This window comes from Burkholderia sp. SIMBA_062 (genome assembly GCF_046534765.1).
Taxonomy (GTDB): Bacteria; Pseudomonadota; Gammaproteobacteria; order Burkholderiales; family Burkholderiaceae; genus Burkholderia; species Burkholderia ambifaria.
This window is the reverse complement of sequence record NZ_JAWRYD010000025.1, coordinates 55,402-106,369: the sequence shown is the minus strand read 5'-3', so window position 1 is coordinate 106,369 and position 50,968 is coordinate 55,402. Positions and strand designations below refer to the sequence as shown.

Annotated in this window: 49 protein-coding genes (1 of these 49 cut by a window edge); 17 read left to right on the top strand and 32 right to left on the bottom strand. The window is 68.1% G+C overall.

All coding sequences use genetic code 11. The features are described from left to right. Nucleotides 1-187: 187 nt before the first annotated feature. Nucleotides 188-865 carry a LuxR C-terminal-related transcriptional regulator gene (locus tag SB786_RS25055; RefSeq protein WP_410729829.1) on the bottom strand — a complete coding sequence of 226 codons (678 nt, stop codon included), beginning with the start codon at nt 863-865 and terminating at the stop codon, nt 188-190. Between the two features lie 360 nt (nt 866-1,225). Here SB786_RS25055 and SB786_RS25050 point away from each other — a divergent pair, with 360 nt between their 5' ends. Beyond that, a complete protein-coding gene (locus tag SB786_RS25050) occupies nt 1,226-1,717 on the top strand; it encodes a hypothetical protein (protein ID WP_011659197.1) in 492 nt (163 codons plus the stop codon). Between the two features lie 200 nt (nt 1,718-1,917). Here the strand turns inward: SB786_RS25050 and SB786_RS25045 are convergent, their stop codons facing one another. From SB786_RS25045 to SB786_RS25010, 8 genes are all read right to left on the bottom strand, one after another. Continuing rightward, complete coding sequence (locus SB786_RS25045; protein ID WP_410729828.1) at nt 1,918-3,351, bottom strand: sigma 54-interacting transcriptional regulator; 1,434 nt, start codon at nt 3,349-3,351, stop codon at nt 1,918-1,920. 109 nt (nt 3,352-3,460) lie between these two features. After that, nucleotides 3,461-4,045, bottom strand: a complete 585-nt coding sequence (locus tag SB786_RS25040; protein ID WP_410729827.1) for a hypothetical protein — start codon at nt 4,043-4,045, stop codon at nt 3,461-3,463. 154 nt (nt 4,046-4,199) lie between these two features. After that, a complete protein-coding gene (locus tag SB786_RS25035; protein ID WP_410729826.1) occupies nt 4,200-6,044 on the bottom strand; it encodes a chemotaxis protein CheA in 1,845 nt (614 codons plus the stop codon). Between the two features lie 43 nt (nt 6,045-6,087). Beyond that, nucleotides 6,088-6,369 (bottom strand): hypothetical protein, encoded by a 282-nt coding sequence (locus SB786_RS25030; RefSeq protein WP_410729825.1) that lies wholly within the window; start codon nt 6,367-6,369, stop codon nt 6,088-6,090. Between the two features lie 75 nt (nt 6,370-6,444). Continuing rightward, the gene (locus SB786_RS25025) at nt 6,445-7,035 is read right to left on the bottom strand and encodes a hypothetical protein (RefSeq protein ID WP_410729824.1); all 591 of its coding nucleotides are present in this window, start codon (nt 7,033-7,035) and stop codon (nt 6,445-6,447) included. Nucleotides 7,036-7,146: 111 nt separating this feature from the next. Then, nucleotides 7,147-7,473: a hypothetical protein gene (locus SB786_RS25020; RefSeq protein WP_410729823.1), complete on the bottom strand. Its 327-nt coding sequence runs from the start codon at nt 7,471-7,473 to the stop codon at nt 7,147-7,149. A 767-nt stretch (nt 7,474-8,240) separates the two neighbouring features. Further along, the gene (locus SB786_RS25015; RefSeq protein WP_410729822.1) at nt 8,241-8,999 is read right to left on the bottom strand and encodes a hypothetical protein; all 759 of its coding nucleotides are present in this window, start codon (nt 8,997-8,999) and stop codon (nt 8,241-8,243) included. A gap of 278 nt (nt 9,000-9,277) precedes the next feature. Further along, nucleotides 9,278-10,204, bottom strand: coding sequence for an AraC family transcriptional regulator N-terminal domain-containing protein (locus SB786_RS25010; protein ID WP_410729821.1), 927 nt, complete (start codon nt 10,202-10,204; stop codon nt 9,278-9,280). Nucleotides 10,205-10,385: 181 nt separating this feature from the next. Between SB786_RS25010 and SB786_RS25005 the strand changes: the two genes are divergently transcribed. Next, a complete protein-coding gene (locus SB786_RS25005; RefSeq protein ID WP_175667384.1) occupies nt 10,386-10,847 on the top strand; it encodes a (2Fe-2S)-binding protein in 462 nt (153 codons plus the stop codon). 2 nt (nt 10,848-10,849) lie between these two features. Further along, entirely contained in the window at nt 10,850-13,060 is a 2,211-nt protein-coding gene (locus tag SB786_RS25000) for a molybdopterin cofactor-binding domain-containing protein (protein WP_410729820.1), read from the top strand. Nucleotides 13,061-13,160: 100 nt separating this feature from the next. On the opposite strand, the gene SB786_RS24995 is transcribed toward SB786_RS25000, so the two are convergent. Further along, complete coding sequence (locus tag SB786_RS24995) at nt 13,161-14,363, bottom strand: Fic family protein (RefSeq protein WP_410729819.1); 1,203 nt, start codon at nt 14,361-14,363, stop codon at nt 13,161-13,163. Between the two features lie 436 nt (nt 14,364-14,799). Here SB786_RS24995 and SB786_RS24990 point away from each other — a divergent pair, with 436 nt between their 5' ends. The 4 genes from SB786_RS24990 to SB786_RS24975 all read left to right on the top strand — a co-directional run bounded on the left by SB786_RS24990 (nt 14,800) and on the right by SB786_RS24975 (nt 18,195). Further along, a complete protein-coding gene (locus SB786_RS24990) occupies nt 14,800-15,198 on the top strand; it encodes a winged helix-turn-helix domain-containing protein (protein ID WP_410729818.1) in 399 nt (132 codons plus the stop codon). Between the two features lie 376 nt (nt 15,199-15,574). Beyond that, nucleotides 15,575-16,717: a type III secretion system cytoplasmic ring protein SctQ gene (gene sctQ / locus SB786_RS24985; protein ID WP_410729817.1), complete on the top strand. Its 1,143-nt coding sequence runs from the start codon at nt 15,575-15,577 to the stop codon at nt 16,715-16,717. A 3-nt stretch (nt 16,718-16,720) separates the two neighbouring features. Continuing rightward, a complete protein-coding gene (sctR, locus tag SB786_RS24980; RefSeq protein ID WP_006755970.1) occupies nt 16,721-17,395 on the top strand; it encodes a type III secretion system export apparatus subunit SctR in 675 nt (224 codons plus the stop codon). Further along, nucleotides 17,392-18,195, top strand: a complete 804-nt coding sequence (locus tag SB786_RS24975; protein WP_410729816.1) for a lytic transglycosylase domain-containing protein — start codon at nt 17,392-17,394, stop codon at nt 18,193-18,195. Before sctR ends, SB786_RS24975 begins: the two co-directional genes overlap by 4 nt. 72 nt (nt 18,196-18,267) lie before the next feature. Here SB786_RS24975 and asnB read toward each other — a convergent pair whose 3' ends face one another. The 15 genes from asnB to SB786_RS24900 form a co-directional block, all read right to left on the bottom strand. Further along, nucleotides 18,268-20,235, bottom strand: a complete 1,968-nt coding sequence (gene asnB / locus SB786_RS24970) for an asparagine synthase (glutamine-hydrolyzing) (RefSeq protein ID WP_410729815.1) — start codon at nt 20,233-20,235, stop codon at nt 18,268-18,270. Nucleotides 20,236-20,490: 255 nt separating this feature from the next. Next, nucleotides 20,491-21,522, bottom strand: a complete 1,032-nt coding sequence (locus tag SB786_RS24965; protein ID WP_410729814.1) for an EscU/YscU/HrcU family type III secretion system export apparatus switch protein — start codon at nt 21,520-21,522, stop codon at nt 20,491-20,493. A gap of 25 nt (nt 21,523-21,547) precedes the next feature. Next, entirely contained in the window at nt 21,548-22,357 is an 810-nt protein-coding gene (gene sctT / locus SB786_RS24960; RefSeq protein WP_006754499.1) for a type III secretion system export apparatus subunit SctT, read from the bottom strand. Next, a complete protein-coding gene (locus SB786_RS24955) occupies nt 22,351-23,031 on the bottom strand; it encodes a hypothetical protein (RefSeq protein WP_410729813.1) in 681 nt (226 codons plus the stop codon). The genes sctT and SB786_RS24955 overlap by 7 nt, the downstream gene beginning before the upstream one ends. Continuing rightward, entirely contained in the window at nt 23,024-24,409 is a 1,386-nt protein-coding gene (gene sctN / locus SB786_RS24950; protein ID WP_105830409.1) for a type III secretion system ATPase SctN, read from the bottom strand. Before sctN ends, SB786_RS24955 begins: the two co-directional genes overlap by 8 nt. After that, the gene (sctL, locus tag SB786_RS24945) at nt 24,406-25,035 is read right to left on the bottom strand and encodes a type III secretion system stator protein SctL (protein WP_006762149.1); all 630 of its coding nucleotides are present in this window, start codon (nt 25,033-25,035) and stop codon (nt 24,406-24,408) included. Before sctL ends, sctN begins: the two co-directional genes overlap by 4 nt. Further along, entirely contained in the window at nt 25,017-25,757 is a 741-nt protein-coding gene (locus SB786_RS24940) for a SctK family type III secretion system sorting platform protein (RefSeq protein ID WP_410729812.1), read from the bottom strand. The genes sctL and SB786_RS24940 overlap by 19 nt, the downstream gene beginning before the upstream one ends. Beyond that, on the bottom strand, nt 25,754-26,641 hold the full coding sequence (gene sctJ / locus SB786_RS24935) for a type III secretion system inner membrane ring lipoprotein SctJ (protein WP_175732245.1): 888 nt from the start codon (nt 26,639-26,641) through the stop codon (nt 25,754-25,756). The genes SB786_RS24940 and sctJ overlap by 4 nt, the downstream gene beginning before the upstream one ends. A gap of 123 nt (nt 26,642-26,764) precedes the next feature. Then, on the bottom strand, nt 26,765-27,247 hold the full coding sequence (locus SB786_RS24930; RefSeq protein WP_006762782.1) for a hypothetical protein: 483 nt from the start codon (nt 27,245-27,247) through the stop codon (nt 26,765-26,767). Between the two features lie 124 nt (nt 27,248-27,371). Further along, nucleotides 27,372-27,593 carry a hypothetical protein gene (locus tag SB786_RS24925; protein ID WP_012366493.1) on the bottom strand — a complete coding sequence of 74 codons (222 nt, stop codon included), beginning with the start codon at nt 27,591-27,593 and terminating at the stop codon, nt 27,372-27,374. 148 nt (nt 27,594-27,741) lie between these two features. Further along, entirely contained in the window at nt 27,742-29,100 is a 1,359-nt protein-coding gene (gene sctD / locus SB786_RS24920) for a type III secretion system inner membrane ring subunit SctD (protein ID WP_410729811.1), read from the bottom strand. After that, nucleotides 29,081-31,135, bottom strand: a complete 2,055-nt coding sequence (gene sctC / locus SB786_RS24915; protein ID WP_410729810.1) for a type III secretion system outer membrane ring subunit SctC — start codon at nt 31,133-31,135, stop codon at nt 29,081-29,083. Before sctC ends, sctD begins: the two co-directional genes overlap by 20 nt. Beyond that, nucleotides 31,135-31,413 carry a type III secretion system export apparatus subunit SctS gene (gene sctS, locus SB786_RS24910; RefSeq protein ID WP_006751731.1) on the bottom strand — a complete coding sequence of 93 codons (279 nt, stop codon included), beginning with the start codon at nt 31,411-31,413 and terminating at the stop codon, nt 31,135-31,137. Before sctS ends, sctC begins: the two co-directional genes overlap by 1 nt. Continuing rightward, complete coding sequence (sctV, locus tag SB786_RS24905; protein WP_410729809.1) at nt 31,410-33,614, bottom strand: type III secretion system export apparatus subunit SctV; 2,205 nt, start codon at nt 33,612-33,614, stop codon at nt 31,410-31,412. The genes sctS and sctV overlap by 4 nt, the downstream gene beginning before the upstream one ends. A gap of 238 nt (nt 33,615-33,852) precedes the next feature. Further along, on the bottom strand, nt 33,853-34,686 hold the full coding sequence (locus SB786_RS24900) for a helix-turn-helix transcriptional regulator (RefSeq protein WP_410729808.1): 834 nt from the start codon (nt 34,684-34,686) through the stop codon (nt 33,853-33,855). A 280-nt stretch (nt 34,687-34,966) separates the two neighbouring features. On the opposite strand from SB786_RS24900, the gene SB786_RS24895 reads away from it, so the two are divergent. Next, nucleotides 34,967-35,872, top strand: coding sequence for a helix-turn-helix transcriptional regulator (locus tag SB786_RS24895; RefSeq protein WP_410729807.1), 906 nt, complete (start codon nt 34,967-34,969; stop codon nt 35,870-35,872). 76 nt (nt 35,873-35,948) lie between these two features. Here SB786_RS24895 and SB786_RS24890 read toward each other — a convergent pair whose 3' ends face one another. Then, nucleotides 35,949-37,595, bottom strand: coding sequence for an Nramp family divalent metal transporter (locus tag SB786_RS24890; protein WP_410729806.1), 1,647 nt, complete (start codon nt 37,593-37,595; stop codon nt 35,949-35,951). A gap of 102 nt (nt 37,596-37,697) precedes the next feature. Then, nucleotides 37,698-37,835 carry a hypothetical protein gene (locus SB786_RS24885; RefSeq protein ID WP_410729805.1) on the bottom strand — a complete coding sequence of 46 codons (138 nt, stop codon included), beginning with the start codon at nt 37,833-37,835 and terminating at the stop codon, nt 37,698-37,700. A 1,062-nt stretch (nt 37,836-38,897) separates the two neighbouring features. On the opposite strand from SB786_RS24885, the gene SB786_RS24880 reads away from it, so the two are divergent. Both SB786_RS24880 and SB786_RS24875 read left to right on the top strand, forming a co-directional pair. Further along, nucleotides 38,898-39,158, top strand: a complete 261-nt coding sequence (locus tag SB786_RS24880; protein ID WP_410729804.1) for a hypothetical protein — start codon at nt 38,898-38,900, stop codon at nt 39,156-39,158. A gap of 114 nt (nt 39,159-39,272) precedes the next feature. Next, nucleotides 39,273-40,754 (top strand): carbohydrate porin, encoded by a 1,482-nt coding sequence (locus SB786_RS24875; protein WP_410729803.1) that lies wholly within the window; start codon nt 39,273-39,275, stop codon nt 40,752-40,754. A gap of 92 nt (nt 40,755-40,846) precedes the next feature. On the opposite strand, the gene treA is transcribed toward SB786_RS24875, so the two are convergent. Then, on the bottom strand, nt 40,847-42,577 hold the full coding sequence (gene treA, locus SB786_RS24870) for an alpha,alpha-trehalase TreA (protein ID WP_410729802.1): 1,731 nt from the start codon (nt 42,575-42,577) through the stop codon (nt 40,847-40,849). A 322-nt stretch (nt 42,578-42,899) separates the two neighbouring features. Between treA and SB786_RS24865 the strand changes: the two genes are divergently transcribed. Both SB786_RS24865 and SB786_RS24860 read left to right on the top strand, forming a co-directional pair. Further along, on the top strand, nt 42,900-44,288 hold the full coding sequence (locus tag SB786_RS24865) for an MFS transporter (RefSeq protein ID WP_410729801.1): 1,389 nt from the start codon (nt 42,900-42,902) through the stop codon (nt 44,286-44,288). A 348-nt stretch (nt 44,289-44,636) separates the two neighbouring features. Beyond that, nucleotides 44,637-45,848 carry a winged helix-turn-helix domain-containing protein gene (locus SB786_RS24860; protein ID WP_410729800.1) on the top strand — a complete coding sequence of 404 codons (1,212 nt, stop codon included), beginning with the start codon at nt 44,637-44,639 and terminating at the stop codon, nt 45,846-45,848. A 108-nt stretch (nt 45,849-45,956) separates the two neighbouring features. Here SB786_RS24860 and SB786_RS24855 read toward each other — a convergent pair whose 3' ends face one another. Both SB786_RS24855 and SB786_RS24850 read right to left on the bottom strand, forming a co-directional pair. Beyond that, on the bottom strand, nt 45,957-46,175 hold the full coding sequence (locus SB786_RS24855) for a DUF1653 domain-containing protein (RefSeq protein ID WP_006751720.1): 219 nt from the start codon (nt 46,173-46,175) through the stop codon (nt 45,957-45,959). 55 nt (nt 46,176-46,230) lie between these two features. After that, nucleotides 46,231-46,674: a GNAT family N-acetyltransferase gene (locus SB786_RS24850; RefSeq protein WP_410729799.1), complete on the bottom strand. Its 444-nt coding sequence runs from the start codon at nt 46,672-46,674 to the stop codon at nt 46,231-46,233. A gap of 152 nt (nt 46,675-46,826) precedes the next feature. On the opposite strand from SB786_RS24850, the gene SB786_RS24845 reads away from it, so the two are divergent. The 4 genes from SB786_RS24845 (at nt 46,827) to SB786_RS24830 (ending at nt 49,049) form a co-directional block, all read left to right on the top strand. Then, a complete protein-coding gene (locus tag SB786_RS24845; RefSeq protein WP_410729831.1) occupies nt 46,827-47,087 on the top strand; it encodes a type II toxin-antitoxin system Phd/YefM family antitoxin in 261 nt (86 codons plus the stop codon). Further along, nucleotides 47,084-47,350: a Txe/YoeB family addiction module toxin gene (locus SB786_RS24840; protein WP_410729797.1), complete on the top strand. Its 267-nt coding sequence runs from the start codon at nt 47,084-47,086 to the stop codon at nt 47,348-47,350. The genes SB786_RS24845 and SB786_RS24840 overlap by 4 nt, the downstream gene beginning before the upstream one ends. Before the next feature lie 118 nt (nt 47,351-47,468). Next, a complete protein-coding gene (locus SB786_RS24835; RefSeq protein WP_410729830.1) occupies nt 47,469-48,092 on the top strand; it encodes an HAD hydrolase-like protein in 624 nt (207 codons plus the stop codon). A 384-nt stretch (nt 48,093-48,476) separates the two neighbouring features. Then, nucleotides 48,477-49,049 (top strand): DUF4142 domain-containing protein, encoded by a 573-nt coding sequence (locus SB786_RS24830; RefSeq protein WP_006760722.1) that lies wholly within the window; start codon nt 48,477-48,479, stop codon nt 49,047-49,049. Nucleotides 49,050-49,166: 117 nt separating this feature from the next. Here SB786_RS24830 and SB786_RS24825 read toward each other — a convergent pair whose 3' ends face one another. Together SB786_RS24825 and SB786_RS24820 are read right to left on the bottom strand one after the other, a co-directional pair. Beyond that, on the bottom strand, nt 49,167-49,766 hold the full coding sequence (locus tag SB786_RS24825) for a GNAT family N-acetyltransferase (RefSeq protein ID WP_410729796.1): 600 nt from the start codon (nt 49,764-49,766) through the stop codon (nt 49,167-49,169). Nucleotides 49,767-49,853: 87 nt separating this feature from the next. After that, a complete protein-coding gene (locus SB786_RS24820) occupies nt 49,854-50,768 on the bottom strand; it encodes a LysR family transcriptional regulator (protein ID WP_410729795.1) in 915 nt (304 codons plus the stop codon). A 109-nt stretch (nt 50,769-50,877) separates the two neighbouring features. On the opposite strand from SB786_RS24820, the gene lysA reads away from it, so the two are divergent. Beyond that, a protein-coding gene (gene lysA, locus SB786_RS24815) for a diaminopimelate decarboxylase (protein ID WP_410729794.1) crosses the window boundary here: on the top strand, nt 50,878-50,968 show its 5' end (the start). The gene runs 1,163 nt beyond the window's last position; the window shows 91 of its 1,254 coding nt (coding positions 1-91); the start codon lies at nt 50,878-50,880; the stop codon falls past the right edge of the window.

Genomic DNA, 50,968 nt, shown 5'->3' with positions numbered 1-50,968 from the left:
GGCGGTTCCGGCGGTTCCGGCGGTTCCGGCGGTTCCGGCGGTTCCGGCGGTTCCGGCGGTTCCGGCGGTTCCGGCGGCTCCGGCCATTGCGCGGATTCCATCGATTCCAGCGATTCTCGGCGGATTCCACCTGACGGGCCGGCGCCGCGCGGTGCCGGCCCCTGCCCGACCCGCGCTGCTTTCGCGCTTACCCCGCGCCGACCGGCTGGCTCGCGCCCCCGGCGCCGCCGAAGCCCAGCCCGGCCGCCCGCTGGACCAGCTCGATGTCGTTGGTCACGCCGAGTTTCTTCATCGCGCTGATCTTCTGCGCACTGACGGTCTGCTTCCCCTTGTTCAGCCGCTGCGCGATCGTCTTGATCGGTACGCCGGCCAGATAGAGGCGAATTACCTCGATTTCGCGCGACGACAGCTTCACCGGCGGCTGGTCGTGTGCGGCGAGCGCCTCGAGCGCGCGCCGGATGAGCGGCGACAGATAGCGCCCGCCGCTGTAGCTCGAATGGATCGCGGTGACGATGTGGCCGACGTCGTCGAACTTGCTGACGAGGCTCGCGCCGCCTTGCGCGAGGATCGAGCGGAAGATCACCGGATTCTCGTTGCCGACCAGCGCGACGATGCCGACGTTCGGGCGCGAACGGCGCAGCCAGTCGAACAGCGCGAGGCCGTCCATCCGCGCGTCCTGGCCGATCGCATAGTCGACCAGCACGATGTCGCAGTCGATGCGGCCGAGCGCGTCGACCAGTTCGTCCGGCGTCCGGGAGACGCCGACGAGATCGATCGCGCACGCGTCGCCGGCAATGTGCTCCATGCCCGCGAGCGTCAGCGGCCAGTCGTACGCGAAAACAGTGCGAATACTGAATTTCCCCATGCGCAGTTCCAGAAGGTTCGCCGGGCCGCGCGACGCGGAATGCGTGCGCGGCCGGATCGGCGTTGAATGACGTTCGAGATATTTTTATCTCGAACGTCATTCTAGGAAGTGGCGCGCGTCCGGGATATCGGACGGTGTATAGATTGGCCTGCGGGAACGTAATACGAGTTTGATATTTGTGCCGGTCCGGCCATTCGGCGGCAGGCCGAGTCGGCCGGATGGCCGACATTGCGGGCGGCGCGGGCCGCACGGACGGCCCGCAGGGTAAAATTGCGGCCTTTGCATGCCACTCCGGGCGACCGGCCGTGGGCAGCGCGCCGCTTCCGGCCGCGCGCCCCGCCCGTTCGCCGCGCTTCCTCCATGACCGAATCCGATCTGCAATCCGACGACACCGCCATCCACCAGGACGGCCTCTGGCACGACAACGGCTGGACCGCCCGCATCATCAAGAACGAGGACGACGACGGCTGGGCCGTCGAGATGATCAAGGACGGCGAAGCCGAGCCCGCGCTGGTCGGCCCGTGGACGATGGGCCGCGACAAGAAGAACCCGAAGCCGATGGACGCGAACGCGTTCCGCACGCTGGTGAAGACCGCGACCGAGGTGCTGATGCGTCACGAGCAGCAGCGCCGCGCGATGCTGCACAAGGAGGTGACGGTCCAGGGCGACGACGGGCAGGATGTGTCGGTGACGCTCGACATCGTGCCGGACGAGTTCGAGCCTTATGCGCAACTGAAGGCGTTCGACCCGTACGGCGAGCTGCTGGCTGACGCGAAGGTGTCGGCCGGGTTCAAGCTCAATAAGGCCAGCGCCGCGCGCTGGGTCGAATCGGGCTTCGAACGGCCGGCTTGATGCAACGGCTGGGCTGGCTGGGCTGGCTGGGCTGGCTGGGCTGGCTGGCTGGCTGGCTGGCTGGGCTCGCTGGCTCGCTGGCTGGCTGACGGGCTGATAGGCTGGCGGGCCCGCGAGTTGACGAGCTGGCGAGCTGGCGAGCGGGCGGGCGGGCGAGCCGACGGCCGCGCGATGCCGCGCCGCGCCGGGTCCAACCGGCGTCAACCGTGCAGGCTGTGCAGGCCGTGCGCGATCATCAGGCGGTACAGCGTCGCGCGCGAAATCCCGAGTTCCGCCGCGACATCGGCATGCTGGTGTCGATGCCGCAACAGCGTTTCCTCGATCGTGCGGCGCTCGGCCTGCCGGCGCGCCTCGGCGAGCGTCGGCGGCCGGTGCGACGTGTACTGGCTCAGCTCGAGATCGACGGCCGAGATCAGCGGGCCGTTCGTCATCACGACCGCGAAGCGGATCCGGTTGATCAGTTCGCGCACGTTGCCCGGCCACGCATGGTTGTGAATCGCCTCGATCGCGCACGGCGTGAAGCCGCGAATCCGGTGCGAGCCGTCGTCGCGATAGCGCCGCAGCAGGTGGTCGGCGAGCAGCATGATGTCGCGGCCGCGCGCGCGCAGCGGCGGTTCGTCGATGCGCAGCACGCACAGGCGGTAATACAGGTCCGCACGGAACCGCCCCGCCTGCATCGCGGCCTCGAGATCGACATGGGTCGCGGACACGATCCGCACGTCCACCGGAATCGACACGCGCCCGCCGAGCCGCTCGATCTTGCCCTCCTGCAGGAACCGCAACAGGCTCGCCTGGCTCTCGAACGGCATGTCGCCGATTTCGTCGAGAAACAGCGTGCCGCCGTGCGCGGCTTCGATGCGGCCGATCTTGCGCTGGTGCGCGCCGGTGAACGCGCCGCGTTCATGGCCGAACAGCTCGGCCTGCAGCAGCGTCGACGGGATGGCCGCGCAATTCACGGCGACGAACGGCGCGTCGGCGCGCGACGAATGCTGGTGGATCGCCGCCGCGGTCAACTCCTTGCCGGTCCCGGATTCGCCGGCGATGAACACGGCGGCCTCGGTGTTGGCGACCTTGCGGATCGTCGCGAACAGCCGGCGCATCACGCCGCATGCGCCGATCATCGCCCGGCCCGGCGGCGCGGCATCGACGTCCGGTTTTTCGCTTTCCACCAGTTTCAGCATCCCGTACGCATGGCCGACGAGATAACCGATCGTCCTGCAGGCCGTCGCATTGCACACGTAGTCGAAGCAGCACTGGCGAATCAGGCGCGCGACGGTGGCGTCGCGCAGCCGCTCGTCGTCGGCGAGCGCGACCCAGCCGATACGCGGATCGCGCAGCAGCGCCTCGAACGACGCGACGTCGGGCGACGCGAAGTCGTCGAAATCGACGATGCCCGCGTGCAGGCGGTTCGCCTTGACGAGATTGAGTGCGTCCGCGACGGATTTCGCACGCCACACATTCCAGCCGCGCGATGCGAGACAGTCGACGAGCCCCGCATCGGGATGCTGCGACAGATATACGAGCGGGCGCGACAGCACGGTATGGGGACGCCGGCCCGTGACGAACGGCGGCACGCATGCGGCCCGTTCGCCCTCCTGCGGGCCTGACAGTCTGATCGGGCAGTAATGGTTCACGATGGCCTCGCCGCGTAGGGTTGTCGGGCGGAGCGCGGCGCGAATCGGTGAGCGGCGGGCCTTCCTGCCCGCGCGCCGCGCTGCCGGCGTGTCCGCTCGGGAAAATTCGCTATCTGCAGAACACCACCCGCTGCGTATAGATCTGCGGTTCGACGGCGGGCCGCGCGGCCCGGTTGAGGTCTTCGCGATAGGTGCGGTAGGTCCGGCCGTTGACCGTCACCTCCGTCACGGGCGCCGTCTCGATCGTGTTCAGCCCGTTGCGTTGCCAGTCGCTGACCCGCGCCGACGCGGACAGGCTCGACTCGCCCGCGATCTTCTGCGTGATCGCGCTGCTGTCGCTCCACGGCTGCGTGCGCATGTCCTCGGCGTGCTGCATCGCGCCGACCGTCTTGCCGGTCGGAGCCGGCCCGCTCTGCGCTTCGAACGGCGCGCCGCGGCCGTACACCGGCGATTGCCACGACGGTGCGTGCCCTTCCTCCGGCATCATGTAAATCATCTGCGGGTCGCCGACCATCATCATCGGCACGCATGCGGTGTTGTCCGGGCGGCCGAGCGTCGTCAGCGCCTGCTGGACGCTCGCGGCGTTCGCGAGGTTCTGCTCGCTCAGGATGACAAAGACCGCGGGATTCTGGAAAACCGACTGCGCGGCGGCTTGCGTGCCGTACAGCAGCAGAGCGACCAAAAAGATCCTCATGATCGAGGCTCCTTGTACCCTCGTCAGGCAAAAAGAGGTGTTGACCTCGGGGATGGGATCAACACCCGTCAAACTTGCGACGCGCGTCGCGCAGCGGGCCCGGCGGCTCCCGTGCACCCGGCATGCCGGTCGCGCGAGAGCCGGGCCCGCGTGCTTACGACGACGTGCTCGTCGAGATGATGGCCGGAGCCGGCATGGCCGGCGCGGCCGGTTGGTCGACCGTGGCCGGCGCCAGTTCCTTCGCCGTATCGGAGACGGCCGGCATATCGGTGGACGAAGCAGGCGCGGCTGCGGATTCGACCGCGGCCGTCGCCTTTGCGTCGACAGCCGGCGTGTCGGCAACGGCCGCCGCCGCCGCGGGCTGCGCAACCTCGGGCGCGGGCGCTTCGGCTGCCGCCTGCGCAGCCGGTTCGGCAGCCTTCGCATCGGCCGCGGGCGCTGCTGCGTCGACTACCTGCGGCGCGGCGTCGGTCGCGGCCGGTGCGGCTTGCGCGGTGTTCGGCACCTTCGCGTCGGCGGCCGGCGCGGCCGCGGCTTGCGCTGCGGTTGCTTGCGCTGCGGTTGCAGCCGGTGCCGGCTCCGCAGCCTTGTCAGCAACTGCCGGCATGGGTTCCGGTGCCTTCGTGTCGACCGCCGGCGCCGCTGCGGCTTGCGCTGCGGTTTCCGTTACGGCCGGCGCGGGTTCCGGCGCCTTGGCGGCCACGGCCTGAGCGGGTTGTTCCGGCGCCTTGTCGGCGACGGCCGGCGCGGCAATGATGGCGGCAGCAGGCACGGCGCTCATCGCGGCCGGTGCGATGGCAGGCGCGGCGCTCACGGCCGGTGCGGCCGCGACAACCGGCGCGACGGCAGGCGCGGCACTCACCGCCGGTGCTGCCGCAGCAACCGGCGCGACGGCAGGCGCGGCACTCACCGCCGGTGCGGCCGCAGCAACCGGTGCGACGGCAGGCACGGCGCTCACCGCCGGTGCTGCTGCGGCAACCGGTGCGACGGCAGGCAGGGCACTCACCGCCGGTGCTGCTGCGGCAACCGACGCGACAGCAGGCGGGGCACTCACCGCCGGTGCTGCCGCAGCAACCGGCACGGCGGCAGGCACGATGGCAGCCGCTTGCGACGCCTTCACGGCAGCTGCTTGCGTCGCGGCAGGCACCGCGCTGCCGGCCGGCGCGGCGATCGATGGCACCGACACCGGGGCCGGCGCCGCCTGGACCGCGGTGGTCGCCACCGGCCGCGTCTGCGCGGGCGCCGGTGCAGCGCCATCGAGCGGTGGCAGACCCATGCGGTTGCGCACGATCGGGTCGCGATACTTCACGTCGTCGGCCACGGTCGCTTCGACGGAAGGCGCCACGTTCGAGCGCGCGAGCGGCGCGGTCGTGCCCGGGCACAGGTGCCCGGTCGCTTCCACCGCGCGCCGGTTCGCATCGCTCTGGCAGAGCAGCGCGAGCGCGACGTCGGTCAGCCCCATCGCGCGGAATTCACGCGCATCGAGACGACGCACGCAAGCCTGGTCGACCAGGGTCGTGCCGCCCGTCGCGCCGAAGCCGGGGAACGACACGCCGACGCTCACCGAGCCCATGCAGGTATCGGACAACGTGGTCGTGAGGCCCGGTGCCTGAATCGCCGGGTTCGTCTTGATCGTCTGGGTACCCGAATAGTTGACGTTTTCCGCCGCCTGGGTGTTGTACGGGCTGGTGCCGGGCGTGCCGGCCGCGAGCGAGTTCGTGCTCTGCGGCGTCACGTTCGAGCCGCCGCTCGTGGAAGACGGCATCGTCAGGTTGACCTGGACGCTCGAATTGCCGCTGCCGCGAATCCCGCTGCTGCTCGTGGCATTGCCGCCAGTCGTGGTGTTGGTGTTCATGCTCGCCCCGCCGCCGAGGCTGACCGCCGTCGACGAGGTGGACGACTGCGCACTTGAAGTCGAGTCGGCTGTCTGCGCTTGGGCACCCACCGTGGCCATCGCGAACATCGCCGCACATGCCACCTTGATCTTGTTGCTGTTCATTTCACTCTCCGGACGAGTTTGACCTCCCACCCAGGCAACCGTGCTAATTCCCCTGAATTCCTTCAGATTTGCCTGCTTCCCCGAACTGCTTCCAGCCGCTGCCCAGCTGGGACCACGAGCCGCCCGACATGCCCGGCCATTGCGGGCTCCCCGGCGCACCGATGGCACTGCCCGACGAAAGCGTTTGTTGTTGTGACGGTTTGGTTGCCTGGTCAGGGTTGTGTGACGTCTGCGAATTCGATTGCACGTCGTCGGCAGCACGGTCGGCGCCATATGCCGTCAGAGACGCGAGCATCAGAGCGGCGGCAATCAGTTTCTGCTTCATGCCAACTCCTTACGGTGACAACAAGGCGATGAAAGAGACCAGCGTCGCTGGGAAACTGGTCCCCCAGCACCCGGATCAAGGACTGCCGGCGGTCGCGCCGGAGCTGCCCTGACTGCCGCCCGATGCGGACGGCGATCCGGTCGGACCGGTACCCCATACAGTCGACGTGTTGTAGTGGTTCGAGCCCGCAATCGTTCCCGACCAGCCACTGCCCGTCATCCCGGCGGCGCCCGCGTTGGCAATGCCGCTGTCGTTCGCCCCGGTTGCCGTGTAGTGGTTCGCGCCCAGTACGATCGTGGCGGTCACCCCGCCCGACAGCGCATTGGCGTTCTCGCTCGTGTTGCCGGTTCCACCGAACGAGCCTGCGGCACCGATACCGCCGCCTGCCGCGAACGCGCCTCCGTTCGTGCCCCAGCCGCTGGCCGTCGAAGTCGAGTCGTGATAGGCAGTTGCCGTGCCGGTGGATCCAGCGGGTGTCACGGTACTTCCCGCGTTTGCGCCCGCTACCGAAGTCGAGTTGCTCGTATAGCTGCCGGTGCCGACCAACACCGAACCGGAGACACCTGCTGCAACGGATTGCGTCTGGTTGAAGGTCGACGGTCCGGACGCCAGGACGGCCGACGACAGAACGGTGAGCGCTGTCGCTAAAAAAACGTTGGCTTTCATAGCAATTCCTTGCTGTGAGGAAGTTCGGTGGCCAGGCCGCCGGGCCCGCCCTCGCGGGACGCAACCCGGCATCCGTGCCACCATTCCATGACGAACGCTATGCGCCGCGGCTTAGTAGTGATACATCGTCCAGCCGGTCGAGCCGGCATTCGCGCCGCTCGAGCCGCCGGCTTGCGCGCCGCCAAAGCCGAAACCGCGCACCGACGACGTGTTGGTATGGTCCGTGTACGAGATCGAGCTGCTCGCACCGCCACCGGCCGTTGCAGCGGCTGCGCCGAGTGCCGCGCCGGAGTCCGTGGCCGTGAATGACCCGAACCCGACAACACCGGCCATCGTCTGGCCGCCGCTCGACGAGTTGCTGGTCGAAATCGTGCCGCTCGCTGCGAACGCTGCACTCGAAACCGCCATAACTGCTGCTGCAATCAGAAGCTTCTTCATGGTCGACTCCATAACGGCGTGGACGGAACAAGCGAGGAAAGCTGCACGCCTTCAACTTCCCTGCCTCGAGCAATCCCTACAGATAAGGATCACTATCTAAATACAAAGAATCGATTCTCGCGAATCCGACACCCCGTATTTTTTTGCCATTCGAAGTGCAGATTCGTATTTATTAGTTTTCCGAATTTTTTAATAGTTGCTTTCGATAAGGCTTATCGATTTTTTAAATATTCGAAAATGAATTTCCACACGCACCCGGAAACACGAATTCATCGTTCCGGATGAGTTGTTTTCGAAATTCGCTCACGCGGCATGCCGGCACACGGCGTTCGCTTCAGCAATCGAAAATGCGCGAATAATGTCATTCACCGAAGTGCAGCGCCATTGAAACCGTACGCGTCATCGCGCCGATAACGGGCCTGCATGACAATCAGGTGGCATCGTTTCTCCCTGAGCTACCCGTCGAATATCTTCCCGGCAATCCGGCCGACGGCCGTTCGAATCAGTCCAGCCGGCGCCGGTATTTTTCCGGTGCGATCGATACGGCCCTGCACGGTCGAAGATGAATCGGCGTCAAGCTGTCCGGCACGAACAACCTGGCCCATCCTGGGGAACGGGATGAAAATGAAGAGGAGCACCGCTGCCGGCCGGTCGTCATGCGCAATGACAGGTGCGCCAGCGCGTGCAACGCGCGGAAGCCGCGAAACCGGCAGTGACGAACCCGCGAAGCTGGCACTGCATCGCGAGTCGTACTACACGCTGTCCGACTACCCCACGGGTGCGCAAGGATTGCGCGAATCAAGCTGCTGCTTCTGGTCTTCATCGCTGTTTCCCCGACTGCTTATTGACGAGTTGGCCGCCCCCATCTTCGATGCATCTGGTCGACCGCTCGCCGGTGCGTCCAATGTCGCAAGGGGCATGCCATGCGTGATTCCACCGATGGTTGCGCGTCGCATGCCGGCCGCGACGCGTGGACGTGTCGCCGGGGATCGCATTTTTTGTTTCAGGAATGTATCGCGGTGACCGTCGGCAGCCTGCTGCCGATCCTTGAACGCCGCGAAGCAATGCTGGAAAAGGCGGACGAATGCGGCCCGCGGGGCCTCGTGCAAGGGCTCGGCGAATAGGTGTTTCATAGTCGAGAAGTGCACCGTCGAACTTTGCAGCCGACGTGCGCGTCGGCCGCTGCAAATCGCCTGCGGCGGCCCGTTCGACAGCATTCTCGCGCCCGAAAAATCGTGACCCCAAGCGCGCGGCACCGGTTCTGCGGAGCCGTCGCGCCGGACATCGGCACGCTGGCGGACGTGTGCATCCGCCACCGCGCAACGCAATTGATTCATCCGTGAAAATACCGACGGGATCAAGCGTCGACCGACCCTGCAGAAACGCGCGGCAAAAACGGCTTGCACGGCCGTCTGCATATCGAAAAAAACGACGCCGCGCTTGCGTGCGAAACCGCTCGACATGCTTTGTCGGTTTCGATTGCCTGCATTCAATTCGCCGACAATCAATGCCGATAACCATTGCATTTCATTGCCTGGATGGCGACACGCGATACGCGCGAGAAACATTTCCGAAGTGATATCGGTCGCGCATCCCGTCGCCGAAACCTGTTCGTGCCACCCGAGATCTACGCGGAAGGCGCGTCATTGCGCGATTTTTTGCACGTTTCGACCGGTCGGCCCGCATCCGGCCGGCAATTGCCGCATCCGTCCGGCCGCCTGCGGGATACACGCTTGAAACGAAGTTCATGCGCGGCCCGTGAGGGCGTCGGGCTCGCCGCAATCGCAATGACCGGCGGCGCCGGCTAGGTGCCGAGCAACTCCTTCTTGCGCAGATGCACGACGTCGCGCATCGGCGGTGCGCCGAACAGCCGGCTGTATTCGCGGCTGAACTGCGACGCGCTTTCGTAGCCGACTGCCGCGGCCACCGAACCGACGTCGCCGCCCTGTCGCAGCAACAGCCGCCGCGCCTCGTGCAGCCGCAACTGCTTCTGGTACTGCAGCGGGCTCAGCGTGGTCACGTGCTTGAAGTGATGGTGCAGCGACGACACGCTCATGTTGACCGCCTGCGCGAGCGTATCGACCCGCATCGGCTCCGCGTAGTGATCGCGGATCCACTCGATCGCGCGCGCGATCCGGTGCGTCTGGCTGCCCGCGACGGCCATGTGCCGCAGCCGCGTGCCCTGCCCGCTCGTCATCAGCCGATACAGCAGTTCCTTTTCGATCAGCGGCGCGACCACCGGAATATCGGCCGGCGTATCGAGCAGCCGCAGCAGCCGCAGCGCGGCATCGAGCAGCGGCGCCGTCAGCTCGGCGAGCGCGATGCCCTCGCCTTCGGGGCCCGCGTCGGGCTCCGGCAGCCGCATCTCGGCCGCGAGTTCGACGATGCGCTGCAGATCGAGCGTCAGCGACAGGCACAGGTACGGCGCATCCGGCGATGCCCGCGTGACGCGCGAGAGAATCGGCAAGTCGATCGACGTAATCAGGCAGTTCTGCGTGTCGTATTCGTAAGTCTGTCCGGCCACGATCACGCGCTTCGCGCCCTGCGCGGCGATCACGAGCGCGGCGCGCGACACGCCGCAGCCGAGATCGACCGGACGCGTATGCCGGTGCAGCATCAGCGCCGGCACGGCCGTCGAGTGGGAGCCGTCCGCCGGCGCGAAACGGCCGATCAGCGACGCCAGTTCGCGCCGCCCGGATTCGCGCGACGCCGCGATATCGGTCATGTCCATGACGGATTCCTCGCTTCATTTCCCTGAATCGCGGGAGCATAGCGAATCGCTCGCCGCCGTGCCGGGGATTTGCAGGATTGTTCAATAAATTTGCAGGATTGGGTAGACGTAAAAACCGACCGTTCGCGCACACTGCCACCTGATCCGGCGCATGCCGGGTTTTCCCCACGGAGACAAAATAATGCCCACCACGTTTGTCCTGAACGGCAAGAGTGTCACGCTCGATGCCGATCCGTCGATGCCCGTCCTCTGGGCGATCCGCGAGCACGCGGGGCTGACCGGCACGAAGTTCGGCTGCGGCATGGCGCAGTGCGGCGCCTGCACGGTCCACCTGGAAGGCCAGGCCGTCCGCTCGTGCGTGCTGCCGCTCGCCGCCGTCGCGGGCAAGCACGTCACGACGATCGAAGGCGTGCAGAGCAAGCCCGCGCAGGCCGTGCAGGCCGCCTGGGTGAAGCTGCAGGTGCCGCAGTGCGGCTATTGCCAGTCCGGCCAGATCATGTCGGCCACCGCGCTGCTCGAACAGAACCCGAAGCCGACCGACGCGGACATCGACGCCGCGATGAACGGCAACCTCTGCCGCTGTGCGACCTACGCCCGCATCCGGGCCGCGATCCACGACGCGGCCGCGACGCTGGGAGCCTGACCATGACGATCGAACTCGACAACCCCGGTTCGGTGCGACCGTCGCGCCGCACCTTCCTGAAGGCCGCGGGCGCCGCGGCCGCCGTCAGCTTGACGATCGGCTTCGAATGGGCCGGCCTCGGCCGCCGCGCGCTCGCCGCGACGGCGCCCGCCGCCGACTTCGCGCCGAACGCATTCCTGCGCATCACGCCCGACGGCAAGGTCACCGTGATCGCCAAGCACGTCGAAATGGGCCAGGGCGCGTACACGGGCATCGCGACGATCGTCGCCGAGGAGCTCGACGCCGACTGGTCGAGCGTGCGCGTCGAAAGCGCGCCGGCCGATGCGAAGCGCTATGCGAACCTCGCGTTCGGCACGATGCAGGGCACGGGCGGCAGCTCGGCCATGTCGAACTCGTGGCAGCAGTTGCGCGAAGCGGGCGGCAAGGCGCGCGCGATGCTCGTGTCGGCCGCGGCGGCCCGCTGGAAGGTGCCGGCCGGCGAGCTGACCACCGCCAACGGCGTCGTCACGCATGCGAAGAGCGGCAAGACGGCCGCCTACGGCACGCTGGTCGCCGACGCGTCGAAACTGCCGGTGCCCGACAAGGTCACGCTGAAGCAGCCGGCCGACTTCAAGCTGATCGGCCATCGCATTCCGCGCGTCGACGCGTCGGCCAAATCGAACGGCACCGCGCAATTCACGCTCGACACCACCTTCCCCGGCATGCGCGTCGCGCTGCTGCAGCGCCCGCCGCGCTTCGGCGCGACGGTCAAGTCGTTCGACGCGACGGCCGCGAAGGCCGTGCCGGGCGTGGTATCGGTCGTGCACGTGCCGGGCGGCGTCGCGGTCGTCGCGACCGGCTTCTGGGCCGCGAAACAGGGCCGCGACGCGCTGAAGGTCGAATGGGACGAAGCGAACGCCGAGAAGCGCGGCTCTGACGAGATCATGCGCGAATACCGGCAGCTCGCCGCCAAGCCCGGCGCGTCGGCGCGCAAGGACGGCGATGCCGACGCGGCGATCGCGGGCGCCGCGCGCAAGATCAGCGCGACCTACGAGTTCCCGTATCTCGCCCATGCGCCGATGGAGCCGCTCGATGCGGTCGTCAAGCTGACGGCGAACAGCTGCGAGATCTGGGCCGGCGACCAGTTCCAGACGGTCGACCAGGGCAATGCCGCCAAGGTCGCGGGCCTGGCGCCCGAGCAGGTGCGGATTCACACGCTGTACGCGGGCGGCAGCTTCGGCCGGCGCGCGAACGCGTGGTCGGACTATGTGGTCGAGGCCGTGTCGATCGCGAAGGCGCTCGGCGCGGACGGCAAGCCGGTCAAGCTGCAGTGGACGCGCGAGGACGACATCCAGGGCGGCTTCTATCGCCCGATGTACTTCCACAAGCTCGATGCAGGGCTGACGGCGGACGGCAAGCTGGTCGGCTGGCGCCACCGGATCGTCGGCCAGTCGATCCTCGCCGGCACGCCGTTCGAGGCGTTCATGGTGAAGAACGGGATCGACGCGACGTCGGTCGAGGGCGCGGCGAACCTGCCGTACGCGGTGCCGAACGTGTCGGTCGAGCTCACCACCACCAAGGTCGGCCTGCCCGTGCTGTGGTGGCGCGTGGTCGGCAGCTCGCACACCGCGTATGCGGTCGAGGCGTTCGTCGACGAAGCCGCGCACGCGGCGGGCAAGGATCCGTACCTGTTCCGCCGCGACCTGCTCGCGAAGGAGCCGCGGATGCGCGCCGTGCTCGAGCTGGCCGCGCAGAAGGCCGGCTGGGATCCGGCGAAACCGCTGCCGAAGGGCCGCGGGCGCGGGATCGCGGTGGCCGAGGCGTTCAAGAGCTATGTCGCGCAGGTGGCCGAAGTGTCTGTGGATGCCGACGGCAAGGTGAAGGTGGAGCGCGTGGTGTGCGCGGTCGACTGCGGGATCGCGATCAACCCGGACATCGTCGCCGCGCAGATGGAAGGCGGCATCGGCTTCGGGCTCGGCGCGGCGTTGCACAGCGCGATCACGCTGAAGGACGGCCACGTCGAACAGCGCAACTTCGACGGCTACCACGTGCTGCGGATGGCGGAGATGCCGAAGGTCGAGGTGCATGTCGTGCCGTCGGCGGAGGCGCCGACCGGCGTCGGCGAGCCGGGTGTCGCGCCGATCGGGCCGGCGGTCGCCAACGCGATCTTCGCGGCGACCGGCAAGCGGCATTACGTGCTGCCGTTCGATTCGGGCGATACCGCGAAGGCTTGACGGGCGGGTGAAACGCCGGCCGTGCGACGGGGACGTCGTGCGGCCGGTTTTTTATGCCGCGCTGCCGCCCGCCGCCCGCGACGCAATCGCGCCGGATCGCTCATTCCTGTTCGACTTCCGGCCACAGCTTAGGGAACAGAAATCGAAGTGCCGCAAGCGGCAACCCGAAGGAAAGCTCGCCGCGGTGCGAAGGAGAGGTCAGCAGCCCGAAATCGATCAGCGATCGAACGATGCGGCGCGCCAGCACGTCACTTACTCCAAGCATCTGCGAGAATTCCGCACGCGTAACGGCTCGGCGCAGTGCGACGAACTCCATGGCCAGCGCCGCGGCCTCCGGCTTGATGACCGATTTTTCCGAACGGATGGTCCAGGGATTGAATTCCAGGTAGCGCAGCAGATCGAGCATACGCGCCGTCACACCTTCGAATTCGGTCATACGGACCATGAATCCGACCTGATCCTCGCAGCAGTCCAGAAAGAACCGCGCGAACTTGACGAGGGCTTCCTGAGACAGGTTGCCTCGCCCGTCCAGATCGTTGCGCCGCGTCTGATCGGCTTCGCTTAGCCTCGCGTAATACTGCTCATGCTCGCGCGCCAATCCGCGAAGCGGCGACCACAGCCCATGGGTGAGATCAGCGGCGCGTAGTCCGAGATGCGAATGGAGACGTGCTACCCGGCCGTTACCATCCATAAACGGGTGTACCCACGCCAGACGATGATGCGAGCACGCGATCCCGATCACCTGATATTCCTTCGCGCGAATGCGGGCATAACGTGCCGCCCAAGCCTGCAGCAACGGTTCGATCATCTCCGGCTCCGGCGCCAGATGGCGTCCGACCGTCACATCCGACCGCCGAAGCTCGCCCGGAACAATGATTTGCCCGTCCTCGGTGAGTCGCTCATCTGCAGGCAAACAGGAAAAGAACCGCTCGTGGATCACCGGGATCCGCGCGGATTCGAACAGTCCGGCGACCGGAAGGGCAGCCCATTCTTCCTCGAGCGCCGCTTCCGTGGCGATATGTGCGACCGCGAAGCGCTGCTTCTTGCGCTCCACACTGTCGGACGAATAATCCCGATGAAGCGCGGCCTCGATATTGGCCGGGCTCGTATGCTGGCCTTCGATCTTGTTCGTGTAGTACGAATTCATCGCGCGCAACTGGGGAGCGAGCGCGCGGGCCAATGGCGTATCCCTCACGGTAAGCAAGCGCTGCGACGAATCAACGAGCTGCCCGGCTTGATCAAGCAGCGGATCGAGGACACGGTCCTCGGGAAACAGCGGTTCGAAGGTGGCAACGGTCGTCATGCTTCGCCGTAGGGTTCCATGTAGGGTTGGATGTAGGGTTTGATGTCGCTAATTATAGCGACTTATATACATGATTTATATGAGATTTCTAGATCATTGAGTTGGGTTGAATGTAGGGTTCCGTGTCGTGTTTATTTTGCCCCAACTTGGGCAGCGTCACACTGCACTGCGGCGACCTCGTCATCGGCTCATCCCCACGTTACGCCGCCCGTAACGCCCGTAACGTTCCGGAGCGATGCTACGTAACAATCCTTCAATATTGCCCGGGCCCTTCCCGAGCGCGCCGCGCGCCCCGCGTTGAAAATTCTTTTAGATTCAACGCCGGCGGGCCGCCCGCCCCGTTCCCACCGTCCGTCGCTGCCCCCACGCCCTCCCTGGCCCGGAAGTTGCAGTACATGACCCGCAAACACTCCTTTACGGACATGCGAGGGCCACCATGGATTGCAAATACCTGTACATCGACAACATAAAAATCAACTTCGTGCGCCGCACGATCGAAATCGACAACAAAATCGTCGACGTCACGCCGCGCGAATTCGATGTCGTCGAATTCCTGCTCGACAACATGAACAAGATCGTGCCGCGGCAGGCGATCCAGGAAGCGGTCTGGGGCCGCGAGCTCGGCGTGTCGTCGCGCACGCTCGACACCCATATCTCGCGCATCCGTTCGAAGCTGCAGCTCGATCACGACAAGAACCTGCGGATCATCCCGATCTATGCGGTCGGCTATCGGCTGGTGCTGTTCGGCGCTGCCATGACGCACGTCGAGCGCCACGACGCGGCGCCGATCCTGCGCGCCGCGCCGTACTCGGCGCTGGCCGCCGACTACGCGTAACGCGTAGCGGCTCACCCGCGCGCCGCCATCGCGCGGCGCGCCGGCAAGTTTCCCGTTCCTTGAGCGCCCGTGCGGCATGCAGCGTCTCGCGGGCCCGGCACGCTTGCCTCGCTTGCCGCGACACGACACGACACCCACCGCCGCCTCCGGGCGGCGGCCGCATTTGCGCGGGCGACACAGCGTGCGGCCACGCCGCCGCGCAACAGGCTTCGTAGCTCGCCGCCGCCCGCGCGGCCACCGCACGCGTGCGACTACGGATTCCGGCGCGGCACACGGCCGGCGCCGTCCCTACAATCGACGCAGCAGCCGCGCGCCCCCGGGCGCCGCCGGCCACAACAACCCGTCGAACCAACGCCGAATCCGCCCTGATCCCGCCGTGCCTGCGCTGTCCCTGACGAATGCCGACGCCGGCGACGCCGCGAACCGGGTTCCGCCCGCCGCCACCCCGGCCGCCGCCGCGGTCGCGCTCGACGCGTCGCCCTATCTGCCGCGCCTGTCCACCGCCGCCGCGCACGGACTGTCGCATGCGTACGGCGCGATGGCCGCGGTGCCGGTCACGCTCGGCGAACACGCTTACGAGGTGCGCTGGCGCGTCGATGCCGAACCGGCCGCCGACGCGCATGCGTACCGCTTCGTCATCGGGCCGGCGGCCGTCACGCTGTGGATCGATCCGCTCGCGGAAAGCGAATGGCTCGGCGACGCGGCCGACCCGGCTGTGCCGGCCGTGATCCGCGCGGCGCTGCTCGCCGATCTTGCCGCGCCGCTCGCCGCCGTGCTGCAGGCCGCGACGCGGCAGCGCGTGGAATTGCTGCCGCCGCCCGCGAGCGTGCCCGCGTGGCGCACCGCGCCGGCCGCGCTGCGCTTCGAGCTGCGTCGCGCCGACGGCGCGTGGCGCTGCCACGGCGCGCTGCTGTTCGATGCGCCGGACGCGCTCGCGGTGTTCTTCTCGACGCCGGCGGCCACGCGAGCCGATGCGCGCGCCGCGTATGCGGGCCTGCCGGTGCCGCTGGTGTTCGAGATCGGCCGGACCGAGCTGACGATGGCCGAGCTGGCCGACGTCGTCGGCGGCGACATCATCGCGATCGAACACTGGCGCGCGCACGAGCAGAACCTGCTGTGCGTCGCGCGGGTGCCGGCCGCGCCGGCGTGGGAGATCACCGGACGGCCGTCGGGCAACCGGCTGACCGTCGAACGAATCAGGGAGATGCCTTTGGAACCGACCCGCACCGATACCCCGTCCGCGACCACGCACGACGCGTCGGCCGACGATGCGCCGCGCTCGCTCGACGGCCTCGCGGTCGACCTGCGTTTCGAGTTGCCGCCCACGTCGATCCCGCTCGGCGAGCTCGGCGCGCTCCAACCCGGCGCGGTGATCGAACTGCAGCAAGGGATCAACCAGAGCGTGATCCATCTCGTCGCGAACGGGATGCTGATCGGCACCGGCCAGTTGATCGCGGTCGGCCAGAAGCTCGGCGTACGCGTCGTCACGCTGACGCAGCCCGCGCCGCGCGAGCGCTGAACGATGGGCAACCTGCCGAATCCGGTCGCGCTGATCGCGGTGATCGCCGCGCTGGGCATCGCGCCGTTCGCGGCGCTGATGGTGACGAGCTATACGAAGCTCGTGGTCGTGCTCGGCCTGCTGCGCTCCGCGCTCGGCATCCAGCAGGTGCCGCCGAACCTCGTGCTGAACGGCATCGCGCTGATCCTGTCGCTGTTCATCATGGCGCCGGTCGGGATGTCGATCCGCGACGCGCTGCAGTCGCGCCACTTCGATGCATCGGGGCAGCTGTCGACTTCCGATATCGGCGTACTCGCCGATGCCGCGCTGCCGCCGATCAAGGATTTCCTGGTGTCGCATACGCGGCAGCGCGACCGCGAATTCTTCGTGCGCACCGCGACGTCGGTCTGGCCGAAGAATCGCGCGGACGGCATCAAGGACGACGACCTGCTCGTGCTGGTGCCGAGCTTCACGCTCGCCGAGCTGACCAAGGCGTTCCAGATCGGCTTCGTGATCTATATCGTGTTCATCGTCGTCGACCTGCTGGTCGCGAACATCCTGCTCGCGCTCGGGATGCAGATGATCTCGCCGACGACGATCTCGGTACCGTTCAAGCTGCTGCTGTTCGTCGCGCTCGACGGCTGGTCGCTGCTCGTGCACGGGCTCGTGCTGTCGTACCGCGTGGCGGGGGCGGGATGAACGCGCGCGGCCCGCGCTCCGCCGTTGCGAGCCTGTGCGCGCTGCTCACGACGCTCGCACTGGCGCTCGCATGTGCGGGCTTGCAGCCGCGCAGCGCGCACGCGGCCGGCAGCGCCGCGGGCTTCGCGCAGCTCGCGCGCGCCTGCGCGCCGAACGTCGACCCCGACACGCTCGCCGCGCTGGTGCGCACCGAATCCGGTTTCAATCCGTATGCGATCGGCGTGGTCGGCGGCCATCTGACGCGTCAGCCCGCGTCGCTCGACGAAGCGCGCGCGACCGCGAGCGAGCTAGCCGCGCGCGGCTTCAGCTACAGCGTCGGCCTTGCGCAGGTGAACGAGCGCAATTTCGGGAAATACGGCCTCGACGACACGACGATGTTCGAGCCGTGCCGCAATCTGCGGGCGGGCGGCGCGATCCTGACCGAATGCTTCGCGCGTTCGTCGAACACGGGCCGCTCCGCGCAAGCCGCGTTGCGCGCCGCGCTGTCGTGCTACTACAGCGGCAACTTCACGACGGGGTTCTCGAGCGGCTATGTGAGCCGGGTCGTCGCGAGCGCGCAGCGCAACGCGCGCGAAGGCGGCGTCGAGCCGATTCCAGTGGTGCGCGACGTGCCGCCGCCTGCGCGGCAGCGACGCATGGACGCGGCCGCCACCACGCCGCCCGAACGCGCGCGGCGGCTCGCGTCGCCCGCGGCATCGGCCGACGCGCCGTCGTGCCATGCGCGCCCGGTCGTGATGATGTGCCGCGGGTTGTCGGCAAGCCAGGCGAAGCGGCTGTGCGTGCGGTGTCTCGATCAGTGACCGGCGGCACGACACCGGCATGACACCGGCATGACGCGCAGGACATGGCGCGGCACGCCGCGTCATCGCGCATCATGCGGCGCGCTGCGCCTCCAGCCACGCCTGAAACATCAGCACGGTCCACAGCTGGTGCTGCCAGTTCATCCGGCCCGACTGGTGCTGCCGCCACAGCCGCTCGACCGCCTGCGCATCGAAGAAGCCCTCGTCGCGCAGCCGCGACGGCTGCAGCAGCGCGTCGGCCCAGTCGCGCAATGCGCCGCGCAGCCAGTGATCGACGGGCGCGCAGAAGCCCTGCTTCGGCCGGTCGATCAGCGACGACGGCACGTACTGATCCAGCAGCCGGCGCAGCAGCGCCTTCGACTGCCCTTCCGGCAAACGCACCGACGCGGGCACGCGCCACGCGAATTCGACGACGTGATGATCGAGGAACGGCATGCGCGTCTCGAGGCTCACGGCCATCGCCGCGCGATCGACCTTCGCGAGAATGTCGGTGGGCAGGTACGTGAGCGTGTCGATCGCCATCGCCTGCTCGGCGAAGCTCAGGTGCGCGGGCCATGCGGAAACGGTATCGAGCGGCGTCGGCGGCTCCTGCCCGGCCAGCGCGATGCGCTCCGGATGATGCACCGACGACATCAGCAGCCGGTACAGCCCGATGCGGCTCTCGGCCGTCATCACGTGGCCGAGCTTGTGCAGCCGGTCGCCGATGCGGGACGCCGATTCGCGCGCTTCCACGCCGCTCCATGCGCCCTGCGCAACCGCCGCGAGCTGGTCCGCATGATCGGGGCGCAGCGCGTGCAGCGCGGCGGCGATCCGCGCGCGCACCGCCGCCGGCACGCGATGCAGCTTGCGCCACAGGCGCGGCGTCAGGAAGTAGCGCGTATAGCCGCCGAACAGCTCGTCGCCGCCGTCGCCGGACAGGCTCACCTTCACGTGCCGGCGCGTCAGCTCCGACACGAGGAAGGTCGGGATCTGCGACGCATCGGCGAACGGCTCGTCGTAGATCGTCGGCAGCTTCGGCACGACGCCGAGCGCATGGTCGGCCGTCACGTAGAGCTCGGTATGCCGCGTGCCGAGATGGCGCGCGACCGCCTTCGCATAGCCGGCCTCGTCGTAGCCGGCCTCGTGAAAGCCGATCGTGAACGTGTCGACGGGGTTCGTCGACTGCGCCTGCATCAGCGCGACGATCGCCGACGAATCGACGCCGCCCGACAGGAATGCGCCGAGCGGCACGTCGGCTTCCATCTGTCGCGCGACGGCCTGACGCAGAATCGCGTCGAGCTGCCCGACGGCCTCGTCGGCGCTGCCCTCGAACGGCCGCTCGCGGCCCGCCTCGATCGCCTGCTCGAGCGTCCAGTACGCGCGCACGGGCGGCGTGTCGCGCGCATGCTCGAACTGGATGAAGGTGCCCGGCGGCAGCTTGCTGATGCCGCGATAGATCGTATGCGGCGCGGGCACGCTCGACTGGCGCAGGTACAGGCACAGCGCATCGCGATCGATCGTGCCGTCGAAGCCCGGATAGCCGCGCAGCGCCTTCAGCTCCGACGCGAACACCAGTGCGTCGCCGATCCGGCCGTAGTAGAGCGGCTTCTCGCCGATCCGGTCGCGCGCGAGCGTCAGCACCCGCGACGCGCGATTCCACAGCGCGAACGCGAACATGCCGGTCGCGCGCCGCAGCGTCGCCTCGACACCCCACGCGACGATCGCCGCGATCAGCACCTCGCTGTCGGAGTGGCCGCGCCACGCCGGTGCGCGACCCGCACGCTCGAGCTCCGCGCGCAACTCGCGATGGTTGTAGATTTCGCCGTTGAAGACCATGACGTAGCGGCCGCACGCGGATGCCATCGGCTGCCGGCCATGGACCGACAGATCGACGATCGCCAGCCGCCGGTGGCCGAGCGCGATACCGGCTTCCGGGTCGACCCAGAGGCCCTGCCCGTCCGGCCCGCGATGCGCGAGGCTCGTCGTCATTCGCGCGAGCGTGCCGCGCGCTGTCTCCTCATCGAAGGCGACGCTATTCAAAAAGCCGCCGATTCCGCACATTTGATTTGTCTGCCCCTGTTGTCCTGTTCCGTCAGCGGCGGCGCGGCTTCGCGGCCGGCCGTCCCACTGACGGTCGAGCCATATTACGAAGAAATAAATCAGCAATAATTCATGGGTGAATGTCGGCCAAGCCTGGAAAAAAAACGGCGTCAAGCGCGGCGGCCGCGGCCAGTTGGCTTGGAAACAGGGGCGCATCGCGGCAACGCGCGCCGGTCGCATGCAGGCCGGCGTTCCCGCCCCGATACTCGGCCCGCGTCAAGCCGCGCCGGTCGCCCACTTCAGCAACTGCGCGACCTCGCGGAAATGCTGCTGCTGGATCGTGCCCTTTTCGGGCGTGCTGTCATATAGCGCGTGCGCGAGGCCGGCGTTCGCGAGCGTCGGACGCAACGCGTCGCGCGCGAGCCGCACGATCCGTTCGGCCGCCTCGCCCTCGCCGCGCGCGAGCACCCACGGCAGCGTGCCGATCCCGCCGTAGTAGAGCGCGACCGCCACGCTCGACGAATAGACGACCACCGACGCGAAGCCGATCCGGTCTTGCAGCGACGAGAACTGCGCTTCGCGCGCGAGCTGCCGGCGCTTCGCCTCGATATGCGGATCGCCTTCGTCTTCCTTGTGCTCGCGCCGCACTTCCTCGATCGACATCTTCATCTTCTGATTGAACTCGTGCCGCTGGTGCACGATGTCGATCAGCGCCATCACGATATAGATCAGCGCGGCCCAGCCGAACAGCAGCATCAGCAGCTTCACGATCAGCGCGAGAATCGACATCGGCCGCGTGAAGCCGGACTGCACCGACGGGTCGAGCGACTCGACGATCAGCCAGCCGAGCGTCGCGGCCAGCAGCACGGTCTTCAGCAGCATCTTCGCGAGGTTCACGAGGTTGCGCATCGACCACATGTTCTTCAGCCCCTCGGCCGGATTGAGCCGCGACAGCTGCGGCACGAGCCGGCTCCATGCCATCACGCCGCCCACCTGCACGAAGCCCGCGAGCAGGCCGGCCAGCAGCCCGGCCGCGACGATCTGCGCGGACAGCATGGCCCAGTCGCGCGCGGCGCCGTCGATCAGCACCGCGAGCCGCGCGGACGGGTCGGCCGCGCCGGCCGCATCGAACACGCGCCGGAACAGCGCCTGCAGCCGCGCGAACAGCGTGCCGAGCCCCACCGCGAGCGCGACGCATACGCCGACGAAGAACGCCGACGAGATCGTCTCCGCGCTTTTCGGCACGTCGCCTTTCTGGCGCGCCTCGCGCAGGCGCTTCGCGGTCGGCTTCTGGTCCTTTTCCGCCATGGTCGCTCCGGCTCCGGCGGCCCCGTCACGCGCCGCCGTGCGCGGCGAACAGCGCACGCAGCAGCGCCATCAACCCGCTGTCGGGGCTGAGCAGCGCATGCAGCGACGCGTACACCACCGGCAGGAACAGCACCATCATCAGCACCGCGAGCGCGCTCTTCACCGGCTGCGCGAACACGAAGATATTCAGCTGCGGCACCGCGCGACCGACGAGGCCGATGCCGAGCTCGACGAGCACCAGTACGATGATCACCGGCGCGGCAAGCTTCACCATCCATTCGAAGATCGTGTCGGTCTGCCGCACGACGAAGGTCTCCAGCATCGACGAGAAGTCCGGGCCGAGCGAGCCGATCGGCCACCACGCATACGACTGCGCGAACAGCTGCACGAGCACCTGCAGGCCGCCCGCCGTCACGAACAGCGCGATCGCCACGAAATTGAGGAATCCCGACGTCGGGCCGCCTTCGTGCCCGCCCATCGGATCGAAGAACGCGGCGCTGCCGCTGCCGGTCTGGAAATCGATCAGGTAGCCGACGCCCTGGATCGCGAACAGCACCGCGCTGAACGCGCCCGCGAGCAGCATGCCGACCACCGCCTCCTTCGCGACGAGCAGGCACCACATCAGGAACGGCAGCGCGGCGACCTGCGCCGGATCGATCACCGGCGCGACGAACGCGGCGATCACGACCGCGATCCCGTTACGCACGAGGCCCGTGATGATCTGCTCGTTGAACACCGGCACGACGAACATGATCGGCAGCAGGCGCGGCATCACGTAGAGCAGCGGGCGCAGCGTGCCGGCGATGTCGTTGAAGTTCGCCGCGTGGTCTAGCATCGGCGCTCCGCGGCCGTGGGGGCGGTGTCGTGGGCGGGGGCGGCAGCGTCGACCGCTTCGGCTGCATCGACCGCGTCGGTTGCGTCTGCCTCCGCATCCGCCGGCCGCGACCTCATCTGCGCATCGAACGCGGCGGCCATGTCCGGCTGCGCCGCTGCGTGGCCCTCCGCGTCGCCCGCCCACACGCCGGCCGTCGCGAAGCGCCGCACCGCGTGCGCGTCCGCGACTTCGTCGGCGTCGCGCTCGACCCGCGCCGCGCGGGCCTGCAGCGCCTTCTCGCCGGCCTTGTCGAGCTTGTCCTCGGCGGCCTTCGCCTTGCGCGCGGCGCGCTGCAGGTCGGCGAGCGCCGCCTCGTGATCGCGATGCACGTGCGTGGCCTCGCTGACCGACGCGTTCGCGACGCCGATATGACGGTCGAACGTGCGCGTGTCGGCCGCCGCGTTCTGCAGCGCGCGCGCCTCGCGCACGTCGTCGGCGAGCCGGGTCTGGATCGCGGCCTTCGCGGCGACCTGCTGCGCGAGCTGCGCCTGCGCGGCGTCGAGCGCACGACGGCTCTGCGCGGCAATGCCCTGCTGGCGCGCGGCCGCGACGCGCGCGATCTGGCTGCGCATCTCGCGCACGCGCTTCAGGCGTGCGAGTGTCGCGAGCACGAGGCGGTCGTCGGCTTCAGACATGGTCGTTCGCGAGTTTCGTCAGCTTCGCGAGCAGCGCGTCGAAGCGCACGTCCTCGTGCGAGCCCTGCGCGCAGAACGCACCGATCGCATCGCGCGCGCGCAGCGCGAGATCGCCGAGCCGGTCGCTGCCCTCGCGATACTCGCCGATCTGCACGAGCAGCTCGATTTCCTGATACTTCGCGATCAGCTCGCGCACGCGCGCGGCCGATTGCTGATGCGCGCGGCTCGCGACGAGCGGCATCACGCGCGACAGGCTCGCGAGCACGTCGATCGCCGGATAGCGGTTCGCGAGCGCGATCTTGCGCGACAGCACGATGTGGCCGTCGAGAATCGAGCGCACTTCCTCGGCGATCGGATCGGATTCCTCATCGCCTTCGACGAGCACCGTGTACAGCGCGGTGATCGAACCCGTCGCGCCCTGCCCCGCGCGTTCGAGCAGGCGCGGCAGCACGGCGAACGTCGACGGCGGAAAGCTGCGCCGCGTCGGCGGCTCGCCGCTCGCGAGGCCGACCTCCCGCTGCGCACGCGCGAAGCGCGTGAGCGAGTCGACCAGCAGCAGCACGCGCTTGCCGGCATCGCGGAAATGCTCGGCGATCGCGGTCGCGACCAGCGCGGATTTCACGCGCTCCATAGCCGGCCGGTCGGACGTCGACACGACGACGATCGAGCGCGCGCGCACCTCGGGCGACAGGCTGTGCTCGATGAACTCGCGCACTTCGCGGCCGCGTTCGCCGACCAGCGCGATCACGTTCACGTCGGCCTGCGCGCCGCGCGCGATCATCCCGAGCAGCGTGCTCTTGCCGACACCCGACGGCGCGAAGATGCCGACACGCTGGCCGATGCCGAGCGTCATCAGGCCGTCGATCACGCGCACGCCGGTCGGAAACGGCGTGTCGATCATCTTGCGCGCGAGCGGATTGGGCGGGTCCTGCTGCGTCGATACCCACGCGGCGCCCGTCACCGGCCCGCGATCGTCGAGCGGCCGGCCGAGCCCGTCGAGCACGCGGCCGAACAGCGCTTCGCCGACCGGAAACACATGCTCGCGCCCCGACGGCACGACGGTCGTCTCCGGCGACAGGCCGGCCACGTCGCCGAGCGGCGTGAGCAAGGTGGTCTGCCGCGAGAAACCGACCACTTCGGCGAGCAGCGTCGGCTGGTTCGGCGTGCGCAGCTCGCAGATCTCGCCGAGCCGCGCGCGGATGCCCGTCGCATTGAGGATCTGTCCAACCGCATGATTGACGCGGCCCTGCACCGACACCGGCGAGAAGAACGCGAGCCCCGCATCGAGGTCGCCGACGAGGCGGCCGCGATCGAACGGCGCGGCATCGTCATCGCTATCGCCACCGAACGGTTGCGGATCGTCGAGCGGCGCATTCATCGCGTCGTGCCCTTCAGCGCGTCGCGGCGGATCGCCTGCCGCAGCGCGTCGATCTGCAGGTCGAGGCTCGCATCGATGCGTCCGGACGGCGTCTCGACCGTGCACGCGTGACGTTCGAGCTGCGCATCCTCGACGATGCGGATCCGTTGCCGGTTCGACTGGCCGGCGAACGCGCGCTCGAGCGCGTCGCGCATCTCGTCCTGCCGGCCGGGCGCAACCCGCACGATCAGGAACGCTTCGTCGCGCACGAGCGGCGCGATCCGCGCGAGCGCGGCCTCGTACAGCTTCTGCGTGCCCATCTCGCCGACGATCGCGCGCACGGCCTTCACGACGATGTCGGCCATCGAATCCTTCATCGACTCCATCGTGCGCGCGGCGGCCAGCGCCTGCGTATAGGTCTGCGCCGCATGCTCGCGCTGCGCGCGGCGCATCCCTTCGTCGTAGCCGGCCGCCTGGCGCTTGTCGAATTCGCGCTGCGCGTCGGCGACGATGCGCGCGGCCTCGTCGCGCGCGGTCGCGATCACCGCGGACGCATCGAGCAGCGCCGCGTATTCGCGCTCCTTGAGCACCTTGCGCTCCGACAGCAGCTGCAGGTTGTCGCTCGTGATCAGAAAAGCCAATCCCATGACGCAAGCCTCTCGGGAATCAGAAACAGGAACAGCAATTCGCCGAACTGGTCGCGCTGCGCGCGGTTCAGCCAGTACGGCGCCTCGTCATCGATCGCGCGGTTGAATTTCAGGCGCACACGCCGTGCGACCGCGTCGCCGGTCACGCCGATGAAATCCGCGAGCAATCGGCCGCCGCGCGCACGAATCACGACCGGCAGCGCGGCCGGATCGGCACGCCACGGTTCCAGCGTGTCCGCAAGCGCGCCGAATTCCGGCGCGCGCTCGAGCGCGAGTTCCAGCGCATCGCCGCCGAGCTTCGCCGCGACCTCCGCGCGGATGCGCCGCACGGTCAGCGCATCGCGCAGCCAGCCGCGATGCAGCAGCAGCCCCGCATACGACGCGAGCTGCTCGAGCGCCGCACCGGGCAGCAGCGCGAGCCGCGCGCACGAATTGGCGACGTCGAAGTCGTGGTGCGCGGCCACGCCGTTCGCGTCGAGCAGGTGGCGGGCCAGCAGCTTGCGGCCGGCCGGGCCGAACGCGTCGGGCGAGCGATAGCGCGCGGGCCACTCGGCCGGCACGCGTGTCACGTGCAGATAGCGGTCGGGCCGCAGGTTGAATTCGCAGACGAGCGCGTGAAACGCCGCGCGCCGCCCGGCAGACGGCGGCGCGATCGGGTGCAGCCACGGCGGCGACGCGGCGTCGGGCGTGGCGCCCGGCGGCAGCGCATGGGGCTCGCTCATGCGCCGTCGCGCGCGCCGTCCGGCGTGCGCAGGCTGCCGCCGCCCGACTGCGCGGCCCCGCCGCCGGCGCCGTTCGCGCCGCGCGGCGTGCCGACCAGCCCGGCCAGCCGCGCGCCGAACATTCCGCGCCGCGCGGCCGACAGCGCGATCACCGCGCAGGTCAGCAGGATCAGCGCGAACACCAGCCAGCCCAGCGGCGAGCGCAGCCGCAGGATGTCCGACACCGCGCTGCCGATGCCGTCCACGCGCGTCGTGCGCGCGGCGGCCGGCTGCAGGAACAGCGACACGTTGTCGTACTGCAGCCCCTCGATGCTGTGCGCGACGAGATCCTTGACCATCGGCGCCATCGCGCGCAGGTCCACGCCGGGTCGGTAGCGGATGTACACGGCCGCCGACGACGGCTTGATCTTGTCCGCGAGCGGATCGTTCTCCGGAATCACGACCTGCACGCGTGCGACCACCACGCCCTCGATGTCCTGCAGCGTGCGCGACAGGTCCTGGGACACGCCGTACAGATAGCGCACGCGCTCCTCGGCCGGCGTCGAGACGAGCCCCTGCTTCTGGAACAGCTCGCCGAGGCTCGCATAGCTCGGCTTCGGCAGCCCGTTCGCCTGCAGCACGGTCAGCGCCGACTGCATGTCGCCGTCGGCGACGCTCACGAGCCACGCGTTGCGATCCGACGTGTCACGCGCGTCGTTGTCCTTCGACGCGCTGATGCCCGCATCGCCGAGCACGGCGACCATCTGGTTCGCGTCGCGCTCCGACAGGCCGGAGTAAAGCTCCTTCTGGCAGCCGGCCAACAGCGCGAGCAGTCCCGCGAGCAGCGCACGCGCCGCCCGGCTGCGCCACGCATGCACGCGCGGCGTCGAATCGATCGTCGTCATCGTTTGTCCACTTCAGGGCGCTCGGCCCGTTTCAGGCACACGCACCTCAGGGTCGTCCCATTCCTCGCGCCCGGCCCGGTCCGGCGGCCGGCGCAAGCCCGTCATGAGCAGGAACGGCCCGCGTCACTCCTGCGTCTTCAGCACCGTGTGCGTGAAGCCGTTCGCCGCCTGCGCGACCGACAGGCTCAACTGGTATTCGGAAATCGTGGTGGTCGCCGTCCACTGGAAATCCATCGCCTTCACCATCGTCATCAGCGGATCGCCGCGGTTGTCCGCCATCGACGTCAGCATCTCGGTGCGATGCTTGTCGATGTTCGCGTACCGCGTGTCGAGATCGTTGCCATACGTGCGCAACCGCTCGACGAGCGACGAATGGTTCGCCTGCGCGGGCGTCGCGGGCGTCATCTGCACCGCCGGCGCCGCATCGGCCGACACGCGCGACATCGCGACGCCCGATGCCGACGGCGACGCCGCGGCCGCACCCGGCTGCATCAACGCATCGAACTGGCGCACCTGCGCCGGATCGGACGCCGTGCCCGCCTGCTGCACGGCCCCCGCGAGCGCGGCCGCGCCCGGCGGCGCCGCGCCTACGCCTGTTACCGACATGATCGTGTCCTCCTTGACCGGCAGAGCCGGGAATAAGCCGGCCGGCACGCACCCACGCCCCGCCGGGCGCCCGTCACGGGCGGCCCCGGCATGTGGCGTCGCGCGGCACGGCCGGCGACCGGCGTCATGCGCGGCCGGCGGAACTCAGGTGTTGCGCAACCTGGGCGTTCGCCGTCCCTTCCTGCGCGGTCACTGCGTTGCTGGTTTCGAACGTCGCGGTCGACTGCTGGACCTGGAAGTTGATCTTCGTCAGTTCGAGCTGCGTCTTGGTCAGGTCGTCCGCCTGCTGCTGGACTTGTTGCGTGTTGTCTGCACCACCCGTACTACCCGCTGCCGAGGCACCCATGATTCGCTCCTTTACGTGAAGAACATCACCCACTTTCCGACGCGGCCCCATGCCCCGCCGGCACCGTGACGCGCCGCTCGTGCGCGGCGTGTCGCGTCCTGCGCGCACCGCGCGATACGCGATGCGCCTGTCATGTCCCGTCGCGGCGCTAGTGCGCCGCTCCCTTCGATGCGCCGGCGGCCGCGACGGACGCGACTGCCGGTGCCGCCGGCGCATCCGTCAACAGCGTCGGCCCCGGCACCGGCTGCGCGACCCCGGCCGCTGCACCGCTCGCGAGCGGCGGCACGGGCGGCGCCGGCGCCTGCCCGGGCGCGCGCGCGGACGAACCGCCGAGCGGCATCGTGATGCGCTGCCCGTTGCGCTCGAACACCACTTCGTCCGGGCCGATCGATACGACCGTCGGCCCTTCCTTCAGCCGCGCGCCTTCGAAGTAGCGGCTGCCGTCGACGGTCTCGATATAACGCTGATCGCCGTCGCCCGCGAACACGGTCGTGATCTCCGGTATCCCGGCGACACCGCCGAGCGTCGTCGCGGTGCGCGGCGCGGCGGCATCGGCGTCGCGCACGTGGTCCACCACCTCGAGCGCCGGGCGCGCGTCCTTCATGTAGTTGCGGATGCGCGGGTCGATCTGCGCGCGCTCGGCCGCGCCCGTCAATTCGATCCGGCCGCGGCCGAGATAGGTGACCGTCAGCGCCGTGTCGCTGAAATACGTCTGCGCGGTCGCGACGAGATCGCTCACGACGTAGATGTTGCCGAGCGCCGCGTTGTCGACGCCCGCGACGATCTGCGCGACGCGTTCGCGCGCGGCCGCATCGCTCACGTAGCCCGACACGATCACGCCGTCGTCGCGCGGCGCGACGGCGAGTTCCGGATACGCATGCAGCTGCTGCTGCAGCCGGTGCGTGCGCGCGAGCACCGATTCGTGCTGCCACGGCAGGCGCCCCGACCATGCGACGAAGCCGTAGCCGAGCGCGCCGAGCAGCACGCCGATCCACAGCGCGACGAGCGCGATCACGAGCCGCCGGCTGCCGAGACGGCGCAGCCCGCCGGTGAGCCAGCCGAGCCACGCGGCCTCGCGCGCGGCGTCCGGCGCGTCGGCCTCGTCAGGCACCGCGACGCTCGCCTGCGCATGACGCGCGATGCCGAGCTTGATGGAGCCGACCGTCACGACGTCCTGCGGCGTCATCGAGCGGCGGCCCGCGCCGAGCGGCTCGTCGTTGAACAGCACCGGCGCGCCGCCGTCGCCGCCGTGGTTCTGCACGGTCACCGCGAGCGCGCCGACCTGCAGGCACACCTGTTTCGCGCCGATCTCGCGATCGGGCAGGATCACTTCGCAATCGGCCGCGGTGCCGACCCAGTTCGCGCCGCGCGCGAGCGACATCGTGCGGCCGTACATCGGCCCACTGAGGAAGCACAGGTTCCACGGCGATGCGAGTGCGGCCGCCCCGGCCGCCGCGCCGCCGGGCAGTGGGCCGTCGCCGTGTGGCTCAATGATGGTCGTCGACATGGGTGGGCGCTCCTGCGGTCGTCGCCACGGGCCGCGACGCCGAATCCGACGACGGCGGCGGCAGCGCGGGCGGGCCGAACTTCGTGCCGGGCAGCGGCGCGGGCGTCAGCGGCACCGCGATGTCGTTGTCCGGCGGGCGATACATCGACGCGCCGTTCGGATCCGCCGGCCCGTCCGCGCCGGGGTTCACGGGCGAGCCGTCCGGCGCGTACATCGACGCGGTCGTCACCACGCGCGGCGTCAGCAGATAGAACCGCTCCATGTGGTTGCCCGACTTGTCGGTGTACTTGAACAGGTTGCCGATCAGCGGAATGTCCGACAGCCACGGCACGCCGCTCTTGTTCAGCCGCACCTCGTCGTCGTTGAAGCCCGCGATCAGCAGGCTCTTGCCTTCGTCGATCATCGTCTTGGTGACGATGTTGCGCTGCTGGATCACCGGCACGTTCGACACCGCCTGCCCGGGCACGATGTTGCCGTCCTGGATGTCGATCGACATCATCACGCTCTGCGGATTGCGAACGGCTACCGCCGATACGGCCGCCGCATTGCGGATCGCCTCGTCGACGATCATCGGCGTCACCTTGATGCTGGTGCCGGTCGTCACGCTGTACAGCGACGAATCCTGGTAGCCCTGCACCTGCACGTAGAACTGCGTGAGGTTCTCGAGAATCGCCTCGGTGTTGTCGAGCGCGAGCACCTTCGGCTTCGAACGCAGCTGCGCCTGCCCTTTCTGGGCGAGCGCGTTCACGCGCGTCAGCAGGTAGTTGCGCAGCGACCCGCCGATCGATGCGGTGAGCGCGATGCCGGTCGGCAGGAAGGCGCCGGTCTGCCCGGTCTCGGAGGTGCCGATGCCGAACGTCAGCGGCGGATTGCCGGCGCCGTTGTACTGCGTGTTGCCGTTCAGCGGGTTCTGGCCGTTGCCGATCTGCACGTCGCCGTGCGTCGTGTGCAGGCGCCAGTCGATCCCGAGGCTGTCGAGCGAGTCCTCGTTGATGTCGATGATCGTCACGTTGATCTCGACGATGCGCGGCCGCTCGTCGAGCTGGTTGATCAGCGACTGGTAGCGGTACATGTTCTCCGGCAGGTCGCGCACGATCACCGCGTTGATCGCCGGATCGGCGACGATCTGCGGCAGCGTGTCGCCGCCGCCGGCGTTCGAGAATGGCGAGAAGCCGCCGGCCGCGCTGTCGGCGCCGCCGTAGCTGCCCTGGCGCGCGCCGCCGGAAATGTCCGGGAAGTCGAGCCGCGGCACCGCGATCGTCAGCCCCGAGCCGAGCTTCACCTGGCGCGCGGCCTGCCCGAGCGGCGTGCTCGACGGCGGCTCGTTCGTGCCGCCGCCCTTGCCGAACAGCCGGCGCAGGATCGTCGCGACGCCCGGCACCGTCACTTCCTTGCCCGAGCGGTTGATCGTGAAATCGGACGCCCAGCCGTACCTGAGCCGGAACGCGCGGATGTCCGCATGCGCGCCGTTCGCCGACGGATCGCCGACCGAGCCGACCGCCTGGCGCACGAGCTCGACATAGCGGCGCGGGCCGGCCACGTACACGCTGTTCGCGCGGTCGTTGATCACGAGCGTGTAGCGCTTGTCGGGAATCTGCATCGCCTGCAGCGAGCGGCCGATCTCGCCGGCGGCGTTCGGCGGGATCGGAATCATCTGCGTCTGCGACTGGTCGGCCGGATCGACGTACAGGAACGAGCCGTCGTAGTACCACGTGAGCCCGTAGGTCGAGCAGATCGTATCGAGCGTCTGCTGCGGCGTGCCCGAGAAGCGGCCGCTGATCACGCCGTCCACCTTCGGATCGACCACGGCCGTCACGCCCTGCGACGACGCGAGCTCGCGAATGAAGTCGCCGATCTTCTTGCCGTTCGCGACGATCGTGAACGGCTTGTTGCGCCAGCGCAGGTCGGCCGCGCGCGCCGGCTGTGCGATCGTCATGCACAGCGACGCCGTGAGCAGCGCGGTCGCGCACATGGCGAGCGCAACCCGTTGCAGGCGGCGCGGTTGAAACCGGATCGGGGCGACGCGTCGACGCATCAAAGCACTCCTGTGGAAGAAACGAACATGCGTTCCAGCGCCTGCTGCGCGAAGCGCAGCACCTCGCTGCCGAGCCAGCCCGACAGCAGCACGAGCGCGACCATCACGGCGATCAGCCGCACCGCGATGCCGATGTTGGCGTCCTGCACCTGCGTGACCGCCTGCAGGATCGCGACGACGAGACCGGTGACGGTCGCGATCAGCACGATCGGCAGCGACAGCAGCAGCACCAGCATCAGCGCCTGCCGGGTCAGGTCGAGGATCGTCGAGCTCGTCATTGCACGACTCCGGGCGCGCGCACGCCGGCGCCCGCGCCGAGCGTGCCGTCGTCGGGCGGGTTCTTCACCCAGCCGACCGTATGCAGCTGCACGTCTTCCTCGACCTCCTGGTACGACAGCACCGCGAGCTCGGGCAACACCGGCTGCAAGATCGTCTTCACGTAGCGGCGCGCGCCGAGGGCGACCATCACCGCGAGCCGCGGCGCACCTTGCGGGTTGCCGTGGCCGCCGGAGCCGCCCGCCTGCGCGGCCTGCACGATCGCGCGCACCTGCTCGCCGATGTCCTGCTTGATCGCGCTCGACAGCGCGAGGAAATTGCCCTGCTTGGTCCGCATCACCGCGTTCTCGATCCGCTCCTGCAGGTTCTGCTCGAACAGCACGACGCGCAGCTGGCGCGCCGCGCCCGCATGGCGATCGGTAATCATCCGGCGCAGGTCGACGCGCACCAGCTCGACCAGCGCGATCACGTCGTCCGGCTCGTTCGGCGCCCACGTGATCAGGCTCTCGAAGATCACGCGCAGGTTGCGGATCGGCACCTGTTCGGCGAGCAGCCGGCGCAGCACCTCGGTCACGCGCTGCAGCGGCACGAGCCGCGTCAGTTCGCCGACGAGTTCGGGGTGCTCGCGGCGCACCAGGTGCACGAGCGCCTGCGTCTCCTGGATGCCGAGCAGCTCGTCCGCATGCTGGCGCACGATCTGCTCGACGTGCGCGGCGAGCGCGCCTTCGCTCGTCAGCCACTTGCCGTCCGGCGCCGCGCCGTCGGGCTTGATCCACAGCGCGGTCGCGAACGGGCCGAAGGCCTCGGCCGGCTGGCGCTCCGCGCGTTCCGGCAGCGGCGCGACACCGTCCCACAGCAGCCAGCCCGGCTTCAGCGCGCCATGTGCGGCGAGCACGTCCTGCAGATAGATCCGGTAGGTGCCGGCCGCCGCGCCCTCGTCATCGTTCAGCGTGATGCGCGGAAACACCGTGCCGATATCCGCGTCGACGCGCGCCTTCGCGCTCGACAGCGCGGTCTGCAGCTGCGCGAGATTCAGCGTCGTGCGCAGGTCGTCCGACAGCGACACCGCGATCAGCGACGTGACGCCCGCCGCATGCGGCACCTTCGCGGGCTGGCCGTCGTCGGTCGCGCCGATGCGTCCGGCGAGTTGAATCAGGTTGAAGCTCGGCGCGGTCGTCTTGCGCTTGAGCTGCGTGACGGCGAACGCGCCGAGGCCGAGCGCGATCAGTGCGAACGACCATTTCGGGAAACCGGGTACGACGAGAAAGCCGGCGAGCACGAGCGCCGCGATCAGCAGCGCGCGCGGATGCGCGCCGAGCTGCTCGCCCAGTTGCTCGCCGAGCTGGCGCTGCCGCGTGTCGCGCGTCGCGACGCGCGTCGTCACGATGCCGGCCGCGATCGACACCAGCAGCGACGGAATCTGCGACGCCATCCCGTCGCCGACCGTCAGGATCGCGTAACGCTGCAGCGCCTCGCCGATATCCATGCCGTGCATCAGCGTGCCGACCGCGATCCCCGCGACGATGTTGATGAACGCGATCACGAGGCCGGCGATCGCGTCGCCCTTCACGAACTTCATCGCGCCGTCCATCGCGCCGTGCATCTGCGATTCCTGCTCGAGCTTCTCGCGGCGCTCGCGCGCTTCGTCGGCGCTGATGATGCCCGCGCGCAGGTCCGCGTCGATGCTCATCTGCTTGCCCGGCATCGCGTCGAGCGAGAAGCGCGCGCCGACTTCGGCAACCCGTTCGGAGCCCTTCGCAATCACGATGAACTGCACGACGGCGATCACGAGGAACACCACGCCGCCCACCACGACGTTGTTGCCGACCACGAGCCGCCCGAACGCGTCGATCACGTGGCCCGCGTTCGCATGCAGCAGGATCAGCTTGCACGACGCGATGTTCAGCGCGAGCCGGAACAGCGTCGTGAACAGCAGCAGCGCGGGAAACGACGAAAAGCTGACCGCCGACGGCACGTAGGTCGACACCGTCAGTAGCACGACGCTCGCCGCGAGGTTCAGCGAGATCATCCCGTCGAGCGCGGCCTGCGGCAGCGGCAGGATGAACAGCGCGACCACCGATACGATGAACCCGGCGAGAAATAGGTCGGCGCGCGGCGACGCCCCGAGGCGCCGCCCGGACACGCTGCGGCCTGCGGAAAAGATCCGCTGCCAGTCGCGAGGGAGCGCCTTCGGTTCTGCCATCGTGCCGTCGTCCTGTCGTTGTCGCCGGTGGGCGCGGGCCGTCATGCCCCGCGTCGCTCGGACCGTTGAATGGGACGAGTGTAGCGACGGGAAACCGCGTGAAAAGGGATGCACCTCGTAGCGTCGCGGCGGTTTTCCGGCGACGATCGAATCGGACTACGAAACCCGGTGGCGCGTGCGCGCGCCCGTCGCCGGAACCGCTTCCATCGCGCGGCGGGCGCCGCGCGGTCGGAAAGGGTCAGGACTCCAGACGGCGCGCGGCGAGGTACGCGAGCTGCGCGCGGTTCTGGACGTTGAAGAGTTTTTCGAGCGAACGGATATGGTGACCGACCTTGTGCAGCGACGTGCGCAACGCGCTGGCGATCTCCTGGTCGGACAGCCCGTGCACGAGGCGCTCGAGCACCTGCTGCTGCTCGTCGCCGAGCGCGAAGCCGCGCATGCGCGCGATGCGCGCCTCGAGAAACGGCAGCGCGATGCGATGCACGGCGAGACTCACCGACAGCGCGCCGCCGATCACGCGATCGTCGATCCACTCGGTGCCGTGGGCTTCCGACGTCACGTTCACCGCGACGCGCAGGTCGAGCCGCGGCGCCGACAGGCTGAAGATCACGCCGCTGTTCATTGCATGCGCACGCAAGTGCCCGGCCAGCGCGAGCACCTTGCGATCGCCGCTGCCCTGCGCGGCCGACTCGATCTCGTCGAGCCGCCACGCGACCGGAAAGCCGCTCTGCCGCACCTGGGCGAAACGCGGGTCGCTCTCGTAGAGCATGCCGTCGATATACGGCTGCATGAACGTCGGGGGCGCGAGGTCGCGCAGCAGATGCGCGCACAGGATGCGCCGCCCGATCATCTCGTATGCGCCGTAACCGAGCGTGCTGAAACCGATTTGCCGCAATCGCGCATGGCATTGGGCGAAATCGACGAGACTCAGGTCGGATTTACCGGGCGCGATTTGAATGCCGGTAAAAACGTCACGCTCGAATGCATGAATTTCTTTCGAATAAGCGGCAGCGGCCGCGATATCGGCTTGCGAAAACCACTCGACGCGTGGCGCGTCGTCAGCATATGTCATGAGCAGCCCACCCTTTCCCAATATGTGAACTTGCCCCGTCACCACCTGGTCTTTTCTTTATGATTTTCTGGTCATCTCTATACGGGTGCGGATATGAACCTTTCGTCCGCATTAGTATTACGGCATATTACGCGCACACAGGCATTTTTGTACAATGCCCCCGCGTTTCGTCTGGATGACGATCGGCGCATATCATAAAGATGCTCGATTGCATCGTCGCGAGCGCCGTGCACGACACGGCTGCCGCCACGCGATGCGCGTCGATTCCGAGGGATGGCTCATGTCCGATATTGCATTGCAAGAAGAAGCGGTCGCCCCAACGTTGCCCCGTTCGCCCCGGCGGACGGTCGCCTGCGCCGACGCGTCGAGAGAGCGCCCGGTGCAGGTCGTCTGGTGCGATGACCTGAAGCGCGGCGACATCACGCAGCCGCACGCGCCGAAGCTCGGCGTCGCCGATACGCTCGCCAACGCGCAGAGCACGGCGGAACGCAACCGGATCGTCGCAAGCCTGCTGCACCTGACGGGCTTCTCGACGTTCGCGTACTTCGCGCTCGAATTCTCACGCGAGCGCGTCGAAAGTCTCTATCTGCACGAGGCGTTCACGCCGACCACCTACCGTGGCGACTACGTGCGGCACAACCATCACGACATCGATCCGCGCACGCTCGACGCACGCGTGTGCAACATGCCGATCGTGTGGGACCTGCAGCAGTTGCGCCGCGAACATCGCGAGCGCGACGACGGCCCGTGCGTGACGCCGGCCGCGCTCGACGGTTTCCTGCAGACGATGCAGGACGACGGGATGTGCAGCGGCATCATGTATTCGATGGCCGTGCCCGGTACGCGGCTGCACGCGTTCATGAGCTTCACCGCACCGCGCCGCACGCGCGAGTGGATCACGCCGGCGACGATCGAGCAGGCGCTGTCGATCGGGCTGTCGGTGCACAAGTTCGCGTCGCCGCAACTGATCGCGACGTCGCGCGAGCGCGCCGTGAACGGGCTCACGCCGTTCGAGCAGGAACTGCTGCTGGGCATCGCGGAAGGCGCGTCCGACAAGGAGATCGGCCGCCGCCTCGACACCAGTGCGCACAACGTCGACTATCACCTGCGCAAGCTGCGCAAGCGCTTCGGCGTCGCGAACCGGATCCAGCTCACGTACCTCACCTCGAAGCTCGAGCTGATCTGACGCGCTGCCCGCACATGCGAACATGCCGGCCGCGCGGGCCGGCATGTTCGGGGCGCATCGCGACGATGACGCGCCGTTACTTCATCAGCGTCATCTGCACGACCTTGACGATCACGAGACCGACCGCGACCACCAGATAGCCGCGCATCACGGCCATCCAGACACGCGTCGCGACCGTCATCTTCTGCGGCTCGAGCGAGTCGAGCGGCGGCATGCGCCACGTGTCGCGCGCCGCACGATCGATGCCCGGCTCGACGACGCGCTTGTTGCGGCGGATCAGCACCGTCGCGAGATAACCGGCGATCGCGAGCACCGTGCCGCCGACCAGCACGTCGACGATCGCTTCGCCGCTGATGTCCGGATACATCACCGACGCGGTCAGGATGATCGACAGCAGCACGAGCACCCAGATCACCGCACCCGTAAACACGTTGAGCCTCGTCGAGTTGACCCACGGGCCGAGCACCTGGCGATCGTTGCAGAGCACGAGCAGGAACACCGTCGCGCTCGGCAGCAGCACGCCCGCGAGCGTCTGCACCGCTTCGGTCAACAGGCCGAGCGGGCTGCCCGGGATCAGCACGAGCGCGGCTGCGGCCGCGACGATCCCGAAGTAGACGAGATAGAAGCCCTTCGCGTCGGACACGCCGCGATGCAGCGAATGACGGATCTTGAACACGTCGCCGATCGCGTATGCCGTTGACAGCGAGACCGCCGCCGCGCCGATGATGCACGCATCGAGCAGCGCGACCGCGAACAGCGTCGCGCCCGTGCGGCCCGCATACTTCTCGAGGCCCGCGATCACGCCGCCCGCATCGGTGAAGTTGCCTGCTTCCGGATGACCGCCGAACAGCGCGGCGCTGAAGCCGACCATCGCGACCGCGCCGATCAGCACGAACGCGATGCCGATCCACAGGTCGACCTTCTCGTACTTCATGAAGCGCGGCGTGATGCGCTTGTCGATCACGTAGCTCTGCTGGAAGAACAACTGCCACGGCGCGACCGTCGTGCCGACGATGCCGATCACGAGGAGCATTACGTCGGACAGCTTCGCGTGCGCGGGCCAGTTCGGCACGAAGAAGTCGCGCGACATCTGCGACACCGGCGGGTGGATCGACACGAGCACCGGCACGAGCAGCAGGCTCAGCACGCACAGCACGATCGCGAACCGCTCGAAGCGCCGGAAGTCGCCGGTACTCACCGCGGCCATCGTCAGCGCGGCCGCGACGCACACGCCCGCAACCTTCGGGAGCCCGAAGAAAGCCAGCACGAACGTGATGCCGATGAACTCGGTGACGATCGTCAGCGCATTGAGCAGAAACAGGTCGATCACGCTGAACGCGCCCCAGAACCGGCCGAAGCGCTCGAAGATCAGCCGCGCATGGCCGACGCCCGTGACCGCGCCGAGGCGCAGCACCATTTCCTGGTTCACGTACAGCACCGGCACCAGCAGCAGCAGCGTCCACAGCAGCGTCGTGCCGTAGTTCTGGCCCGCCTGCGTGTAGGTGCCGAATGCGCCCGCGTCGTTGTCGCCGACCATCACGATCAGGCCGGGGCCGATGATCGCGAGCAGCGTGCGCAGCCGTGCCCACCACGTGCCGCGTGCGGCGGTGTCGTGATGCGAGATCGTGCCGAGGGCACCGCGGATGTCGCCCAGGTGGGCTTCGTCGAGCACGGCGCTGCGCTCGACGGCGATCGGTGGAGAGACGTTGGATGGCGTGGACATGATGAATTCCGTACGGCTGGTTTTTTATCCGGCCAAGCGTGTGGCCTTGGCATACGCGCGCGGGACCGGCCCGCGTGCGCATGCCGAGACGCGCTCGGTGTGTCAGTGGATCAACGACTTGAGGCGGCTCCACAGCCGGGAGAACACCCGCGGACGGGCGTCGAACGTCAGCATCGCGTCGTAGTGCGAACGCGATTGGGTGACTTGCGGGAGATTCGACAGCAGAAGGCCGAAGTTCATGGTCTGGCTCCTGGCGGCGACGGCATGCGTGCCGGCCGCGGGTGGGCGCGGGGCCAGTCCGGGGCCTGAACGACGTGTCAGGCTAGTCGGCCGGCATGTCCCTGCGACCCGGGTTCAAAAGGGTCTGTTGACGCAACGGGCATAAGGGACAACTGTCACTGTCGTTCATGGCGGCTCCTGTGCGGTGTTCCGGAAAACACGGTTGACCGCCGTCCGGCGCGCCGGCCGCGGTTCGGCTGCATGCGAAACGCATGCGCGAACGCGGCCGCGCACCAGGCAGCGGCGAAACCGGATCGCGCATGCGCAAAGGCATCACGCTAACCGGCGCGAATCAGGGTGCACGTAGGGGGTTACTGCGGAATACTGCTGCGCGCACCGTTTGCCTGGGGGACAAACGGCGGCTTCGATGAGGCGCGGACGTCGGTCGCTCAGGCGGAAACTTCGTTCGAAGATCGACTACTGCAGGCGTCCAAGGCGGCGGCCCCAAGAGTGAAGATGCCGGATTCTATGGACCGGCCGAAACGGAAGTCAACCCTCTGCCATCCCGTTCGGGGAATATTTTTTTTCAGCACCGGGCGCTGAAAGATTTACGCCCGGAATGGCGCGCCGCAACCTTTCAACGCCCGGGCCGGCGCGTGCCGCCGATGCGCGCGAGCAACGGTCATCGCAAGCGGCGGGCGGTAGGTTGAGCGCCTGTCGGCCAGGCCGCACCGTCGCTGCGGCACTGTCGCAATCCGCGCAAAGACGACGTTTTTTGCTTGCACCGCAGCAAAACGCGCGACTACAATCCGCTCCGGATCATCAAGGGAGTCCCTCCGTGGACACATGCTTAAGTTGTAGTTCGATGCCGGCCCAGGCCGGCCAAGCCATCGCGAGATAGCAGCCGGACGCATGTCCTTCGCCGCTAGCTCGCTTCGTCGGGTTAGCGCGCTTCCTCCCGGACCGGCCTCGCCGGTTCGTCCGTCGCACGCTCCGTTACGTTCCAACCGCCGATCGCAGGCCGCGTCGTGCCTACGCTCGATCACGTCGTCCGGTATGCTCCGGACCGGACGGAGGTACGCCATGTTCTTTCAATCGCTCACGGTCAGAGTCAAGCGGCTCCTGCACATCTCGTGCGATCGCTTGTCGGTTTCATCGCTCGCCGACGCACTCGGCAACCGGGGCGGCCGCGCGCTCGCGCATAGGCCGGCGGCACCGCGCCCGCTCGACTGCATGCTGGCCGGCGCGATGGCGGCCGCCGTCGCGCTCGTCGTGCTGCTCTGCACGGCCGCGTCGCACCTCGGCTTCACGCAGGCTTGGCGTATCGGCGGCTGGCTGCCGTAAGCGGCAGCGCGGCGCGGCCCTGTGCCCATGCGCCGCCCGCACGCACGCACGCATGCGATCGCCTCATGCCGCCACTTCTCCAGCCTGACCCAGCACTCGAATAACGGAGCACACATGAAGAATCGTTTCGAACCCGCGCGCAAGCGTCGACTCGATGCGCTTACGGCGCTTTTCCTGTCGCTCGCCGCCGCACCCGCATTCGCGCAATCGGCGTCGCCAGCCGGTGCCGAACCGACGGCCGGCGCCGCCGACACCGCCGCCCCCGCCCCGCCCGCCGATACCGCCGCGCCCGCCCCCACCGGCTTCTGGGAGCGTTCGAACCTGTTCGGGAACATGGGTGGCCTGCGCGACGTGCTCGGCGACCACGGCGTCACGCTGAGCCTGCAGGAAACCAGCGAATACCTGTACAACGCCGCGGGCGGCACGAATCGCGGCGGCGCGTACCAGGGCGTCACGCAATTCGGCTTCACCGTCGATACCGAGAAGGCGATCGGGCTGCCGGGCGGCACGTTCAACGTGTCGGGGCTGCAGATCCACGGCACCAACCTCACGCAGCGCTACCTGCAGACGCTGCAGACCGCGACCGGCATCGAAGCGAATTCGACCACGCGGCTGTGGGAGCTCTGGTATCAGCAGGCGTTTCTCGACGGCAAGGCGGACGTGAAGATCGGCCAGCAGAGCGTCGACCAGGAGTTCATGGTGAGCCAGTACGCGGCGACGTTCATGAACGCGACGTTCGGCTGGCCCGTTCTGCCGGCGACCGACCTGCCGGCCGGCGGCCCCGCGTATCCGCTGTCGTCGCTCGGCGTGCGGCTGCGCGTGAAACCGGCCGACGCGTGGACCGCGATGGTCGGCGTGTTCGACGGCAACCCTGCCGGCCGCAGCGACGGCGACGCCCAGTCGCTGAACGCGCACGGCACCAACTTCAACCTGCGCAGCGGCGCGTTCGTGATCGGCGAACTCCAGTACGCGCTGAACGCGCCGCCCGCCGATCCGAAGGCGCCGCAACCGGCCGGCCTGCCCGGCACGTACAAGCTCGGCTTCTGGTATCAGTCGCAGCACGCGAACGATCCGCGCTTCGGCACCGACGGGCTGTCGCTCGCGAATCCCGACAGCAACGGGATCGCCGCCACGCATCGCGGCAACTACGGCTTCTATGCGGTCGCGGATCAGATGGTGTGGCGGCCGTCGGCCGGCAGCCCGCGTTCGGTTGGCGTGTTCGCGCGCGTGATGGGCTCGCCGGGCGATCGCAACGTCGTCGATTTCGCGGCGAATGCCGGCATCACGCTGAAGGCGCCGTTCGCCGGACGCGACAACGATACGGCCGGCATCGCGGTCGGCTACACGAAGATCGGCTCGCACGCGCGTGCGCTCGACGGCGACACGGGCGCCTACACGACGCCCGGCTATCCGGTGCGCCGCGCGGAAACGGTGATCGAGGCGACCTACCAGTACCAGGTCACGCCGTGGTGGCAGTTGCAGGCCGACCTGCAGCACTTCTTCCGGCCGGGCGGCGGCATCCCGAACCCGAATGCGGCCGGCGCGCGCATCGGCGACGAAACGGTGGTCGGCGTGCGCACGACGATCACGTTCTGACGCGCCGCGCATGCGACACGGGCCGGACGACCGCTTGCGCGGCACGCCGGCCCGTGTGCATTCCAGTGCCGGCGCGCGACGCACGCGCCCCGTCACTCGCCATACAGCCCGAGCAGTTTCAGCGTGACGCCGTTGGTCCAGCCGAAGCCGTCCTGGAGCGGATATTCGCCGCCCCCGCCGCCGCCCGCGCCGGCCCCCTCCACCACGTACTTCTCGACGAGCTTGCCTTCCGTCGCATACACATGCTTCACGTCGGTCAGGAAGCGCGTGCCGATGTCCTTCGCGAGCGCCGGGTCGCCGTAACGGCGCAGCCCTTCGATCGCGATCCACTGGAGCGGCGCCCAGCCGTTCGGCGCATCCCACTGCTGGCCCGTGTTCTCGGTCGTCGTCGCGAGGCCGCCCGGCTGCAGCAGCGTCTTGCGCACCTCGCGCGCGGTCGCCTTCGCGCGCTCGGGCCACGCGACACTCGTGAACAGCGGATACAGCGCGGCGGCCGTCACGCCGTCGCGCGGCTTGCGCAACTGCCAGTCGTAGTCGCCGTAATAGCCGTGACGATTCCACAGATAGTGATTGATCGCGGCCGCGCGGCGGCCCGCTCGCCCGGAAAAGTCCGCGACGCACGCGATGTCGTGCGTGACCGCGCAGCCCTTCACGATCGTCGTCTCGAGATGGAACATCAGGCTGTTCAGGTCGACCGGCACGATCGACGTCGTGCGGATCGTCGCGAGCGTCTTGCCGTCGCCGAACCAGCGCGAGCTGTAGTCCCAGCCGCTTTCGGCACCCGCGCGCAGGTCGCGATACACCTCGTTCGCGGGGCGATCCGGCACGGCCTTCGCGGTGGTCACGTCCTCGAGATACGACTCGTCGCGCGGCGTGTCGCTCGCGTCCCAGTAGCGGTTCAGCACCGCGCCGTCCGGCATCGCGACCACGTGGCGCGCGGCCTGCCCGCGCGGCGTCGTGGTTTCGCCCTGCATCCAGTACGCGTGCTCCTTGCGCAGCGCCGGCAGGTATTTCTGGTAGACCTTGTCGCCTTCGGCCTGCGCGGCGAGCGTGACCATGTACGCGAAGAACGGCGGCTGCGAGCGGCTCGCGTAGTACGTGCGGTTGCCGTTCGGGATGTGGCCGATCGTGTCGATCAGATGAGCGAAGTTGTCGAGCATGTCGTCGACGAGATCCTCGCGCCCCGACACCTGCAGCCCGAGCATCGTGAAATAGGTATCCCAGTAGTAGCCTTCGCGGAAGCGGCCGCCCGGCACCACGTACGGCTTCGGCATCGGGATCAGCGAGCTGTACGGCGGCACCGTCGTGCTGGTGCGCGTGAGCTGCGGCCACAGCCAGTCGATATGCTGGCGCAGCGTCTGGTTCGCGGGCGGCGTGACGCCGCCTGCCGGCGGCGGCGTGAAATGCTGGTCGACGAACGCCTTCAGCGAGAAGCCCGGCTGCGACTTCTGTTGCTGATACAACTGCACGATCGTCGCGGGATCGGTATCGGGCGTCGCATCGACGAAGGTCTTCTGGTCGGGATAGAGCTGCGCGGTCTGCACCGCGACGAACAGGTCGCCGTAGAGCTGGCTCGGCGGCGGCAGCAGCGCGCCGCCGGCGGCCGGATTCGCGAGCGCCGCCGAGGCTGGCACGGCCGCCTGCGCGGCCGCGTGGTTCGCGCTGTCGGCTTGCGCCGCGCACCCGGCGACCGCCAGGTACGCGACGGCCAGGACGGCGGCCCAGCGCATGCGCGGCGCGGGAGCGAATGAGTGCGAGTGCGAGTGCGAGTGCGAGTGCGAAGCAGGATGCGATGCGATCGATGCGGCACGACGTGACGTCATGACGTGTCCCCTCCTTTTTTCGATGGTGAGTGGATCGGCAGGGGTCTCGTTCGCGCGGGCGCTCGTCTCGATGGCCGTCGATCGATGCGCGTCGTTGTATGTCGCAGATGAGTTTCGACTGTCGCACGAAACGCGCATCGCACGCAAGTTTCGCGGCCGGGCCCGCACACGCGCGTCATATGTGACGTCATGAGCCGCAGTCGTCTCTTTTGCCGAACACGGTAACAGGAACGACTGTTGCAACATGCGAAACAGGCGTTGCGTCACGTGACGCAACGACCACATTGTGGGCATAATGGCGTCTTTACCGCGCGCCCTGCTCATGTCGCCCGTCTTTCTAGCACCGCTCATCGTTGCCTGTGCGTTGTTCATGGAAAGCGTCGACGCGAACATCATCGTCACCGCACTGCCCGCGATGGCGAGAGACTTCGGGCACAATCCCGTCACACTGAACATTGCGATCACGGCCTACGTGGTCGGCCTCGGCGTCTTCATCCCGATCTGCGGATGGCTCGCCGACCGCTTCAGCGCGCGCTCCGTATTCCGCACCGCGATCGGCATCTTCGTCGTCGGCTCGCTGATGTGCGCGGCCTCCAATTCCCTCGGCGTGCTCACGTTCGCGCGCTTCGTGCAGGGCGTCGGCGGCGCGATGATGGTGCCGGTCGGCCGGATCATCATCTTCCGCGCGGTGCCGCGCTCCGATCTCGTGCGCGCGATGAACTACCTCGCGATTCCCGCGCTGTTCGGGCCGACGCTCGGGCCGCTCGTCGGCGGCTTCATCACGACCTACCTGCACTGGCGGATGATCTTCTTCATCAACGTGCCGATCGGCATCTACGGGATCTACGTCGCGAGCAAGCACATCGCGAACACGCACGAACCCGACCCGGGCCCGCTCGACTGGTTCGGCTTCCTGCTGTCGGCGAGCGGCGCCGCGCTGCTGCTGATGGGCCTCACGCTGATCGACGGCTCGCTCACGTCGCGCGGCAACGCGATCATGATGTGCGCGGCCGGCGCGGTGATGCTTGCGCTCTACGTGCCATACGCGCGCCGCAAGGAGCGGCCGGTGCTCGACCTCAGTTTCCTGAAGATTCCGACCTACCACGCGAGCGTGGTCGGCGGGTCGCTGTTCCGCATCGGCCTCGGCGCGGTGCCGTTCCTGCTGCCGCTCGCGCTGCAGGAAGGCCTCGGCATGAGCGCGTTCCACTCGGGGCTGATCACCTGCGCATCGGCGCTCGGCGGCGCGGTGAGCCGCTCGACGGCCACCCATACGCTGCGCCGCTTCGGCTTTCGCACGGTGCTGATCTACAACGCCGCGTTCGCGGGGCTCGCGATCGCCGCATACGGCGTGTTCCATCCGGGCATGGCCACCTGGGCGATCTGGATGATCGTGCTGGTCGGCGGCATCTTCCCCGCGCTGCAGTTCACGAGCCTGAATTCGATGATCTACGCGGATATCTCGCAGGCCGACGCGGGCCGCGCGACGAGCCTCGGCAGCGTCGTGCAGCAGATGTCGCTCGGGCTCGGCGTGACGGTCGCCGGCCTCGTGCTGCACGTGTCGCACTGGCTGCAGGGCCATCAGACGATGGTGTGGTCGGATTTCTGGCCCGCGTTCGTCGTGGTCGGGCTGTGTTCGTTCGCGTCGATTCCGATCACGCGGCGGCTGCCGCCCGGCGCCGGCGACGAAGTCGCGCGCGGCAAGCGGCAATGAACGGGCAAGGCGGGCGGGAACGGGCAGGCGGTTGAAAAAACCGGAAAACCAAAAAAATCAGCGGACATCCACACGGGGCCGGTGCACAGCCGCATGGATGTCCGCTCAGGGCTCCGGGTCTCTCGTTGGGGGTTGAGAATCCCGGATCTGCTTCCTGCGTGCCATGGACATATGTGCGTCGGAAGCGGAATCGTTGCGCGCACCATTCGTCGCGCCATGTCCGCACTATAGGGAAAGTCGCGCCGCGCATCTGTCAAGCATTGTCAGACGCGTGTGAGCGCGCGCCGCACACGTGCTGCGCATTCGCGCTAAAGTGGCGCCTGACCGTCGCCCTCAGCCGCCGCTCCGATGCTTACGCTCTCGCCTGCCGCCGCCCGCGCGCTGCATCTCGCCGCGCAGGGCCTGCTGACCCCGCCCCGCCGCAAGGCCACCAAGGCCGACGTGCTCGACACGATCCGCCGGATGGCGCAGTTGCAGATCGATACCATTCACGTCGTCGCGCGCAGCCCGTATCTCGTGCTGTTCAGCCGTCTCGGCGACTTTGCCCCGCAATGGCTCGACGAACATCTCGCCGAGGCGCGCCTGTTCGAATATTGGTCGCACGAAGCGTGCTTCCTGCCGATCGAGCAGTTCGGGCTGATGCGCTACAAGATGCTCGATCCGTCGGGAATGGGCTGGAAATACGCGGCCGAATGGCACCAACAGAACCGCCCCGACATCGAACGGCTGCTCGCGCGGATTCGCGACGCAGGCCCGGTGCGGTCGGCGGATTTCATCCGCGAAGACGGCATGAAGGGCAACGGTTGGTGGGATCGCAAGCCGGAGAAGAAACATCTGGAAGTGCTGTTCACGACCGGCGACCTGATGGTGTCCGAACGCCGCAATTTCCAGCGCATCTACGACGTGCGCGAGCGCGTGCTGCCCGGCTGGGACGATGCGCGCGACCTGCCGCCGCGCGACGCGGTGCTGCCCGCGCTGCTCGACTACACGTGCCGCGCGCTCGGCGTCGTGCGCGCGGACTGGGTGGCCGATTACTACCGGCTGCCGCGCCGTTCGTACCGTGCGGAGCTCGAGCGCCTCGCTGGCGCGGGCGAACTGCTTCCGGTGGAGATCGCCGGATGGAAGGAGCCGGCCTACGTGCATCGCTCGCTCGAAGCGCTGCTGCCGGCCGCCGCAGCCGACACGCTGCGCTCGACGGTGACGACGCTGCTGTCGCCGTTCGATCCGGTGGTGTGGGACCGCCGGCGTGCGTCGACGCTGTTCGGGTTCGACTACACGATCGAGTGCTATACGCCGGCGCACAAGCGGCGTTATGGCTATTTCTGCCTGCCCGTGCTGCATCGCGGCCGGCTGATCGGGCGCATCGACGCGAAAGCGCATCGCGTGCTCGGCACGTTCGAGTTGAAAGCAGTGCACGTCGAGCCGGGCGTGCGATTCGGCACGGGAATCGCGGCCGACGTCGCGAAGGCGGTGAAGCGGCTGGCGGCGTGGCATGGCACGCCGGACGTGACGGTCGCGCACGCGCCGCCCGAATTGACGAAGGCGCTGGCCGGCGCTTGAGGCCGGCGGATTCACGCGAGCGCCGAGCGCCGCGCGGCGGCGCTGCGCGTGGCGCGTGCCGCTTGCGCGTGTACGGCGACGCACGCGTTGCCAGCCGCCGGCTACCGCTCAGTCGCGCAGCTTGCGAAAACGCGGGGTGCCGTCCGGCAGGTTCTCGTTGAACATCGCTTCCGGGCGCACCCACAGGCCGCGCGCATGCGGCCACAGATGCTCGTACACGACCACCGATTCCTCGGTTTCGGAATGACGGGCAACGCCGATGTAGCGATACAGCCCGCCCTTGTAGTGACGATGCGTGGCGAGCTGTTCGGCTTCCTGTTCGGTCATGATCTGCTTTCCTTCGGCAAAAACGAAAGCGCGTATTGTATGCGCTCGCCGTGCGTCAGCGCTTCGCGTAGATGTCGGGGCGGCGGATCTCCATCAGCCGCTCGGGATTCGCGGGCGGCCCGAATCCGACCGGCCGGTACAGCTCGTGCGCATCGGTCGTCGCGAGCATGATGCGGCGCAGGCTTTGCACCATCGGCTGCGCGAACACGTGATCGATCAGCGCACGGCCGTAGCCGTTGCCGCGCTCGGCGGGCATCACGAATACGTCGCAGAGGTACGCAAACGTCGCGTGATCGGTCACGAGGCGTGCAAACCCGACGAGCCGGTCGCCGACATACGCGCCGAAGCACAGCGAGCCGTCGATCGCACGCTCGACGACGTCGCGGGGAATACCCTGCGACCAGTACGCATCGCGATGCAGGAAATCGAAGATCGCGTCGATGTCGAGTTCGCGCTTGTCGGTGGAAAATCTCAGCGTGGCGGATGGGGTTGCGGGCACGGCGGCTCTCCGGTTGGGTCGGGGCGGAGCAGCAACGATAGCGCGGCGCGGGGTGGACGACAAGCGAGGCTGAGTTCGACATGGACAACATTCTGTACAATAAACTCACCCGTGTTATACTTGTACGGTTTAAAGTACAAGTGGAGCAAATCATGCGCACGATTCACTTTTCGGATGCCCGCGGCAATCTGAAGACGGTCATCGATCAGGTCGTCGACGACGCGGACGTGACGCTCATCACACGTCGCGACGCGCCGAACGCGGTCATCATGTCGCAGGAATACTACGACAGCCTGATGGAGACGGTTCACCTGCTCCGCTCGCCGGCCAACGTCGCCCATCTCGAACGTTCGATTGCGCAATTGCGCAAGGGCAAGACGAAAGCGCACAAGCTGGCGGAGGACGATGAATGAGCGTACGCCGCGTGCTCTTTACTTCCGACGCGTGGGACGACTACGTTTATTGGCAAGGGCAAGACCGCAAGACGCTCAGGCGCATCAACCAGCTCATTCGCGAAGCCCAACGGACGCCGTTCGAAGGCATCGGCAAACCCGAACCGCTGAAGGCCAATCTGTCCGGTTTCTGGTCACGCCGCATCGACGATACGAACCGTCTCGTCTACGAAGCGGATGATCTTCAGATCAGCATCGTGTCCTGCCGCTATCACTACGCGTAGCGTCAATCCCGCCACGTTCCTGCGCCAATCCCCCGCATCATGCACAACCCACCGTTCAGCCAACGCGGCTCGATTCAGTGATATCGTCGGCGGCTCGATGAACCTGCCGCATCACTTCATGCCCTATCGACTCGTCGCGTTCGACTTCGACGGCACCCTCGCCGATTCGCTCGACTGCTTTCTCGCGGCGCTCACCGAGGCGTCGCGCATGCACGGCTTTCGCGACGCGACGCCCGAGTTGCGCCCCGCGCTGCGCGGCATGTCGGCGCGCGAGATCATCCGCGCGCTCGAGGTGCCGATGTGGAAAGTGCCGAGCGTGACGATCGACATGCGCCGGCTGATGCGGCCGCGCATCGCGCACGTGAAGCTGTTCCCCGGCGTCGACGCGACGTTCGACGCACTCGCCGCGCGCGGCATCCGCATCGCGATCGCCACGTCGAACACCGAGGACATCGTGCGCGACCGGCTCGGCCCGCACGCAAGCCGATGCGTCGATACGTTCGCATGCGGCATTCCGCTGTTCGGCAAGGCGCGCCGGCTGCGTGCGCTCGTGCGCGAAGCAGGCATGCAGCCCGACGACGCGCTGTATGTCGGCGATGAAATCCGCGATGCCGAAGCGGCGCGCCGGGCGCGCATTGCCTTCCAGGGCGTCGCATGGGGTTACACGGCCCCCGACGCGTTGCAGGCGCATTGCGCGACGCCATTGCTGCCGCGTCTCGACGCACTGCTCGATCGCGTTTGACGGTGTCATGCGCATCGCGCGCTTCGATTCGACGCGTCGCGTCGCGACGCGCACGACGATGAAACGCCGATGACACGTGCGCACATCGCATCCATTGCATGCGCGTCGCGCACGCAAAAATTGCCGCCACGATGCACACGACAGGTACGCACTACCTGTCCACGCGCGCACCCCTCGATTCGTCTTACCAACCGTTACACAAACCACAGCGCGGTTGCACCTGCTACCGGAGCGCTCTCCTAGAATCAGTCGGGCCGGGAATCACTTCGAACGCCGCCGCGGCAGAGCGGCGATCGAGTCCGGCCCGGGCGCGCCCGGTCTCTCGCACAGCCGCGGATCACGCGATCCGCCCATTACTCAGAGCCCCGATCGACAGGAGATCCCATGAACCGCTTTCCCCAAGTCTCGCGCCTTGCATTGTCTGCCGCTGGCCTGCTTCTCGTCGCCGTGACGGCGACCGCGCAAACCGCGCAACCGGCGCCGGCCGCACCGACCGCCGCCACGCAAACGCGCATCCACCAAGCCGACCAGACCTTCATCACGGACGGCACGAAAACCGTGTCGACACAGCACGACGCCGCACGCATCGCCGATTCGCGCACGTCGGACAGCCAGGTGAAGGCGTTCGCGCAACGCGTGTCGACCGACGATGCGAAGATCATCCAGGCGATGCGCGCGGCCAGCCCGCGCGGCGTCGACGTGCCGGCCAACGATCCCGACACGACCGTGCTGGACAGCATCAAGACCCTGCGCGGCGCGGAATTCGACAAGGCGTACATCGAGCAGGTCGCGCTCGCCGGCCAGCAGAAGACGATCTCGGCATTCCAGGCCGAAATCGCATCGGGTCGCGACACGAAGCTGAAGGAAGTCGCACGCCAGTCGCTGCCGATCCTGCAGGCCCACTACGCGGAAGCGCAGAAGCTCGCGCAACGCCATCACCTCGCATCGGCGCAGTAACGCCAGTCACGCCCGTAACGCGATACCCGCCGCGCAACCTGCGCGGCACCCCGCTTCCCACTCGTCGCGTCGCCGCCCCCTCTGCGGTGGCGCGACGCCTGCGGCACCCGGCCCGCGTTACGTCGCGAGCTTCGCCCGCAACCGCTCGCCCACCTCAGGCCATTCGTCGTCGATGATGCTGAAGCGCACCGAATTGCGCTTGCGGCCGTCGGGCATGATCCGTTCGTGACGCACGATCCCTTCCTGCTTCGCGCCGAGCCGCAGAATCGCCGCGCGTGACTTCTCGTTCAGTTCGTCGGTCGTGAACTGCACGCGCACGCAGTGCAGCGTGTCGAACGCGTACGCGAGCAGCAGCCATTTCGCTTCGGTATTCGCGCGCGTGCGCTGCGCCGATTCGCTCAGCCACGTATGGCCGATCTCGAGCTTGCGATTGTTGCCATCGATCTTCCAGAAACGCGTGCTGCCGATTGCGCGGCCCGACGCACGCTCGACGATCACGAACGGCATCACCGTGCCGGCCGCGCGGCCTTGCAGCGCGGTGTCGATATAGGCATCGACCGTGTCTTCGCCCGGCACGACCGTGACCTTCAGATTCCATAGTTCGCCGTCCGCCGCGGCGTCGAGCAGCGCCTGACGGTCGATTGCCTCGAGCGGCCGTAATACGACGCGCTCGCCGATAAGCGTCGGTTGTTCGAGAGAAGACGAAGCGTCGGTCATGACGGGTTCCGGTGCCGTGAAGGTGACGAAGAGGATGACGCCGTGCGCGGCGAAACGCACATCGAAACGCCCATCATACGATCAGCGTCAGCCGGGCAGCGCGGCGAGCCGTCGGCGAATCGCCTTCGCTTCGTCGCGCAGCGCCTCGGCGAAGGCATCGACGAGCAGGCTCTTCGGCCGGTGCTCGGGCACGATCACGCTGACGCGATACGGAAACGAGCGCGTGAGCGGCCGCACATGCAGGTCGCGCCCGACGAAATCGAGCGCGGTCAGCGGATTGACGATCGCGGCGCCGAGCCCCTGCCGCACGAACGCGCACACCGACACGGCCGACGGCGTCTCGACCACCGAACGCGGCGCGACGCCGAGCTGCGCGAACGCCTCGTCGATCAGGATCCGGTACGGGTCATTCAGCGACAGGCTAACGAACGGACGATCGGCGAGATCCGCGAGATCGATCGCGCGCCGCGCGAGCAGCGGATGGCCGTCGGGCAGCACGCACACTTCGTCGACTTCGAGCAGCGGCGTGAGCACTGTGCCGGCCGGCGCGACGTCGTGTTCGGTCAGCCCGAGGTCGTAGCGCTGCGCAGTCAGCCATTCTTCGAGCACCGGCGATTCCTGCGTCGCGACCGACACGCTGACGCCCGCATGCGCGTCATGAAAGCGCCGGCAGGCGCCGGGCAAGATCGCATGCGAAAACGCCGGCAACGCGATCACCGACAGTTGCCCGTCGCGAAATTCGCGCAGCCGCGCGGCCGTGGCCGCGACGCGCTCGAGCCCCACATACGCGAGCCGCACGTCGTCGAACAGCGTGAGCGCGGCCATCGTCGGCCGCAGCCGGCCATGCGAGCGCTCGAACAGCGCGAAGCCGATCACCTGCTCCATCCGCGCGAGCTCGCGGCTGATCGTGGGCTGCGACGTATAGAGCATCTCGGCCGCACGCGTCGTGCTGCCGGTGACCATCAGCGCGCGGAAGACCTCGATGTGCCGGTGTGTAAGCATGGCCGCTTATATCAGAAATGAATCGAACATCGACAATCAGGCATTTTACTGTATAGACGAACAGGCGCATCATTCAGGCTGTCCGTTCATTCGCTCCGCTTCCTCCGCCATGTCCCTCGATTCCCGCCAGCTCGCGACGCTCGCGCAGCAATACGGCACCCCGCTGTGGGTGTACGACGCCGACGTCATCCGCGACCGCA

Coding starts and splice junctions, on each gene's coding strand:
- SB786_RS24925 (WP_012366493.1), bottom strand. CDS start 27,593: ATGGGTGCCTCGGCAGCGGGTAGTACGGGTGGTGCAGACAACACGCAA.
- SB786_RS24840 (WP_410729797.1), top strand. CDS start 47,084: ATGAGCGTACGCCGCGTGCTCTTTACTTCCGACGCGTGGGACGACTAC.
- sctJ (WP_175732245.1), bottom strand. CDS start 26,641: ATGACGACGATCGATTCGACGCCGCGCGTGCATGCGTGGCGCAGCCGG.
- SB786_RS25055 (WP_410729829.1), bottom strand. CDS start 865: ATGGGGAAATTCAGTATTCGCACTGTTTTCGCGTACGACTGGCCGCTG.
- SB786_RS24990 (WP_410729818.1), top strand. CDS start 14,800: ATGGATTGCAAATACCTGTACATCGACAACATAAAAATCAACTTCGTG.
- SB786_RS24845 (WP_410729831.1), top strand. CDS start 46,827: ATGCGCACGATTCACTTTTCGGATGCCCGCGGCAATCTGAAGACGGTC.
- sctN (WP_105830409.1), bottom strand. CDS start 24,409: ATGAATGCGCCGCTCGACGATCCGCAACCGTTCGGTGGCGATAGCGAT.
- SB786_RS25020 (WP_410729823.1), bottom strand. CDS start 7,473: ATGAAGAAGCTTCTGATTGCAGCAGCAGTTATGGCGGTTTCGAGTGCA.
- SB786_RS24835 (WP_410729830.1), top strand. CDS start 47,469: ATGCCCTATCGACTCGTCGCGTTCGACTTCGACGGCACCCTCGCCGAT.
- treA (WP_410729802.1), bottom strand. CDS start 42,577: ATGACGTCACGTCGTGCCGCATCGATCGCATCGCATCCTGCTTCGCAC.
- SB786_RS24855 (WP_006751720.1), bottom strand. CDS start 46,175: ATGACCGAACAGGAAGCCGAACAGCTCGCCACGCATCGTCACTACAAG.
- SB786_RS25035 (WP_410729826.1), bottom strand. CDS start 6,044: ATGAACAGCAACAAGATCAAGGTGGCATGTGCGGCGATGTTCGCGATG.
- SB786_RS24830 (WP_006760722.1), top strand. CDS start 48,477: ATGAACCGCTTTCCCCAAGTCTCGCGCCTTGCATTGTCTGCCGCTGGC.
- sctD (WP_410729811.1), bottom strand. CDS start 29,100: ATGTCGACGACCATCATTGAGCCACACGGCGACGGCCCACTGCCCGGC.
- SB786_RS25015 (WP_410729822.1), bottom strand. CDS start 8,999: ATGCAATGGTTATCGGCATTGATTGTCGGCGAATTGAATGCAGGCAAT.
- SB786_RS24975 (WP_410729816.1), top strand. CDS start 17,392: ATGAACGCGCGCGGCCCGCGCTCCGCCGTTGCGAGCCTGTGCGCGCTG.
- SB786_RS24965 (WP_410729814.1), bottom strand. CDS start 21,522: ATGGCGGAAAAGGACCAGAAGCCGACCGCGAAGCGCCTGCGCGAGGCG.
- SB786_RS25010 (WP_410729821.1), bottom strand. CDS start 10,204: ATGGACATGACCGATATCGCGGCGTCGCGCGAATCCGGGCGGCGCGAA.
- SB786_RS24895 (WP_410729807.1), top strand. CDS start 34,967: ATGTCCGATATTGCATTGCAAGAAGAAGCGGTCGCCCCAACGTTGCCC.
- SB786_RS24885 (WP_410729805.1), bottom strand. CDS start 37,835: ATGAACTTCGGCCTTCTGCTGTCGAATCTCCCGCAAGTCACCCAATCG.
- SB786_RS25000 (WP_410729820.1), top strand. CDS start 10,850: ATGACGATCGAACTCGACAACCCCGGTTCGGTGCGACCGTCGCGCCGC.
- SB786_RS25050 (WP_011659197.1), top strand. CDS start 1,226: ATGACCGAATCCGATCTGCAATCCGACGACACCGCCATCCACCAGGAC.
- sctT (WP_006754499.1), bottom strand. CDS start 22,357: ATGCTAGACCACGCGGCGAACTTCAACGACATCGCCGGCACGCTGCGC.
- SB786_RS24890 (WP_410729806.1), bottom strand. CDS start 37,595: ATGTCCACGCCATCCAACGTCTCTCCACCGATCGCCGTCGAGCGCAGC.
- SB786_RS24955 (WP_410729813.1), bottom strand. CDS start 23,031: ATGTCTGAAGCCGACGACCGCCTCGTGCTCGCGACACTCGCACGCCTG.
- sctC (WP_410729810.1), bottom strand. CDS start 31,135: ATGCGTCGACGCGTCGCCCCGATCCGGTTTCAACCGCGCCGCCTGCAA.
- SB786_RS24900 (WP_410729808.1), bottom strand. CDS start 34,686: ATGACATATGCTGACGACGCGCCACGCGTCGAGTGGTTTTCGCAAGCC.
- SB786_RS24875 (WP_410729803.1), top strand. CDS start 39,273: ATGAAGAATCGTTTCGAACCCGCGCGCAAGCGTCGACTCGATGCGCTT.
- SB786_RS25030 (WP_410729825.1), bottom strand. CDS start 6,369: ATGAAGCAGAAACTGATTGCCGCCGCTCTGATGCTCGCGTCTCTGACG.
- sctR (WP_006755970.1), top strand. CDS start 16,721: ATGGGCAACCTGCCGAATCCGGTCGCGCTGATCGCGGTGATCGCCGCG.
- SB786_RS25005 (WP_175667384.1), top strand. CDS start 10,386: ATGCCCACCACGTTTGTCCTGAACGGCAAGAGTGTCACGCTCGATGCC.
- SB786_RS25025 (WP_410729824.1), bottom strand. CDS start 7,035: ATGAAAGCCAACGTTTTTTTAGCGACAGCGCTCACCGTTCTGTCGTCG.
- SB786_RS24940 (WP_410729812.1), bottom strand. CDS start 25,757: ATGAGCGAGCCCCATGCGCTGCCGCCGGGCGCCACGCCCGACGCCGCG.
- SB786_RS24820 (WP_410729795.1), bottom strand. CDS start 50,768: ATGCTTACACACCGGCACATCGAGGTCTTCCGCGCGCTGATGGTCACC.
- SB786_RS24865 (WP_410729801.1), top strand. CDS start 42,900: ATGTCGCCCGTCTTTCTAGCACCGCTCATCGTTGCCTGTGCGTTGTTC.
- SB786_RS24880 (WP_410729804.1), top strand. CDS start 38,898: ATGTTCTTTCAATCGCTCACGGTCAGAGTCAAGCGGCTCCTGCACATC.
- sctV (WP_410729809.1), bottom strand. CDS start 33,614: ATGGCAGAACCGAAGGCGCTCCCTCGCGACTGGCAGCGGATCTTTTCC.
- SB786_RS24825 (WP_410729796.1), bottom strand. CDS start 49,766: ATGACCGACGCTTCGTCTTCTCTCGAACAACCGACGCTTATCGGCGAG.
- SB786_RS25040 (WP_410729827.1), bottom strand. CDS start 4,045: ATGAGGATCTTTTTGGTCGCTCTGCTGCTGTACGGCACGCAAGCCGCC.
- asnB (WP_410729815.1), bottom strand. CDS start 20,235: ATGTGCGGAATCGGCGGCTTTTTGAATAGCGTCGCCTTCGATGAGGAG.
- sctS (WP_006751731.1), bottom strand. CDS start 31,413: ATGACGAGCTCGACGATCCTCGACCTGACCCGGCAGGCGCTGATGCTG.
- sctL (WP_006762149.1), bottom strand. CDS start 25,035: ATGGGATTGGCTTTTCTGATCACGAGCGACAACCTGCAGCTGCTGTCG.
- SB786_RS24930 (WP_006762782.1), bottom strand. CDS start 27,247: ATGTCGGTAACAGGCGTAGGCGCGGCGCCGCCGGGCGCGGCCGCGCTC.
- SB786_RS24860 (WP_410729800.1), top strand. CDS start 44,637: ATGCTTACGCTCTCGCCTGCCGCCGCCCGCGCGCTGCATCTCGCCGCG.
- SB786_RS24995 (WP_410729819.1), bottom strand. CDS start 14,363: ATGACGACCGTTGCCACCTTCGAACCGCTGTTTCCCGAGGACCGTGTC.